Origin of the sequence: Arthrobacter pigmenti (assembly GCF_011927905.1) — a bacterium.
Taxonomy (GTDB): Bacteria; Actinomycetota; Actinomycetes; order Actinomycetales; family Micrococcaceae; genus Arthrobacter_D; species Arthrobacter_D pigmenti.
Genome location: NZ_JAATJL010000001.1, coordinates 573027 through 630697, shown reverse-complemented (window position 1 = coordinate 630697; position 57671 = coordinate 573027). Strand labels below are relative to the sequence as shown.

Annotated in this window: 51 protein-coding genes (2 of these 51 cut by a window edge); 29 read left to right on the top strand and 22 right to left on the bottom strand. The window is 62.1% G+C overall.

Annotation, left to right across the window (positions count from 1 at the left end; translation table 11 throughout):
- The 5 genes in view from BJ994_RS03030 to BJ994_RS03010 are tightly spaced (at most 6 nt apart) and all read right to left on the bottom strand, a layout consistent with a single transcriptional unit that may run on beyond the window.
- A protein-coding gene (locus tag BJ994_RS03030; protein WP_342450256.1) for a M24 family metallopeptidase crosses the window boundary here: on the bottom strand, positions 1–1075 show its 5' portion. The gene continues 101 nt to the left of window position 1, outside the view; the window shows 1075 of its 1176 coding nt (coding positions 1–1075); it begins with the start codon at positions 1073–1075; its stop codon lies off the left edge, out of view.
- A 6-nt stretch (positions 1076–1081) separates the two neighbouring features.
- Complete coding sequence (locus tag BJ994_RS03025; RefSeq protein WP_167991349.1) at positions 1082–1984, bottom strand: ABC transporter permease; 903 nt, start codon at positions 1982–1984, stop codon at positions 1082–1084.
- Positions 1981–2943, bottom strand: coding sequence for an ABC transporter permease (locus tag BJ994_RS03020; RefSeq protein ID WP_167991345.1), 963 nt, complete (start codon positions 2941–2943; stop codon positions 1981–1983). The genes BJ994_RS03025 and BJ994_RS03020 overlap by 4 nt, the downstream gene beginning before the upstream one ends.
- Before the next feature lie 3 nt (positions 2944–2946).
- The gene (locus tag BJ994_RS03015) at positions 2947–4572 is read right to left on the bottom strand and encodes an ABC transporter substrate-binding protein (RefSeq protein WP_167991340.1); all 1626 of its coding nucleotides are present in this window, start codon (positions 4570–4572) and stop codon (positions 2947–2949) included.
- Positions 4572–5780: a membrane dipeptidase gene (locus tag BJ994_RS03010; protein WP_167991338.1), complete on the bottom strand. Its 1209-nt coding sequence runs from the start codon at positions 5778–5780 to the stop codon at positions 4572–4574. The genes BJ994_RS03015 and BJ994_RS03010 overlap by 1 nt, the downstream gene beginning before the upstream one ends.
- Before the next feature lie 174 nt (positions 5781–5954).
- Between BJ994_RS03010 and BJ994_RS03005 the strand changes: the two genes are divergently transcribed.
- On the top strand, positions 5955–6986 hold the full coding sequence (locus tag BJ994_RS03005) for an Lrp/AsnC family transcriptional regulator (RefSeq protein WP_167991336.1): 1032 nt from the start codon (positions 5955–5957) through the stop codon (positions 6984–6986).
- The gene (locus tag BJ994_RS03000; protein WP_167991333.1) at positions 6983–8719 is read left to right on the top strand and encodes an ABC transporter ATP-binding protein; all 1737 of its coding nucleotides are present in this window, start codon (positions 6983–6985) and stop codon (positions 8717–8719) included. The genes BJ994_RS03005 and BJ994_RS03000 overlap by 4 nt, the downstream gene beginning before the upstream one ends.
- Here the strand turns inward: BJ994_RS03000 and BJ994_RS02995 are convergent.
- The 3 genes from BJ994_RS02995 to BJ994_RS02985 form a co-directional block, all read right to left on the bottom strand.
- On the bottom strand, positions 8716–9684 hold the full coding sequence (locus BJ994_RS02995; RefSeq protein ID WP_342450254.1) for a sugar kinase: 969 nt from the start codon (positions 9682–9684) through the stop codon (positions 8716–8718). The genes BJ994_RS03000 and BJ994_RS02995 overlap by 4 nt on opposite strands.
- Positions 9684–10358, bottom strand: a complete 675-nt coding sequence (locus BJ994_RS02990; RefSeq protein WP_209066556.1) for a bifunctional 4-hydroxy-2-oxoglutarate aldolase/2-dehydro-3-deoxy-phosphogluconate aldolase — start codon at positions 10356–10358, stop codon at positions 9684–9686. Before BJ994_RS02990 ends, BJ994_RS02995 begins: the two co-directional genes overlap by 1 nt.
- A gap of 102 nt (positions 10359–10460) precedes the next feature.
- Positions 10461–11339: an SMP-30/gluconolactonase/LRE family protein gene (locus BJ994_RS02985; RefSeq protein ID WP_167991331.1), complete on the bottom strand. Its 879-nt coding sequence runs from the start codon at positions 11337–11339 to the stop codon at positions 10461–10463.
- Between the two features lie 221 nt (positions 11340–11560).
- Here BJ994_RS02985 and BJ994_RS02980 point away from each other — a divergent pair, with 221 nt between their 5' ends.
- The 6 genes from BJ994_RS02980 (at position 11561) to BJ994_RS02955 (ending at position 18318) form a co-directional block, all read left to right on the top strand.
- Positions 11561–12277, top strand: coding sequence for a FadR/GntR family transcriptional regulator (locus BJ994_RS02980; RefSeq protein ID WP_167991329.1), 717 nt, complete (start codon positions 11561–11563; stop codon positions 12275–12277).
- 266 nt (positions 12278–12543) lie between these two features.
- Positions 12544–13245 (top strand): cysteine hydrolase family protein, encoded by a 702-nt coding sequence (locus tag BJ994_RS02975; protein WP_167991326.1) that lies wholly within the window; start codon positions 12544–12546, stop codon positions 13243–13245.
- A 193-nt stretch (positions 13246–13438) separates the two neighbouring features.
- Complete coding sequence (locus tag BJ994_RS02970; RefSeq protein ID WP_167991323.1) at positions 13439–15052, top strand: sugar ABC transporter ATP-binding protein; 1614 nt, start codon at positions 13439–13441, stop codon at positions 15050–15052.
- A complete protein-coding gene (locus BJ994_RS02965; RefSeq protein ID WP_167991320.1) occupies positions 15049–16068 on the top strand; it encodes an ABC transporter permease in 1020 nt (339 codons plus the stop codon). Before BJ994_RS02970 ends, BJ994_RS02965 begins: the two co-directional genes overlap by 4 nt.
- 1 nt (position 16069) lies before the next feature.
- On the top strand, positions 16070–17119 hold the full coding sequence (locus BJ994_RS02960) for an ABC transporter permease (protein WP_167991318.1): 1050 nt from the start codon (positions 16070–16072) through the stop codon (positions 17117–17119).
- 41 nt (positions 17120–17160) lie between these two features.
- Positions 17161–18318, top strand: coding sequence for a sugar ABC transporter substrate-binding protein (locus BJ994_RS02955; protein WP_167991316.1), 1158 nt, complete (start codon positions 17161–17163; stop codon positions 18316–18318).
- A gap of 208 nt (positions 18319–18526) precedes the next feature.
- Here the strand turns inward: BJ994_RS02955 and BJ994_RS02950 are convergent, their stop codons facing one another.
- The 10 genes from BJ994_RS02950 to BJ994_RS02905 form a co-directional block, all read right to left on the bottom strand.
- Positions 18527–19663 carry an enolase C-terminal domain-like protein gene (locus BJ994_RS02950; RefSeq protein WP_167991313.1) on the bottom strand — a complete coding sequence of 379 codons (1137 nt, stop codon included), beginning with the start codon at positions 19661–19663 and terminating at the stop codon, positions 18527–18529.
- Between the two features lie 86 nt (positions 19664–19749).
- Positions 19750–20463, bottom strand: coding sequence for a gluconate 2-dehydrogenase subunit 3 family protein (locus BJ994_RS02945; protein WP_167991311.1), 714 nt, complete (start codon positions 20461–20463; stop codon positions 19750–19752).
- A 16-nt stretch (positions 20464–20479) separates the two neighbouring features.
- On the bottom strand, positions 20480–22156 hold the full coding sequence (locus tag BJ994_RS18390; protein ID WP_167991309.1) for a GMC oxidoreductase: 1677 nt from the start codon (positions 22154–22156) through the stop codon (positions 20480–20482).
- A 162-nt stretch (positions 22157–22318) separates the two neighbouring features.
- The gene (locus tag BJ994_RS02935; RefSeq protein ID WP_167991307.1) at positions 22319–22942 is read right to left on the bottom strand and encodes a type 1 glutamine amidotransferase domain-containing protein; all 624 of its coding nucleotides are present in this window, start codon (positions 22940–22942) and stop codon (positions 22319–22321) included.
- A gap of 196 nt (positions 22943–23138) precedes the next feature.
- Positions 23139–23837, bottom strand: coding sequence for a dihydroxyacetone kinase subunit DhaL (gene dhaL / locus BJ994_RS02930; protein ID WP_167991304.1), 699 nt, complete (start codon positions 23835–23837; stop codon positions 23139–23141).
- Positions 23838–23842: 5 nt separating this feature from the next.
- A complete protein-coding gene (locus tag BJ994_RS02925) occupies positions 23843–24844 on the bottom strand; it encodes a dihydroxyacetone kinase subunit DhaK (RefSeq protein ID WP_167991301.1) in 1002 nt (333 codons plus the stop codon).
- A gap of 211 nt (positions 24845–25055) precedes the next feature.
- Positions 25056–25205 carry a PIN domain-containing protein gene (locus BJ994_RS17970; protein ID WP_209066554.1) on the bottom strand — a complete coding sequence of 50 codons (150 nt, stop codon included), beginning with the start codon at positions 25203–25205 and terminating at the stop codon, positions 25056–25058.
- Between the two features lie 225 nt (positions 25206–25430).
- Positions 25431–25706, bottom strand: coding sequence for an AbrB/MazE/SpoVT family DNA-binding domain-containing protein (locus BJ994_RS02915; RefSeq protein WP_167991299.1), 276 nt, complete (start codon positions 25704–25706; stop codon positions 25431–25433).
- Between the two features lie 56 nt (positions 25707–25762).
- Complete coding sequence (locus BJ994_RS02910) at positions 25763–27460, bottom strand: ribonuclease J (RefSeq protein WP_167991297.1); 1698 nt, start codon at positions 27458–27460, stop codon at positions 25763–25765.
- 227 nt (positions 27461–27687) lie between these two features.
- Positions 27688–29040 carry a family 43 glycosylhydrolase gene (locus BJ994_RS02905; RefSeq protein ID WP_167991294.1) on the bottom strand — a complete coding sequence of 451 codons (1353 nt, stop codon included), beginning with the start codon at positions 29038–29040 and terminating at the stop codon, positions 27688–27690.
- Between the two features lie 222 nt (positions 29041–29262).
- Here BJ994_RS02905 and BJ994_RS02900 point away from each other — a divergent pair, with 222 nt between their 5' ends.
- The 8 genes from BJ994_RS02900 to BJ994_RS02865 all read left to right on the top strand — a co-directional run bounded on the left by BJ994_RS02900 (position 29263) and on the right by BJ994_RS02865 (position 39648).
- Complete coding sequence (locus BJ994_RS02900) at positions 29263–30507, top strand: ROK family protein (protein WP_209066552.1); 1245 nt, start codon at positions 29263–29265, stop codon at positions 30505–30507.
- 34 nt (positions 30508–30541) lie between these two features.
- Positions 30542–31351: an ABC transporter permease gene (locus BJ994_RS02895; protein WP_167991291.1), complete on the top strand. Its 810-nt coding sequence runs from the start codon at positions 30542–30544 to the stop codon at positions 31349–31351.
- Positions 31352–31353: 2 nt separating this feature from the next.
- A complete protein-coding gene (locus BJ994_RS02890; RefSeq protein ID WP_167991289.1) occupies positions 31354–32187 on the top strand; it encodes an ABC transporter ATP-binding protein in 834 nt (277 codons plus the stop codon).
- 19 nt (positions 32188–32206) lie between these two features.
- Positions 32207–33214 (top strand): aliphatic sulfonate ABC transporter substrate-binding protein, encoded by a 1008-nt coding sequence (locus BJ994_RS02885; RefSeq protein WP_167991287.1) that lies wholly within the window; start codon positions 32207–32209, stop codon positions 33212–33214.
- Positions 33215–34801: a sulfatase family protein gene (locus BJ994_RS02880; protein ID WP_167991284.1), complete on the top strand. Its 1587-nt coding sequence runs from the start codon at positions 33215–33217 to the stop codon at positions 34799–34801. It abuts the gene before it with no gap.
- Between the two features lie 78 nt (positions 34802–34879).
- Entirely contained in the window at positions 34880–37240 is a 2361-nt protein-coding gene (locus BJ994_RS02875; RefSeq protein WP_209066550.1) for a glycoside hydrolase family 43 protein, read from the top strand.
- Positions 37241–37330: 90 nt separating this feature from the next.
- Positions 37331–38761, top strand: coding sequence for a sulfatase family protein (locus BJ994_RS02870; protein ID WP_167991282.1), 1431 nt, complete (start codon positions 37331–37333; stop codon positions 38759–38761).
- Positions 38758–39648 (top strand): formylglycine-generating enzyme family protein, encoded by an 891-nt coding sequence (locus tag BJ994_RS02865; protein WP_167991279.1) that lies wholly within the window; start codon positions 38758–38760, stop codon positions 39646–39648. The genes BJ994_RS02870 and BJ994_RS02865 overlap by 4 nt, the downstream gene beginning before the upstream one ends.
- A 136-nt stretch (positions 39649–39784) precedes the next feature.
- Here the strand turns inward: BJ994_RS02865 and BJ994_RS02860 are convergent, their stop codons facing one another.
- The 4 genes from BJ994_RS02860 to BJ994_RS02845 all read right to left on the bottom strand — a co-directional run bounded on the left by BJ994_RS02860 (position 39785) and on the right by BJ994_RS02845 (position 43419).
- Positions 39785–40564, bottom strand: coding sequence for a maleylpyruvate isomerase family mycothiol-dependent enzyme (locus tag BJ994_RS02860; RefSeq protein ID WP_209066538.1), 780 nt, complete (start codon positions 40562–40564; stop codon positions 39785–39787).
- A gap of 26 nt (positions 40565–40590) precedes the next feature.
- A complete protein-coding gene (locus tag BJ994_RS02855) occupies positions 40591–41160 on the bottom strand; it encodes a TetR/AcrR family transcriptional regulator (protein WP_167991276.1) in 570 nt (189 codons plus the stop codon).
- Position 41161: 1 nt separating this feature from the next.
- Positions 41162–42304 (bottom strand): tartrate dehydrogenase, encoded by a 1143-nt coding sequence (locus tag BJ994_RS02850; RefSeq protein ID WP_167991274.1) that lies wholly within the window; start codon positions 42302–42304, stop codon positions 41162–41164.
- 131 nt (positions 42305–42435) lie between these two features.
- Complete coding sequence (locus BJ994_RS02845) at positions 42436–43419, bottom strand: glycerate kinase family protein (protein ID WP_167991271.1); 984 nt, start codon at positions 43417–43419, stop codon at positions 42436–42438.
- Between the two features lie 138 nt (positions 43420–43557).
- Between BJ994_RS02845 and BJ994_RS02840 the strand changes: the two genes are divergently transcribed.
- The 13 genes from BJ994_RS02840 to BJ994_RS02780 form a co-directional block, all read left to right on the top strand.
- Positions 43558–44682: a zinc-binding dehydrogenase gene (locus BJ994_RS02840; protein ID WP_167991269.1), complete on the top strand. Its 1125-nt coding sequence runs from the start codon at positions 43558–43560 to the stop codon at positions 44680–44682.
- Between the two features lies 1 nt (position 44683).
- Complete coding sequence (locus BJ994_RS02835; protein ID WP_167991267.1) at positions 44684–45370, top strand: RraA family protein; 687 nt, start codon at positions 44684–44686, stop codon at positions 45368–45370.
- A 45-nt stretch (positions 45371–45415) separates the two neighbouring features.
- The gene (locus BJ994_RS02830; RefSeq protein WP_167991265.1) at positions 45416–46942 is read left to right on the top strand and encodes an aldehyde dehydrogenase family protein; all 1527 of its coding nucleotides are present in this window, start codon (positions 45416–45418) and stop codon (positions 46940–46942) included.
- A 41-nt stretch (positions 46943–46983) separates the two neighbouring features.
- A complete protein-coding gene (locus BJ994_RS02825) occupies positions 46984–48000 on the top strand; it encodes a 2-hydroxyacid dehydrogenase (RefSeq protein ID WP_167991263.1) in 1017 nt (338 codons plus the stop codon).
- Complete coding sequence (locus tag BJ994_RS02820) at positions 48001–48768, top strand: IclR family transcriptional regulator (RefSeq protein ID WP_167991261.1); 768 nt, start codon at positions 48001–48003, stop codon at positions 48766–48768. It abuts the gene before it with no gap.
- A 98-nt stretch (positions 48769–48866) separates the two neighbouring features.
- Positions 48867–50126: a CaiB/BaiF CoA transferase family protein gene (locus BJ994_RS02815; protein WP_167991259.1), complete on the top strand. Its 1260-nt coding sequence runs from the start codon at positions 48867–48869 to the stop codon at positions 50124–50126.
- Entirely contained in the window at positions 50123–51370 is a 1248-nt protein-coding gene (locus tag BJ994_RS02810) for a hypothetical protein (RefSeq protein WP_167991257.1), read from the top strand. Before BJ994_RS02815 ends, BJ994_RS02810 begins: the two co-directional genes overlap by 4 nt.
- A gap of 17 nt (positions 51371–51387) precedes the next feature.
- Positions 51388–52557, top strand: a complete 1170-nt coding sequence (locus BJ994_RS02805; protein ID WP_209066532.1) for a CaiB/BaiF CoA transferase family protein — start codon at positions 51388–51390, stop codon at positions 52555–52557.
- A gap of 2 nt (positions 52558–52559) precedes the next feature.
- The gene (locus BJ994_RS02800; RefSeq protein ID WP_209066530.1) at positions 52560–53732 is read left to right on the top strand and encodes an acyl-CoA dehydrogenase family protein; all 1173 of its coding nucleotides are present in this window, start codon (positions 52560–52562) and stop codon (positions 53730–53732) included.
- A gap of 276 nt (positions 53733–54008) precedes the next feature.
- The gene (locus tag BJ994_RS02795) at positions 54009–54827 is read left to right on the top strand and encodes an enoyl-CoA hydratase/isomerase family protein (protein WP_167991252.1); all 819 of its coding nucleotides are present in this window, start codon (positions 54009–54011) and stop codon (positions 54825–54827) included.
- Positions 54828–54877: 50 nt separating this feature from the next.
- Positions 54878–55882 carry a tripartite tricarboxylate transporter substrate binding protein gene (locus BJ994_RS02790; protein ID WP_167991250.1) on the top strand — a complete coding sequence of 335 codons (1005 nt, stop codon included), beginning with the start codon at positions 54878–54880 and terminating at the stop codon, positions 55880–55882.
- Between the two features lie 59 nt (positions 55883–55941).
- Positions 55942–56412, top strand: a complete 471-nt coding sequence (locus BJ994_RS02785; protein WP_167991244.1) for a tripartite tricarboxylate transporter TctB family protein — start codon at positions 55942–55944, stop codon at positions 56410–56412.
- Positions 56409–57671: the 5' portion of a tripartite tricarboxylate transporter permease gene (locus BJ994_RS02780; protein ID WP_167991242.1), read on the top strand. 261 nt of this gene lie beyond the right edge of the window; 1263 of the gene's 1524 nt are visible here — the first part of the coding sequence; the start codon lies at positions 56409–56411; its stop codon lies beyond the right edge, outside the window. Before BJ994_RS02785 ends, BJ994_RS02780 begins: the two co-directional genes overlap by 4 nt.

The window sequence follows — 57671 nt, the reverse complement described above, 5'->3', positions numbered from 1 at the left end:
CGTGCCCGGGAACGTAGATTCCCGGTTCGCTCGACACCACCATCCCGGCTTCAAGCGCCGATGCGTCACCGTCCTCAAGCCACGGTGGCTCATGGAAGTTCAGCCCGATTCCGTGGCCCTGCCGGTGCCGGATATACTCGCCGAGCCCGGCATCCCGAATGACGTCCAGGCAGGCCCGGTTGACGTCGCGGCAGACGGCGCCCGGCCGCAGTTCCTTGGTGCCGACCTCCTGTGCACGGTGGTCTGCCTCGAAGTAGCGCCGCTGCTCATCGGTGGGATCGCCAAGGAAGAAGGTCCGCTCACTTTCGGCGTAGCGTCCGCCCACCGCGCCGCCCAGGGACAGGATGACGGTATCGCCCGGTTGCAGCCTGTACGACGACGGCAGTCCGTGCGGAAACGCCGTGTTGGCACCGGCATAGACCAGGCCCGCCGCAAGCATCGGAACGACCACGACGTCGCCGTGCGTTGCGTACATCCAGTCGGTGCCGGAGCGGGTCACGTGGCCGGCCAGCTCGGCTTCGGTGGGCAACGCGCCGCCGTCGGCGATGGCCGCCTCGATCAGGTTCCGGCCGGCGTGCAACATGACGTCGCCCAGAGCCGCGGCCTGTCGGTGCAGGTCGATCTCCTCCGGACTTTTGATCAGCCGCAGCGCGTCAACGATGCCGCACATCCGCCAGGCGACGCCGTCGAACACAGACTGCAGCTCGTGCAGCCGGCCGGTGGCGAGCATGGGTGAATGGCCCCAGTTGCCCGATCGGCCGATCTCACGGGCAAGCGGCTCGAAGGGGCTGTGTACGCCGGGGTACTCGGCGAAGGCCACAATCTGGTCGACGGCGGCGTTTTGCGCGATCGCGTGCTCACGCTCCAGTTCGGGCAGGAGGAGCACGGAACGGTCCGCAGAAATCCATACCGCCGCCGGGCGTTCGTTGGGGTGGTGGAAGAAGCCGCTGAGGTAGGCGACCTCGTGCGGGTCATCGACAATCAGTGCGTCCAGCCCGTAACGTTCCAGTTCGGTCCGCACACGGCCGTGGACATCCTGATAAAACGTAGCGGGCAGTCTTTGCGAGAATTTCACGATGCGTCAGTCACCTCGGATTCGGGGGTTGCGGGCGTCGTTGTAGGCGAGCGAGCAGAGGGTCGCAGCGACAACAAAGAGCAGGATGGCCAGTGACGGGAACAATGCCGTCCACCACGCGGAGGCGAGTACGCCGCTGCGCTGTGCGTTGTAGAGGATGGTGCCCCAGGACCAGCTATTCGGATCGCCCAGACCCAGGAAGGAAAGTCCGGCCTCGCTGAGTACCGCCTTGGACGCGGTCAGAACCACCGAGACCACCACCACCGGTGTGACGGCAGGCAGGATATGCCGCGCGAGGACCCAGAGGTTGGAAGCGCCGATGACGTGCGCCGCATCGACGTAAGTCAGGGTCACCGCGGGAAGCGCCTGTGAGCGAACTACCCGCGCCACCTCCGGCCAGGAGAATACCGCGATGACAACAACCAGCGTGGAGATGCTGGGACCTACCAGCGCGGCGATGAGGATCATCAGCGGCAGGATCGGCAGGGAGAGCATCACATCGATCAACATGCCCAGCGGGGTGTTCAGCTTCGGGAAGTAGGCAGCCGCAACGCCCACCACCGTGCCCAGGACAATAGCGAGGACCGAAGCGCCGACGGCGACCGCCACGCTTGTTCGCGCGCCCCACACAACCTGCGCGAAGATGTCCTGACCTATATGGTCGGTACCGAACCAGTGTTCGGGCGAGGGTGGCTCCAGCACAGCGGGACTGAAGCCGCTCGGTTCCTCGGCGATCAGCGGCGCGGCGAGCGCAACCAGGACCATGAGGATCAGCACTATCAGCGAAATGAGGCCCAGTGGATTGCGGACAAACGCCCGCCAGGTTTTCCGCCGTGGGGAGACCTGCAACAGGTCGACGCCGGTGAGGTCACCGGTGGGTGTGGGTGTGGGTGTTGCGTTGTGGGTCATGCCTGCCTGACTCTCGGGTCGAGGACGCCATAGAGGAGATCGGTGAGCAGATTGGCAATAACGACGGTTGCCGCCAGCAGCACGAACGCGCCCTGCAGGACAGCGAAGTCCAGCTGACCAACTGCCTCATAGATCGCGCGCCCAATGCCGGGATAGGCGAAGATCGTCTCGGTGAGCACTGCACCGCCCACCAGGAATCCCAACTGCAGCCCGATCAACGTGACGGTGGGTAGCAGAGCGTTACGCAGCGCATGCTTCCATACCACCGTCCGTTCTGAGACTCCCTTGGAGCGGGCCACGGTTGTGTAGTCCTCTCCGAGGGCATCGATCAGGCTGGTGCGCAGGAACAAAACGTACGGCCCAAGCTGTAACAGCACCAGGCTGAGGCAGGGCAGGACCAGATGCCGCAGCATGCTGCCGTAGGCTTCGATCCCGAAGACGTCCCTGTCGATAGCGCCGCCGATGGGCAGCCAGCCGAGCCACAGCCCAAAGACGTACAGCAGGAAGATGCCGACGGTGGGCACAAAGAGTGACTGACCGATCACTCCGCCAACCTGCACAGCGCGGTCGATGTGGGAACCCCGCCGTCGTGCGGCTGCCACCGCCAGTGGAACTCCGACGATGAGCGTGACCACCAGCGAGCTTCCGGTCAGGATCAGGGTCCAGGGAAGGCGTTCCAGCAGCACGTCCAGCACCGGGATGCTCTGCCGGAAGGAGATGCCCAGGTTGCCCTGTACCAGCTGGCTGAGGTACGTGAAGTACTGAACGGGCAGTGGCTGGTCCAGCCCGAAATCGGCGAGCATCTCTTCCCGCTGCTCTGCGGTCATCGTCGGGCTGGCTACTGCCAGGGCGGGATCCCCTGGCAGTAGCCGGACCAGGAAGAAGGTCACGGTCACGGCGAACCACAGGGTCAGCACGGCCCTCAGCAACCGCAGGGACGCGAATCGAGCGAACGCCATGGGCTATTCCTGACTCACGCTTGCCAGGGACTCAGGGTTGACGATCGAGAGGAGGTCGCTGGGCTTGGGCACAAATCCACTCCACTCCGATGAGGCGGCGAAGTTGAACGTCTCCACATACATCACGTTGTCGTACACCTGATCGTGGACGATGCGGGCGATCTCCTGCAGGGGCTCCTGCGCTTCTTCGGGCGTGAGAGCGCTGGCAGCTTCCTCCATCAACCGGTTGATCTCGGGGTCGTCAACACCGGCGTAATTGATAAAGCCGTCCGGTGAGAACAGCAGCGCAAAGTTGGACTGCGGTTCGTCGATGATGGCCCAGGAACCAGCGTAGATGTCGAAATCCCTCTCGTTGGTGCGGGCGAGATAGGTGTTGCGGTCAAGGCCCGAGAGTTCAATGGTGATACCTGCCTCGAGGCTCTGATCGCGCACCAGTTCCGCCCAGGTGGAGATCATCGGATCGCCCTGGTCGTAGACCATTTCGAAGCTCAGACCGTCATAGGCGCCGTCTCCGTCCTCGTCGGTGAAGCCTGCATCCTCTAGCAGCTGGCGGGACATCTCCGGATCGTAGGCATACTCCTCCAGGTTCAGCCCGTCCTGCCACTGCTCGTACACCGGGGTCAGGACGCTCGAGTTGGCGGAGATGGCGTTGCCGCCGAGCACCACCTGGCGGATCGCCTCATAGTCGACCGCGTGGGCGAGCGCCCTCCGGACCTCCACCTGGTCAAGCGGGGGCCTACGCATGTTGTATTGCATGTGCGCCCAGCCGAGCGAGGGGACGGTGAACAGCTGCACTGATTCGTCGCCGGACAGATCCTCGGCAACCGCCGGTGGCAGTGCGTTGCCGATCATGTCCAGCTCACCGGCGCGGAGCGCGAGCACCTCGGTGTTCACATCGGGGAAGACCCTAAAGACCACTTCTTCCACCTGCGCGCTGCCGGATTCCACCAGCGGATAGTTCTCGGTTGCCTCCAGTACGTAGCGCTGTCCGTCCTCGACCTCCGTGAGCACAAAGGGACCGGCGGAAACCCAGTCCGAGTCATTGGCGAACTCGCCGACCGACTCTGCTTCGCCGAAGATGTGCTCTGGCACGATCGGCATCCAGAAGCCCACACTGTTCAGGAACGCGCCGTCCGGGCGGCTGAGGGAAAACTCGATCCGGGTGTCGGAGACGGCTTCGGCGCTTTCGTACGCTGCGATCATTCCCGCGACGGTCCCGAGCTGCTCCTCCTTGATCGCATTGATGGTGAAGATGACATCTTCGGCATTGAGTGGTTCCCCGTCGGTCCATTCCATGTCATCGCGCAACTCCACCCAGGCAGTCAATCCATCCTCGGAGTATCCCCACTCCGTTGCCACGGCGGGGACCTTCTCGGCGTTGTCGTTCAGCGTCATCATCGACGGATACATCAGGTTGGTAACCCAGGTATCGGTGCGGCTGTTACCGACCAGGGGGTTGAAGTTCACCACCCCGGCGGTGGTGCCGACCACCAGCTGGTTCGCGCCGTCGTCGCCGGCTCCCTCGGTGTCCTGCGCGTTGGGGTCGGACGGCACGCAGCCGGCCAAGCCCAGCATCAGGGCCAGCGGGAGAGCCAGCCGCGCCAGGTGTTTCCTCACTGTTGAATTCATTAGATCCAGACCTCCTCGATGACCCGCATGGCGTTGCCTCCGACGACGGCGCGGATTTCGTCGTCCGAGTAGTCGTGGGAGACCAGCCACGAGACGATGTTCCAGAAGCATTCGGCCGGGTTCTCCAGTCCGTCCACGTAGGGGACCCGTTCGTATTCCACCCCTGCGTGCGCCTCGCCCAGTGAGAGTGCGCTGGAGAAGAGGTCGTGCAGGCCAACATGGTCGCCGAACAGGGTGTCCGGTCCGAAGGCAACATGCTCGATCCCCACCAGATCGACGCAGTACACAAAGTGGTCCATGACCGACTCGATTGAATGCAGGGGGTGCGCCGCGGAGAGGGTGGTGTGGGGGGCCGCTTCGAGGCCGATCACTCCCCCGCGCTCCGCGCACGCCTTGATCACCGAGTCGGGTTTCATCCGGTTGGTATCCCACACCCCGCGCGCCCCGGCATGGGTGATCATGATCGGCTTGGTGGAGTGCTCAATGGTCTCCAGCGAGGTGACATCGCCCGAGTGTGAGACATCGACGACGATACCCAGCTTGTTCATCCGCTCCACTGCTCGCCGGCCAAACACCGTCAGGCCGCCGTCGGACTTTTCCTTCAGCCCGCTGCCAAGGGTGTTCGCCTCGCTATAGGCGATGCCGAGCTGGCGGACACCGAAACCGTAGAGAATGTCGATCCGGTCCAGCTCGTTCTCTATCGGAGTGGAAGCCTCCAACCCGGCGATCAGGGCGAGGCGGCCTGTGTCCTTCGCGTGGTGGATGTCTGCGACGGTTTCGGCCTTGATCACGTAGTCCTGGTGGGCGAGGTCGGAGAAGCGGAGCCCGAGGTCGGCAATGACGTCGGTCCACTTCCACCCGGCCTGGCTGGTGACACAGGCGGTACCGTCCATGAAATTGTCTATCACAACCGTCATTCCGGAGCGGGCCAAGCCCGCGTAACCGGTGCGGTGCCTGCCTGTCCGGTTGTAATCGATGGTCTCCCCGATCTCGTCCGGAAACCGGGTGGGATGGTCATGAGTGGAGAACACAATGCTCTCCGTGAGCAGGCGCTGGACCCGTTCCTGTTGATCCGTGGACAGGTTGGAACCTGCGTAGGCCGGAACGCGATCGAGTTCCGGTGCGAGGTTGAAGGGGCGATAATCGCGCCCCTCCTCGAGGTAGCTGTAGGAACGGTAACCGGTGTAACGCTTGGCGGGATGGAGCACGGCGTCGGCCTTCCTGATGGATAACTCCCGGGGTCTTGGCCTTCTCAAATCGGCTGCAAGACGCCGGTATGACTCATGTGGTTTTCTTAACTTGCCATATATCCCCATTTAGGACAATAGATTTGGCGGATATCTGCATAGACATAGTTTGAATCGAAAGCCATACTTGAAGCCATGACAACACCGAGTGCTCCGCGGCTGGACGAACTTGACCGATGCATCCTCTCCGCGCTGCAGATCCATGGCCGGGCCAGCTGGCAGCAGATCGCCCGTGCCGCCGGCACATCGGACTCCACGGTGTCCCGCAGGGTGAACCAGATGCTAGATGACGGGTTGGTGCAGGTCATCGCCGCAACCGATCCGCTGCTGTGCGACGAGGGTTATCCGGTACTTGTGCAGATCACCAGCAGGGCCGGAGCAACCGCCGAAGTGGCAAGAGAACTTGCCATCCGGCCGGACGTCCGCTTCGCAGCCCTCGTCACTGGCTCCTTCGACGTTGTGGTCGAGTTGATCGTGCGGTCCCAGACGGAACTCTGCTACGTGCTGTTCAATGAAATTGAACGCATCCCGGGTGTCTGGTCAACCACCACGGAAAGCGTCGTGGCGCACTACAAACTGGCCAATCTCTGGCTTCAGGGCACGCTACCGCGCGATGCGGTGGCACAGTTAGAGTCCGAGCGGGGAGCGGTGGAGCCCGGCTCCCCCCGCCCGCTGGACGAACGCGAGCGTGCGCTGGTGGACCTGCTGACCGAGGACGCCCGAGCCAGCTTCGCAGCGATGGCACAGCGTCTGGGAACCAGCGAATCAGGGGTACGACGGCGGCTGGATGCGTTGGTGCGCGAAGGCCGCGTCCATTTCTCCACGATTGTTGATCCGGAGCATTTCGGATACACGGCACCGACCATGTACTGGCTGCATATGGAACTCCGCCATGTGGAGGAAGCCGCGCGGATCCTGACGCAACAGCCGGATGTGCGCTACGTTGCCGCAACCGCCGGGTACAGCGACCTCGCGGTCGAGGTGGTGCTGCGCGACCAGCAGGATCTGCACCGGTTCAATATGCAGGTCCTCGGCGAGCTCCCCGGATTGCGCCGTGCCGAAGCGGGCCTCGAACTCGCAACGCTGAAGCGGGCCTTCGTACTCAACCCCAAAGCGCTGGACCTGCTCACCGAGCGGCCGGCTCTGCCGGAAGGAGCCCTCGCATGACCGAGACGTCTGCACCGGCAGCAAGTGTGCCCGAGGACCGGCCCGTGCTGGATGTCCGGGATGTGTCAGTCACCTTCACAGTTGGCGGACGGGACGTCGCCGCTACCCGGAACGTCAACTTCTCCGTCTACCCCGGAGAAATCCTGGCGATTGTGGGGGAATCTGGTTCGGGCAAAAGCGTCAGCGCGATGTCCGTGCTTGACCTTCTTCCCAGGACCGCGACCCGCCGTGGAACGATTGAGCTGAACGGCATGGACACCAGCGGTTTCAGCGAGAAGCAATTGCGGCAGATGCGCGGCGGCGATGTCGCGATGATCTTCCAGGAGCCCATGACCGCACTGAATCCAGTGTTCACCATCGGCTGGCAGATCAGTGAAATTCTCCGGCTGCACACTTCCCTGTCGCGCAAGGCAGCGAAGGCACGTGCAGTGGAACTGCTGGACATGGTAGGCATACCCGATCCGAAGACGCGGGTGAACTACTACCCGCACCAGCTCTCCGGAGGCCAGCGCCAGCGGACCATGATCGCGATGGCCATCTCCTGCGACCCGAAGGTGCTGATCGCTGACGAACCGACCACCGCCCTTGACGTCACGGTGCAGGCGGAGATCCTGGACCTGCTGCGCGATCTGCGCCACCGGGTGTCCTCGGTCATGGTCCTCATCACGCACGACATGGGCGTGGTGGCAGACATCGCCGACCGGGTAATCGTCATGAAAGACGGCGAAATTGTCGAAGAGGCGCCGGTTCACCAGTTGTTCGCTGCGCCCGCACACCCCTACACGCAGCAACTGCTCGCTGCGGTTCCTCACCTCGGTCACCGCCCTGCATCGGGCCGACTGTTGGAGAGCGTTGCCCAGGCGGAGCCCGAGAGCGGCGCGGCGCCGAAAGTCGGCGACGGCGGCCCGATCCTGCAACTGGAGGACGTTGTAGTCGACTACCCAGGGCGGATGGGACGGTCCGCGTTCCGTGCCGTGGATTCTGTCAGCCTGCAACTGGAACGCGGTGGCGTGCTGGGTCTGGTGGGCGAGTCCGGGTCGGGCAAGTCAACGCTTGGCCGCGTGGTGGTCGGCCTTCAACCGGTGACCTCGGGACGGGTTGTTGTCTCCGGCTTGGACATCACGAGTGCGTCGCGCAGTCGACTCCGCCCATTGCGCCGCCGGTTGGGAATGGTGTTTCAGGATCCGGCTTCGTCGCTGAACCCGCGGTATACGATTGGGGACTGCATCAGCGAACCGCTGCGGCTCCACCGGCTGGTGCGCAGCCGCAAAGCCCTGGATGAGCGGGTAATGGAGTTGCTGGAGAACGTAGAACTACCGCCCTCCTGGCGGCAACGGTTCCCGCATGAACTCTCCGGTGGACAGCGCCAACGCGTGGCAATCGCGAGGGCTTTGGCGGCTGAGCCTGAACTCCTTGTAGCGGACGAGCCGACGAGTGCCCTCGATGTGTCAGTGCAGGCGCGGCTGCTGGATCTGCTGATGGACCTTCAGGCAAGACTGCAGTTCTCCTGCCTGTTCATCAGCCATGACCTCGCAGTCGTTGAACTGCTGGCTGACCGCATTGCGGTGATGAACCGCGGAGTTGTTGTAGAGCAAGGCAGCCGCGATCAGGTGCTTCGTCACCCGGAACATCCCTATACGCGCCAACTTCTCGCGGCGGCGCCTGTACCGGACCCGGCTGAACAGCGACGCCGGCGCGCGCAACTGGCGTCCACATCACCGGAGATCAATTAGCGGGAGACGGGTTCGGCGGACTCAAGCAGGCCCAGTTCGGAGCGCCGCGGCATGCCCTCCCAGTCGCCTGGGACCAGGCAGGCGAAGGCTCCGGTTCGAACAGCGGTCAGCAGCCGCTGCGGCACGCTTTCTCCCGCGAGCACTTCCGCCAGGTATCCCGCAACGAAGGCGTCCCCCGCGCCGACCGTGTCCACGGCGTTTACCGGCACAGCTTCCTGCTGGTATTCGATGCCTTTTACAACCGCCGCGCAACCTGCAGCACCCAGCTTGATGACCGCCTGCGACGGTCCCAGTTCACACAGACCGTGTGCAAGTTCCACAGGCTTGTTGCCGCCTCCCAACACGAGCTCAGCTTCCGAGTCACCGGCAAACACGACGTCGGCCAGAGCGGCAAGGCGCCGAAACGCACTTCCCGCTTCTTCCGCACCCCAGAGGGCGGAGCGGTAATTGAAGTCAAAAGATACGATCGTCTCGGCGTCACGGGCGCATTCCATGGCATAGCGCACAGCGTCTCCCGCAGACTGCGAAAGCGCGGGAGTAATACCGGTGATGTGCAGCAGACGGGCCTGCTCGATCCGCGTCACTGGCACGTCGTCACGGCATAGGCGCGATCCTGCGCTACCTTTGCGGTAATACCAGACCTTGAGCGCATCCGGTGTCCGCCGCTCCTTGACCATGAGGCCAGTTGGCGCCTCACTATCGCGTACCGCAAGCGTCTGGACCCCCTCAGCGGCAAGCTCCCGCAGCACCAGATCCCCAAGGCTGTCCTTTCCCACGCGCCCAATCCAAGCAACAGACGAGCCAAGGCGGCTCAGGGCGATCGCCACGTTGCTTTCCGCGCCACCTATGCCGAGCGACATCGACGAGACATGCGCCAGCGGACCGGGCGTATCCGCCTTCATTAAGGCCATCGTTTCGCCCAGGGTGACGACGTCGGTGATGTCCTCCGCTCCCCGCGCCGCCACTAGACGCCCGCCTGTGCCCGTGCCTCGAAGGCCTCAGCTACCAGGGCGCAGACCCGGCGAGCCCGCGCCGCGAGGGCGGCAGGATCGCCGCCGTCGAACGCATCTTTCAACAGTGGTCCGCCCACGCTCACTGCGGGAGAGCCGGCAGCGATCCACTCTGGGGCCTGCTCAATTCCAACGCCGCCGCTGGGGATGATCTGCATGTCAGGGAACGGGCCGCGCAACTGCGCCAGGTATTCGGTCCCAACCGTCGATGCCGGAAAGAGCTTGACAGCAGAGGACCCCGCAGCCCAGCCTGCGTGAAGTTCGCTCGGGGTGAGGCCACCGGGCGCTATTGGTACACCACGCTGCACCGCAGCTTCCACGACTGCGAGGTTCATCGCAGGAGTGATGAGGAACTCCGCTCCAGCGTCGAGGGAGTTCATCGCGTCGTTGGTCGTCAAAACGGTGCCGACTCCGATGTGGGCGGCATCGCCAAAGCGTTCACGAATGAGCGGCAATTCTTCGAAGACTCCCCTAGTGCTCAGGGTCAACTCAATGACGTCCACTCCACCGGCCACCAGGCTGTCAATCACGGGGGCATACTCAGAGGCATGTGTGGCGCGCAGCACTGCAATGACCCCAGCGCCCACGGGGAGGGCGGGCGCGCACGTGGCCACGGCGTCGTCGTACATCTTCCGGACCTCCGGTGCGAGTTCGTTAATAGATCAGGTCATCTGGTGGTCTGAACACTAACGGGCAATCGCCTCAGTGTCAACCAAAGCGCTCCGCTTCGCCTATCCCCCGAACTCGTAAGGGGGGCGGCCGGGCACATCGCTCTCCAGAACGAATATAGCTCCCGCGTGCGGCTGCTCCGCCAGTTGTCCTCTCGATAACCCGTGCCGAGCGGATGTAATGAAGAGTTGATCGAAGTTTTTACCACCGAAGGCGACGCTGGTTGGCCGACTGACCGGGAGCCCGACGGTCTGCAGCAGAATACCGTCGGAGCCAAAGCGGTGCAGGCATCCCCCGTCCCACATGGCTACCCACAGGGCATCCTCCGCATCCACGGCCATACCATCCGGCGTAGCCGCCGACCCAGAGACATCTGCGAACATCCTGCGATTGCTGAGCGCACCGCTGGAGGGTTCAAAGTCGAACGCTTCGATCTGCCTGGTTGGTGAATCGGTGTAGTACATTGTGCGCCCGTCGAGGCTCCAGTCCAATCCGTTGGAAATAGAGATTTCGCTGAGCACCGCGGTGGCCTGAAGGTCCGAATCGATTCGATATAGCGCTCCGGCCTTGGGCGAGAGATCAGTTCCCATGGTGCCGGCCCACAACCTTCCGGCCGCATCACAGGCACCATCGTTCATGCGATTCTGCTGTCGGTCACCCTCCACAGGAGCGACGAGCGAAATTGTGGCTGCATCGAAGTCGACGAAACCGATTCCGTCGCGGACCGCGCACACGAGTCCGCCCTGGCTCCGACGCGCAACCATTCCGACAGGCTGGTCCACGATGATGAACCGATCCAAACCTGATAGCGGATCGAAACGATGAACCTCCCCAGCGAAAATATCTACCCATAGCAATTCACTGCTTGAAGTGTCCCACCACGGCCCCTCGGCCAAGTCGGCCTTGGCATCCAACGCGATTTCCACGGACGGATCTGTCATTGCCGAACCAAGTCCTTTCCCTTTATGAGTGTCATGCTCGACCCCGCAGGTTCGCTGAGGCCGGGAAGGCACACATGAACGCGTATCTTACGACTAGCCGCATCACGTGTCGAGGGTCCGACGATTGATCTGGTCTAATGAAGGTGAGTCGTTTAGAGTTCAGGCCAACAGACCAGCGGCCACGCAGAGCCGGACGCTAAGAGCGGGAAGCGGAAGAACTGATGACGGATACAGTGGGCAAGATCGAAAGAGTGGAGCGCTTAAGGGTCTCCGACTCGGTAGCAGCACAGCTGGTACAGCTGATAACCAAGAAATCCTACGCGGTCGGCGAGAAGCTTCCCTCGGAGCGTGTCCTCGCCGAACAATTCGGTGTGAGCCGTAGCTCGATGCGCGAAGCCATCCGCGGGGTCGAAGCAAGCGGACTGGTAAGCAGCAGCCACGGCGTGGGCGTTTTCGTGGTAAGCAATACAGTCCATTCACAGTCCCCTCCCGACCTGCTGGTATTCGAGGACTTCACCGTTCCCGAATTGTTCGAAGTCCGTCGTGTGCTTGAAGGCGAGGCCGCCGCTCTGGCCGCCCAGCGTCTGACTCCGACCACCGGGACGGAACTGAAAAGTATCATCGAGCAGTGTGCGGACCCGGACCTTACTGATGAGGAGTTTGTCACTCTGGACGTCGAGCTCCATCAAAAGATTGCCCAAGCCTCTGGGAACGGGCTGTTGTCTACGCTTTATGCAGGTCTGGAGCCACTCATGCAGGAGTACTCTCGCCGTGTGATCGCCCTTCCGGGCCGCCGGGAGCATGCCCACAAAGGCCACATTAAGATAGTCGACGCGATCGTGGCGCGTCAGATGAAGCAGGCCCGCGCGGCTGCACTGGCTCATATCCGCGACGTCGAACATGACATCGCTAAGCGCATGGCCAAGCCTTCGACCTGAGCCTCTCGCCAGACCGTGAGGCCCCGCCCTCCGGTCAGCGGTTTCACCGGTGCCCGCAGTCTTTGGCTTGGGTGATAAGCGCCGGCCGACCATCTCAAATCCATCGTTGACACATCTCACATCAAGTCGGTAGTGTTCAGACCACCAGATCACCTGATTATGAATCAGGAACCTGCACCTCCCCAAGGGATTCGCTTCCAGTTCGGACGGGGCTTGGACAGCAGGGTAAATGACCAGGTTGCCAGCACTTATATCAAGGAGGATAGATGTCTTCACTCGACTACACCTACGAGAACATCGATAAGGTCATTGACCGGTCACGGTTCGTGGCCCCAAAGATTGATCCAGACAAGACGATGTTGCTTGTTCTCGACATGCAAAAGGCTTGCGCGGAGCCAGGTGGAGCAATGTATATTCCCAGTGTGGGTGGAGCCCCAGAGGGTAAGGATGTTGTAGAACCCGTAAAGAATGTCCTGGAGGCCAGTCGTGCCAAGGGAATTCCCGTGGTGTGGTCCCTGTGGGGACTTCGAGGGGATGGAAAGGACGCTGGCTTCGCTGACACGAAGTGGGGTATCGAAGGCCAGCTCGCTGATTGGCCGGGAAGCTGGGGGAACGGCGGGGATGAGCTCGTTGATGATTTAGTGCCGGCAGAGGATGAAGTTGTATTCCGTAAGCATCGTTTTTCATCTTTCTACAACACCGCCCTCAATGAACTGATGCGCAGGGCAGGACGGGACACTCTTGTGGTTGCCGGGCTTTCGACAGGCAACTGCCAGCTCGCCACGGCTATAGACGGCGCCAACATGGATTACAAAATCATCGTGCTTGCCGACACTACGGCGGCAATTCCCTCCGGATTGGATGATCCTCCAGGCTACGGCCAGCACTGGGAGGCTCTTCGCCAGATACAGGCCAACCACGGCGATGTGCGGACCAGCCACGAGTACCTCGACCTGATCGGCGCATAACCCCCTCCCCCGGTTCCGGGAGAACCGGCCCCGCCTCGCCACGCGAGGCGGGGCACCTACCACGCAATGACGGCACGATTCCGGTGCCAGCTTGTCTTAGCAAAACAGGCAATTTGGGCTATAACTCATCAGACCACCTGCTTATCGGGTGAGATGCCAATGACCACGTGACGTACACAATGAGGTGGCGGTAATGCACAACGGATACGCGGAAACAACCGAACTATCGCAGGCGAAGGAGCCCGTAATTTCGGTGCGCGGCGTAACGAAGATTTATCCAGGGGTTGTCGCCCTTTCCGGCATCGACATAGACCTCCGGCCAGGTGAAATTCATGCCCTACTTGGCGAAAACGGTGCCGGAAAATCCACCCTGATCAACATCCTCTCCGGTACGGTCGCCCCCACCGAGGGCACCATCACGGTCGGGGGAACTGCCGCGAGGATCACCTCGCCGCGCAGGTCACAGGAGTTGGGGATTGCAACCGTCCACCAGGAACAGTCGCTGGCCCCCAATCTCAACGGCATCGAGAACATCTTCCTGGGTCGCGAAATGATCTCTGGAAAGAGCAGGTTCGCGGGCGTGCTGAACGAGAAGGGTATGCGTAAGCGGGTTCTGGACCTGGCTCACGAGTTCGGGTTGTCGGATCGGGATTTGGGCGTTCCCGTCGAGGCCTTGGGCGCGTTGAAGCAGCACGTGGTCCAGATCCTTAAGGCGCTCACCTTCAACACCCAGGTGCTGATTCTCGATGAGCCCACCTCCGGCTTAGCCGACCACGAGCGCGGCACACTGTTCTCCTATATGCGCCAACTCCGCCAGCGCGGCATCTCACTGCTGTGGGTCACGCATCGGCTGGACGAGCTGTTCGGTCTCGCGGACACTGTCACCGTGTTCCGCGACGGAAAGCTGGTCGCCAATGCGGATCCTGCAACGGAATCAGCGGATTCGTTGGTGCGCATGATGGTGGGCCGCAACGTTCTTTCAGCATCCAACGACGACGACGCCGGCAGATCCCAGCGTGGGCGCAGGTTCAGGGGCGCTGAGGAGGAGGTCATTCGACTCGTATCGGTCTCCCGCCAACCGTTGCTCCACGACATCAGCCTTCACGTCAACCGCGGTGAGATCCTGGGGCTGGCCGGCATTGCCGGAGCTGGCCGCACCGAAACCGCCCGGGTGATTCTTGGCGCAGATCGCCTCGACTCGGGAAAGATCCTCATCAAATCGAATGCGGTCTCCATCCGCTCACCCAAGGATGCGCGGGCACACGGGATCGCCTACGTGCCCGAAGAGCGCAAAACCCACGCCATCCTGGACGACTTCTCAATCAAGCGGAACATCACCATTTCCGACCTCCACCGGACAGCGTCCGCCGGGCTGCTCCTGAACGGACGCCGCGAAACGACCACAGCAAAGGAGTATGTCGCAGACCTGGGTATCAAGACCAGTTCCGTCCACGAGAAGATCCGCAATTTGAGCGGCGGCAACCAGCAGAAGGTGGTCATTGCCCGGTGTCTCTTCACCCAGCCGGACCTCATCATCTTCGATGAGCCCACTCAGGGGATTGATGTCGGCGCCAAAGCCGAGGTGTACCGGCTCATCTATGAGTTTGTAGATCAGGGCGGTGCGGCCATTGTCATCAGCTCCGACCTACCTGAATTGATCCGGGTCTCGGACCGCGTCGCAGTCATGCGAGAGGGGTCCATTGTGGGTCATTTGGAGGGAACGGGCCGCGACGAGGCGGCGTCTGAAACCAGTGAACTTGGAGAGCACATTATCTCACTCGCCACCCGAGGAGGAGCGGCAGCATGAACAATCTCAAGCGCCTAATCGCTGCGCTTTCAATCGACGGGGTGGCAGTGCTGATCGCCTTCCTGATCATGTGTGTCTACTTCACCGTGGTGTCACCGTTCTTTCTGACCCCCGACAACATTCACAACACGCTGGTGGAATCACTCTTCATTGTCATGCTGGCTGCGGGAATGACCTACGTGATCATCAGCGGAGGTTTTGACCTATCCGTGGGCTCGAACATCGGCCTCAGCGCCGCCGTTGCGCTCTTTACGTCCATGAACGGCGCGCCCGTAGTTATCGCCGCCCTGGCGGGCATAGGCACCGGACTGGCTTTCGGCGTCGTCAATGGGTATTTCATTGCCCGCGTGGGTCTAAGTGACTTCATTGTCACCCTCGCCACACTGAGTCTTGGCGCAGGGCTGCTGCAGGTGTTCACCGCGAGCACACAGTTAACCGGCACCAGCGACCCTGCGTTCCCGCTGCTGACGGATGCCTCGATTTTCGGCATACCCATGGGCGTGGTAATCACCGCCGCTGCGCTGCTCCTCTTGGAGCTTGTGCTCGTCAAGACTCCGTTTGGCCGATCCATCTACGCGGCGGGCGTGAACTCAAACGCCGCATACCTCGCCGGCGTGGGCGTTCGAAGCATCAAGTTCTATGTATTCGTCATCTCGGGAGTAGTTGGCGGACTCGCTGGAGTACTGCTGGCCTCGCACCTCAATTCCGTGCAGCCGGGGCTTGGATCGGGGTACGAACTACAGGCAATCGCCGCCTGCGTGGTTGGCGGAGTGGCGCTGAGCGGCGGTCGTGGCAGCATCTGGCGCGCCGCCGTCGGAGCCTTCTTCCTTTCCGTCCTCAGCAGGGGACTTCAGCTCATTGGCGTTGATCCGCTCTGGTTCTCCATTGTCACAGGAGCCGCGATTGTTGCGGCCGTAGCGTTCGACCGAGGCGCCCAACGGCTTCTGCAGTCGCGCTTCACTCGACCCGCGAGCACGCCGTCAGGCTCCCCCGTTCCCACCCGCAGCGAGGTATGACATGTCCACTTCAACAGTTTCGTCCATCCCCCGGCGCCTCGAGGGATTCTTTGTGAAGCCCGGATCCGGCGTGGCCGCTCTCCTGGTCATCTTTATTGTCGCGATGGCGGTGACTGCACCGTCGTTCATTAGCCCCGGAAACTTCGACAACATCGCCAACCAGATGGTGTTCGTGCTCCTGTTGACGCTCGGTATGACCATCGTGCTGATAGTCAGGGGTATCGACCTCTCCGTGGGATCGGTCATGGGCCTTTCTGCCGGCGTCTGCGCGTTCCTGATTACTCAGGGGCTGATCTTCCCACTGTCGCTGCTGGCCGGGATAGGCTGCGGAGTCTTCTGCGGGCTCCTGAACGCCCTCATGATCACCAAGCTGGGCCTGCCCGATTTCGTGGCCACCCTGGCCATGATGGGCGTAGCCCGCGGTGTCCTATTCCTCTGGACCGAAGGCACACCCTTCACCCGGTACATGACACCGGAGTACGCGTTGGTGGGCGGCCAGGAGAAACTGTGGGACTTTGTGGGAGTACCCATTGTGGTGGCTGCGGTGTTCTGCATTGTCATCTCCCTGGTGCTCCGCAAATCTGTGCTGGGACGCCACCTCTACGCCACGGGTGGAAGCCCCGAAGCCGCCCGCCTCTCCGGCATACCCGTCAACCGCGTCAAAACCTACGCCTATCTGGTCAGCGGCGGTTTCGCGGGCATTGCCGGCGTCATCCTTGCTGGGCGAGCCACCAACGTTGCACCCACAATGGGCAACGGTTACGAAATCCTCGCCATCACCGCCGCCATTATCGGCGGGGCCGCCCTCACCGGCGGACGAGGGCGCATGATCGGCGCCGTCCTAGGCGCGCTCACAATCACCCTTACCAGCAACGCCATGAACATCATCGGCGTCAGCTCTGTATGGCAGCAGTTTGTCACCGGAATCATCCTTTTGCTAGCTGTGCTGCTTGACCGCCTTACCAGCATCTTCAAACAAAGACAGAATAATGCGGCGCTCGAACGTGCGCCGCGCGAACAACCCGTTTCATCGGTTCAAAGCACCACCTAACACCGTCAATCCGCACCTCGAATTTCAAAGGAGAAAGTCACATGGGAAGCAACCCCCAGGAAGAGAACACCCAATCCGGCTCCACCCGCAGGCAGATGCTGGGCGCCGGCGCGCTGCTCGGTTCAATCGGCCTGCTCAGCGCGTGCACCACCCCTCCAGGTCAATCCGCGAATGGCGGAAACGGCGCGGTGTCCGGAGGTGGACAGGAGGGAACACCTGAATACACCGAAGCCATCCGCGCCCTTGTCAACGGGCGGGAGCTGCAGGTCGGCTTTACACCGCCGGTGCTGTCGGAGTACTACACGCAAATGGAAAACTCCGCCTTTATCCGCATGTCGGAGCTGGAGGACCTGTACGGCGTGAAGTGGAGGTGGGAAAAGTCCTCACCCACCGGCAACTTCAATGCAGTGGAGCAGCAGATCAGCACTGTCCAAAGTTGGGCCACCCGCGGCCTTGACGTTGTCTTCATTTGCACGGGCGCCAATTTTGCCACAATGCAAGGCGTGTATCAGGACGCGCAGGCGGCCGGCACCTCTATTTTCCAGTTCAATCAGCCCGTGGAGCTCTACCCCGAGGAGGAACTCCAAGCCGTTTCAAACATCGGGTACGACAACCGTTGGCAGTCGGGCTACCCTGCCTTCAAATTCATCGCCGACACACTCGGTGGAACCGGACGCGTTATCCAGATCCTCGGGCCGGCCGGCTCCGACTGGCGCCGCTCTCGGCTGATCGGCATTGACAAGGCACTTGCGGAAAACCCTGGCATTGAAGTGGTGGGAACCGCCGACGGCGGCTACTTGCGTGCCCAAGGCCTCTCGGCCGCGCAGGACCTGCTCACCCGCTTCCCCGACATCGACGCGATCTACGGGGAAAATGAGGACATGGCCCTTGGCGCCTCGCAGGCTGTTGACGCCGCAGGATTGAAGCAATGGGACGGCACCGAGGGCATCGTGATTGTAGGTGCCGACGGCCTGCTCTCCGGCATGGACTCAATCCGGAATGGGAAACTGACCGCATCGGTTGACGTCAATTCCGTAGATAACGGACGGCGTATGATCGACGTGGCCTTCCAGTCCATAGTGCTCGGCAACAACGTACCCAAGATTTCCAACATCACCACCCATCTGGTGACCAAGGACAACGTGGACGCGTATGAGGCGTACATCAACGGAGTTATGTCCCCACCCAGGACCTACTAAGAGCGGCATTCCTCTGAGGGAGGGATGGGAGCAATCCTGTCCCTCCCTCTTTCCGTGCCTCTCGCTCGCCACCGCTGAAGAAGTTGCGAGCACACCGGGCCGGCTGTACGTCGAAGTCGTTCTCCAAGCAAATGTCCTTGCTGGCCTACATAAGGAAAGTCCCCTGGCCGTCTGGCCAGAGGACTTCCTTTATGGGGTTGAGGCCAGCTTATTCGAACCGCGCTCCGGTCAACGTGTACTTGTCGAGGGCGCCGTCCTGGAACTCAATGCCCAGCCCCGGAACCTCGCGCGCTTCCACATAACCTCCGGTTGCGGTGAGCGGTTGGTTCAAAAGTCCGTCCCACCCGGGCCCGCCGTACGCATCGAACTCGATCATCGGGGCATTCTCACAACTGAGAATCATGTGCAGGCCAGCAGCGAGCGCTACGCCGGTGCCGGAACTGCAGGCGATATGGGGCACGCACCACAGATTCCAGGAGCTGGCCATGTCGGCAACCCGCTTGCACTCTGAGATTCCGCCTACGCTCGTGCAATCCGGCTGGAGCACATCGAAAACCCGCTTACTCAACAGGTCCAGATACTCAAAGCGCGTGAGCAGTGATTCACCGCCAGCGAGTTTGAGTGAAACGCGGTCCGCCAACCATGAATGGTCGTCCACATACTGGGTCAGGCTGCGCGCCAAGATGGGTTCCTCCAGCCAAAGCACGTCCAGTTGCTCGAGTTCCTTGGCAAGTGTGAGGGCCTCACGGCGGTCGAATGCCATGTTTGCATCCACCATTATGTCGATATCCGGACCAACCGCCTCTCGGACCCTGGCGACCATGTCGACACCGTTGCGGATGCTCGGACCGTTGCGCAGCTTCATGGCGCAGAATCCCAGTTCGACGGCGGCGATGGCCTCATCGACGATCTCATCAGTTGGCTTGAGAGACGGCGCGTAATATGCCTTTACCCTTGATTTGGAGGCACCAAGCAGGCGGTAGACGGGCTGGTTGCTCACCTTACCGAGGAGGTCCCAGAGGGCTATGTCGATACCACTCAGAGCATAGGTTTCGATTCCGCGACGGCCCCACATGTGTGTAGCCTCCAGCATGTCCTGCCAAATTGCGCCAATATCCATGGGATCGCGTCCCACCAGCATTGGCCCAAGCTGCTGATTTATGATGGGGCCCACCGTCGGGAAGTACTCCGCGGAAAATCCCGCCTCGCCGATTCCGTCGGTTCCTTCATCTGTCTTGACCTGTACGAGGATGCCGCCTTTGACTCCGACTTCCATGGCCCCCCAGCGGAGTGGCTCATCAAGCGGCACCCCCACCGGGAAAGCCTTCACCTCTGTGATTTTCACGCTCACTGTCCTTTCACGAAATAGTTGCTTTAGCGGGTTGGGCCGGTTCTTCAAGTGAAGAACCGGCCCAACCCTGGGTGTTTCAGTTACTCCGCACGGGGCATTGAGACCCTCAGATGCGGAATGAGGTCATACCAGTCGTAATCGTCCTGGTGAAAGTACTCTGTGGTGTCGTACGTGCCATCCATGGTGTCTTTGAGGGACTTCGGGCCAGGGAAGCCAATGACCTTCCATCCCATCTGGTCCTTGTTTCCCCCATAGACGGGATCGCTGTAGAAGCCCTGCCTGGTATGGAGGCAAAGCGTCTCAAAGAAGGGCAGGTCCTCGTCGAAGCTGCCCTGCAGGAAGGTGGTAACGGGTTCCTTGGTGCCGTGGGTGACCTTGGCGGGCTTCGGTGCCCCGGACATCCGGATAAACACCTCATCCTGCTGATCGTCAGTGAGATCCACGAAGGACTTCCCACCAACTTCCCGCGCGAGAGCGTCAAGCTCCGTGACTCCCCTGCGGTACAGTGCCTGCATCCTGAACTGCCGTCCACGCCACGCATCAGCCGCCCTGCCCGACATTTTGAGGAAGCCCGATCCGTCCGCCGCGGCAAACACGTAATCGATCCCTGACACGTAGCGGTCAATGAACACCACCACGCGAGCCTCCCTAGCGCCCGGATCGTGATCGGTGGGCATTATCCTTGCGGTGGCCGCTTCAACCGTGTCCCACTCGTGTTGAGTGAAGAACAATCGTTCGGTCGAGTCTGGATCCACCGGTTCGCCAGCAATCTCCCAATCTGATTTAAGAGTCATGTCCCTTTCCCTTTCCTTAGGATGCGACCAGCGGTTTGAGGCGCTCAACGCGGCCCTTGGAGTACGTATTCGCAATGTAATCCGAGCAGCGCCACGCGTTGGCCATCATCGTCAGCGTCGGGTTTACACCGGTTGAGGTCGGGAAGCCGGAGCCGTCCACCACGAAGAGGTTTTCGACGTCGTGCGCCTGTCCCCACTCATTCAGCACACTCTTGGCAGCATCGAAGCCCATACGGGCGGTTCCGTGTTGGTGGCAGGTGTTGCCGGTCATTTTGTCCAGGTAAACCGGGACGGTCTTGCGTGCCCCGGCGGCCTCGAGGATCTCCGCGTTTTTGTCCACCTGCCACTTGCCCATCGCAATGTCGTTGGCATGCGGCTTGTGGGTGATCCGGGCAACGGGCAGTCCCCACGCGTCCTTGACGGTTGGGTCAAGGTCCACGCGGTTGGATTCAACCGGCATATCATGCAGAATCAAGCCGATTTTCATCGCGTAGTTGTAGTAGTTCCGGTCCGCATCCTTCAGGGCTTCGCCCCAAGTTGGCCTTCCCGGGAACACCCAGTTGATCGGATGACATGTCTGGGATGCCGAGATAATGCACCCTCCGAGGTGGCCGCGATTCTCGTCCGTTTCGTAGAACTCGAGGGAGCCGCCGGAGATGTAGTTTCCGGCGAAGCCGTTGAGTGGCTCGTCGATCTCATTATCGAAAAGTCCCACCGCGAACAAGTACTCATGGAAGGTGGCGTTCTTGCCCACCAGGCCTGATGAGTTGGCAAGGCCGTCCGGGTGGTCCGGAGTGCGCGAGAGCAATAGCAACCGTGCCGATTCGATGGCGCCGAGAGCGAGAATGACAACCTTGGCGTCCTGTTCCACCTCATTGCCTTCGGGATCGGTGTACACCACACCGGAAGCCTTCCCGTTTTTGCCCATCTTGACCCGGCTGACGAAGCTCTCGGCGCGGACTTCAAAGTTGCCGGTTGCGACAGCTTCCGGGATGAACGTGGTCAGGATGTTGGAACGGGCCCCAGAGGGATCGCCATACTGGTTCCAGAAACTGGTCTTGTTGAATGGATCACGGCCGTTGTGGTTGTTGGTGACCATGGCGTGCGGGATCGGGAACGCATTGATGCCCATCTTGTTGCAGGCGTCGTAAAACCGCTTGCCATAGCGGGTTGGCCGCAGCGGCGGACTTGGGTATCCTTTGGAACGGTACGGTTCATACTTGTCGGCGCCCGCGATGCCCGAAACTCCGAAGGCCCACTCCACCTTGGTTAGGTACGGCTCGAGGTGCTCGTAGCGGAACGGCCAGTCGGCAAGGGACATGCCATCGACGTCGCCATGGAGGGAACGCAGCATGAAGTCCGACTCGCGAGGCCTGGGTACCCAGCCTGCCCAGTGGTTGGTTCCTCCACCTACCATTTGGGGGAGGGGAGAAAAGGCAAAGCGCTGGGCTTCCTCATCCTCCGAATATCGGAGGGTACGGGGAAACAGGGCCGGATCCGGCCACATGTAATTGCGGTTGACGAACTTCAGCTCGTCACCCGAAAAGTGCTCATGAGCGCGGAGCCATGGTCCCCGGTCGAATCCCACGACCTTCAGGCCGGCCTCGCTCAAGACCTTCGCCGCCGTGCCTCCATTAGCACCCAGTCCCACGATCACCGCGTCGACTGCATCAGGCTTCTTCTTTGTAGCCACTGAATTCTCCTTTTTGGAATGCGACGCCGGCGTGCCGATAACGCCGACGCTGTGGTTTTGATAGATTCCGTCATCATTCGATGGGATTGCCTATCTTGGACCAGTGCCGGACCGCTCTCCGTCCGATCCGGCACTGGTCAAAGGTTCAACCGCTATGGGCGGTTAGGAAGATACCTTGGCGCCAACCTCGTACTCCGCACCAGCCGGATCCCCGCTGAGATCCGTTGCGTTGCTGCGGGTCTGGCCGCCGGAGGATTCTGCGTTGCTCTTGGAGAGGTACGCGATGATGGCCCGGGTGAAGTTGGGAAGATCCACCGGAGTTCGAGAAGTGATTACGTTGCCGTCCTCGACCACTGATTCATCAACCCAGGTGCCGCCGGCATTCTGGACGTCATCCTTAATGGGCAGGTAACCGGTGGCCCTCTTGCCGTTCAGAACTCCGGCGGAGACGAGTACCCATCCACCGTGGCAGATAGCGCTGACCAGCTTGCCGGACTGGTTGATATCGCGAACCAGGCTGATCATCTCCGGGTGGAGACGCATGTTGTCCGGCGCAAACCCTCCGGGAACCACCACTGCGTCAAAGTCGCTGGCGCTGACATCGGCTGCTGCCGCATCAACCTCCATGGGGTAGCCCTCTTTGCTGGTGTAACTATTCTTTGTCCCACTGCCAATTACTTTGACCTCCGCGCCGGCCTCCTGGAGGCGGAGCAACGGATACCACCCTTCAAGGATTTGGTATTCATCTTCAATCAACAGTGCAATGCGTGATCCGTTCAAGCTCATTGGTCCGTACCTTTCTCTAGCTTTTGTTGTGTCAAGAATGTGCTGAGTGCGTCCGGCCTCTGCGTCCGCACGTCGTGGGACAATCACCGGGTTATCAGGTGGTCTGAACTCTTCCGCATTTTCAGTGTGCTGTCAAGGCATCCACAGGGCATCCTCACGGCCGAACCCACTCCTACGCACCCATGTCGGAGCTCACCTAAGACATCCTCAGGACTTGCTCACTCCGCGAGGATCGGTCGCGGTCAGCACCCAGGGTGGCCGCAGCAGCACATACCAGCATCGCGGCGGACGCCGCACCAGGATCAATCACGCCTCGTGACTTCAGGCGGGCATAGCTGGATTTTCCGCGACGTGCCACCATATCCGCAGTCGCATCGCGGCCCCCCTCAGCTGCAGTCGCTGCCGCACGGAATGCCGCATTCCACGACTGACGATCTCCAGTCAGCTCACTACGCAATGCTTCAACTGCAGGCGACAGGGCATCGAACATGGTCTTGTCCCCCCGTTTGACCTTCCCCCTATCCACAATGCCTTGGGCAGCAGCCTCGAAGGCTTCGACCATTAGACGCTGATTAACCGCGGGCGCATCCCCTACAACGCGCGCGAGCCGAAGGAAGATTGTTCCATAGAGTGCACCACTGGAACCGCCCACCGATTCGACAACATGCAGACCCACTTCTTTGAGGAAGGTTCCAGGCAACTGGCCGGGGTCCCAGTTGCCCAGCGCTTCCAGGAGCGAGGTCATGCCACGCTCCATGTTGGACCCGTGGTCGGCATCGCCGCTTGCCGCGTCGAGGTCGCTCAGGGACTCGTGCTCGCTGATGATTCGACGGGCGAATTCCCGAATCCAGCGGTCGAGGTCTGCCCGCGTGATTTCTCCGTATTCCACAGTCATGTCCATCATCTCCCCCATCGCAGCGCAACAGTTTCTACAGGTGCATCCCAAAGACGCTTCAGTTCGTCATCAAGCTGAAGGAAGGTCACCGCTGCCCCAGCCTGGTCAAGAGAAGTGACAAAGCTGCCCACCAATTGGCGCTCAACGGAGAAACCGCGGGAAATCGCGGCCTCCGCGAGCTCCCCGGCAAGCAGATACAGCTCCTGGTGTGGCGTTCCACCCATGCCATTCACCAACATGAGCAGCTCCGCACCCTGCGGCGGTGCGAGATCCGAAAGGACCTCGTTGGCCATGATGTCGGCTGTCTCTTGGGCCGTCCCGAGAGGTACCCGCTCGCGTCCGGGTTCGCCGCTGATTCCAATCCCGAGGTCCATCTCAGCATCCCCCAGTTCGTAGACCGGCTTCCCCCTTGCCGGAGAGGTGCAGGACGACAACCCAACACTGAACGTTCCGGATCGGGCGATAACGCGCTCCGCCAGCGCCTTAACGGAAGCCAGGTCGTACCCCTGTTCGGCGGCTGCACCGGCGATCTTCTCGACGAATACGGTGGCGCCGAGCCCTCTCCTACCGGCGGTTTCGCCATCGTCAGGAATGGAGACGTCATCATTGACGATCACCTGCGCCACATCAATGTCTTCGAAGTAAAGGATCTCTTCGGCCATTCCGAAGTTCATCACCTCACCCGTGAAGTTCTTGATGACGTGCAGCACCCCTTTGCCCTGATTTGCCCTTCGCGTCGCGGCGACAATCTGGTTTGGACCGGGTGAGGTGAATATTTGACCGGGGGCAGCGGCGTCGAGCATTCCGTAGCCTACAAAACCGGTATGGGTTGGTTCACAGCCCGACCCTCCGCCTCCCACGAGGCCCACCTTCGCTTTTGAGGGGCCGTCCCGACGCTGAAGCACCCGGTTTTCGGAATCCCACTCAACGATGGAACGGTGCGCTCCAGCAAGTCCGCGCAAATAGTCGTCCACCACTGTGGCGGGCTGGTTCATAAACTTCTTCATGCATCCTCCAGACATCGTCGTCAGAATCTCCGAAGGTCGATACACTGACATCACATACTGAGGTAGGCTTATCAGGTGGTCTGACCTGTATGGATGACCACTCTACATGTTTTACGAAGAGGATGACACCGCCATTGGTGCCTGTCCGAGGACGCGGGCTCCATCGACGCGGACGCACCGGATGGCGGCGGAGGCGAGTAGGTTCAGCTGATCAGCCTCTTCCCTGCACGGCGCGGGCGTCGAAGGTGGCGGTGTACTCGCAACCCCGCTCTTTCGCACCGAGGGATATCAGCGCGTCGGCGAAATCGTAGCCCTCGGCAGCTTGGCGGGCCGCCTGTCGGACGAGATCGGACTGTTCCACCACGATTTCTTCGGACGACGCAAGGGCTACCGGGGGCACTCGCAATTTCGGAATGGCCGACTTTGTACGCACGTCGGAGTACCCAGAAAGTTTCCACGAGAACAATCAGGCTGAGGTATCCGGGAATCTCCGCCGAGAACGTCTCGAACAATTCAGCTGCCGCAGTGGACTGCGGGGGATCATCCTCAACGAGATAGCGAACCAATACGTTGGTATCGACACCGATCATGTGGAGGCGTCGGATAACGGCTTCTCCGGCATGCCACTTCCAGCCTCCGCCGCTATCGCTTCCTCCAGCTCTTTTAGGGAAATCGGCTTCCGCCGAGATTCGCGGAAGACGCCTTGACGAGACTTCAACGACGAACGAACTGGCTTCATCACGGCAGCGCCTGTACCTGCCAGCTCGAACTCGACCTTTGACCCGGTCTCGAGCGCGAGCTGCTGCCGAATTTCCAGAGGAATGGTGACTCTTCCCTGACTCGTGACCTTAGCGATTGCCATGCCCCATACTACTTCTTGCGGCCAGCCTCACTGAGGGATCAAATCCCTCAGAATCCTTACGCGTCCACGATAATGACGGTGACAACGGGCTTGCGCCGCAGTGACCTGTCCGACCAACGGATCAGGTCATCAGCGATAGCCTTCTCCGCGTCCGGCCCGGTCTTTTCACGCTTGAGTCCGGCGAGTGTCTTCTCCACGATGCCGGTGGCCTTCTCAAGTTCGGCGGTCGTCGGAGCAAAGCCCACGGGGAAGAACTCGGGATTCTCCTCGAGTTTGCCGGTGTCCGGGTCCACGATGGCGAGAACGGTCATGGCGCCGTCTTCGGCGAGGCGGATGCGGTCCTGCAGCGACTCCTCGGTCGCAGCGCCGGCCACCATGTTCTCGACGTACACGTAATCCGCGGTGACCTTTCCCGAGACGCGGGCAACGCCGTCCTTCAGATCGATCGTGGTGCCGTCCTCGACCACGAGGGCCCTCTTCGGGTCCACGCCGGTCCTGACCGCGAGTTCGGCGTTCGCCTTGAGGTGGCGGTGTTCGCCGTGAACGGGCATGACGTTGCGGGGGCGGACGAGGTTGTAGCAGTAGACCAGTTCGCCGGCGCTGGCGTGGCCGGAGACGTGGACCTTCGCGTTGCCCTTGTGCACCACGTTTGCGCCGAGCTTGGTGAGGTCGTTAATGAGCCGGTAGATGGAGGTCTCATTGCCGGGAATGAGGGAGCTGGCCAGCAGCACGGTGTCGCCCTGGGTGAGGTCAATCATGTGATCCTGGCTGGCCATGCGCGCCAGCGCTGCCATCGGCTCGCCCTGTGAGCCGGTGCAGATGATGACGGCCTTCTTCGGATCCATCTTGTCGAGTTCCTTGAAGTCCACCAGCAGTCCGCGGGGCACCTTCAGGTAGCCGAGTTCGCGGGCGGTCTTCATGTTCCGCACCATGGAGCGGCCCACGAAGGCCACCTTCCGGTGGTACAGGTGGGCGGCGTCGATGACCTGCTGGATGCGGTGGATGTGGCTGGCGAAGCTCGAGACGATGATGCGGCGCGGGGCGGTGCGGAACACCTCGTCGATGGCCGGCGCGAGGTCCTGCTCGGAGATCTGGAAGCCGGGGACGTCGGCGTTGGTGGAGTCGGGCAGGAACAGGTCCACGCCTTCCTCGCCGAGCCGGGCGAATCCGGCAAGGTCCGTGATGCGGCCGTCGAGGGGGAACTGGTCCATCTTGAAGTCACCGGTGGCAAGGACAAGCCCGGCCGGAGTGCGGATGGCGACGGCGAGCCCGTCGGGGATGGAGTGGTTGACGGCGAGGAACTCGAGGTCGAACGGCCCGAACTTCTTCCGGTCGCCTTCCTTGACCTGTACGGTCTTGGCGGTGATGCGGTGTTCCTGCAGTTTGGTCTTGATGAAGGCGAGGGTGAGCTTCGCGGAGATCACGGGGATGTCAGCGCGTTCGCGGAGTAGGTATGGAACGGCGCCGATGTGGTCTTCGTGGCCGTGGGTCAATACCAGCCCGACGACGTCGTCCAGCCTGTCCCGTAGGTAGGAGAAGTCGGGGAGGATGAGGTCCACGCCCGGGTGGTGCTCTTCGGGGAAGAGAACGCCGCAGTCGACGATGAGTAGCTTGCCCGCGTACTCGAACACGGTCATGTTGCGGCCGATTTCCTCGAGCCCGCCAAGCGCAACAATGCGCATGGCACCTTTGTCCAGCCGCGGAGGGGTGTGCCCTGCTCGTGCTGAGGAGTGGTGACGTGTTGTCCTGGTCATGGGATCCGATCTCTATCTCGGGCGGCAAGCCCGGAGCCCAAATACCGGCGGTAGGGTGCTTCGAAGCGGGGACGCCCTGCTGGGCCGCTAACCCGCGCTACATACAGCAATGGCGGGACGGCATACTTGCCATTGACTTTATCAGCAGGACGTCGAAGCCGACGATGTACAGCCAGGACGGAAGGACTCCATCACCTTCCGCCCTGGCGACACCGACGTTACCGGTGTTACCCGGTGATCGAACGCCCCTTATTGCGCCGTTCGACGTAGAGGCGGTTACCTTCAGGACCGGTCCATTCAAGGCGCACCACGCCCGCTACAGCGGCGTCGCCTATACGGGATGGGTCCGACCAGTATCCGGCATTCGGATTGCGGAAGAACGTCGCATAGGCCTTGCCACTGCGATCCACGAAGAAGTTATTGTGGCCTGCTCCCACACCGGCCGTCCACCGCTCCGAATAGGGTCCCTCGAAGTGATCTGAAACGGCGACGATGGCATCATACTGGTACTGAACGCGGCCGGTGCCCGGTGGGTCGTACGCATGGCGCGTACCGCCGTCGGAAGTGGTCGAGGCCCTGTCCCATACCGCATGGATGAGGTAGTACTTCTCCTCGAATTTGAAGATGTACGCGCCCTCCAGATATGGCTCTGGAGAATAGGGCACCTGCTCGAACCTGGCCAGGTTCGTCGCTGGCACGATGTCTTCCATGTCATCGCGGAACTTCGCGTAGAGGTCGTTGTGCAGCACCAGCCAAGCGTCGTCACCTTCCGTGTACAAGCTTCCATCAATATGGTGGTATGCACCGCGCTCGATAAATGCAGGACCACCGATGAACGGATCGCCAAACGGCTTCTCGATGTTGCCCTCGATCAGGCGGTATGGTCCCTCAAGACCTCCCTCGCTGACTAGCATGAAGGAGCCGACCTTGCGCGAGTGGTCACCCATGCATGAAAGGATGTACCACTTGCCGCCGAAGTAATGAACCTCCGGCGCCCAAGCCTGGCCCCGCTTGCCGAACCGTGAATCGGTCCAGTACTCCTGCCACTGTGCCACCACCGTTCTGCCAGGCCGGTTCTCGTCCACGAACTCGGGCGACCACACTTTGCCCTTCTCAGCGTCGGGTCGGATGCCTGTGGTGTCGACCAGTCTCCACGGACCGTGGAGCGACGGAGCCAGCCACACGAAGATCCCATCATTCCAGGGCCCTGCCGCGTTCAGCCCCGGTACGCGGGTAGTACCGGTAGCCACGTAGATGGGACGCCCGTTTACGACGAACATATTTACGTAGGTATCCCGCATCCACACGCGCCCCAGTTCCTCATCACGGGGACGAAGCTCCAGCGGAAGGATGAACGAATTATCCTCTCGGGGCCAGAGGTCCGGTCGGATATCCGCCGTGCCGTATGGTTCCGGGTCGGGCCAGTTCGAAGGGTACCGCCGGGACGTCTTTGTTCCCGACTTCAGTTCGGCTGCAGAAGCGGGTTGCCCCCATGCCACTATGCCCGCACCCGCGACACCCGCCGCACCCATCAGAAGCGAACGTCGGTCTACCTGAAATCTCTCACTACCGGTTGCCATCGGTCTATCCTCCCTTGTCCACGAGACTCCTTCGCCTCGCACGGAAACAGAACGCTAGCCGCGTCTTTTTTGACACTCAATGACCGACTAAAAGGTTCTCAAACTGGGACCGGAAATACTGCTCCACATCGAGCGAGGCCATTCTGAACCGACCTGAACAATATTGAAATTAATTCTGTCGGAACATTGACGGAAAAATTCGGGGCTACTTATGGTTGCGGAGTGTCAAAGCCCACTGGAGTGCAAACACTCATCCGACCGGCCCATGAAGACCGTCTCCTCGCCGTCCTTCGGGAACGCGGGGCCATGAGCAGGGCCGACCTTGCCCAGGCCCTTGGCCTGTCAAGGACCACCCTTTCTGAGATCACATCGAGTCTCCTCGCCCGTGGCGCCCTGAGCATCGTCGATACTGATGCCTCGGTTCGTGCAGGCAGCGGACGGCCGGCCGAGCGATTGGCACTGGACCCAGCGTCGAGCCAGTACCTCGGCGTGGACTTCGGACACCGCAGAGTGCAGATCGTGATCGCCGACGCCGCCCACGAGATCATCGCCTCGGGCTCGCACCATTATTCCGACATCGATGGCTGGGACACCCGGCTGGCCTGCGCATTCGAACTGATTGAACGCGAAGCCGCCGGCTCGGGGATTCACTTCGGGGCGCTGCAGGGAATTGCGATCGGCGTCCCTGGCCCTTACACAACTGTTCCGCTGGTCAGCCTCCGGGAAGGCTGGGGTAACCACGAACCCTCCCGCGGCATCGACAAGGCCTTCAAAGAACGTTTCGGTGCACCTGCGATCGTGGACAACAACACACGATTTGCGGCGCTCGCCGAAGCCCTCGGCACCGCTTCGGAAGCTGTACAGGACCTCATCTACGTTCGTCTTTCCGACGGTGTCGGCGGTGGGCTGGTCATTGGGGGCCGACTCATCGGTGGGTCCGCCGGCCTGGCGGGCGAGCTTGGCCATGTCACCGCGGTGCCAGAGGGTGACCGTTGCCGGTGCGGCAAACTCGGCTGCCTCGAAACGGTGGCATCAGTGACCGCGATCCTCGCCATCTGCCGAGCGCGCGGCGCAAGGCTGGACAGCCTCGAAGACCTCCGGGCCGCTGTTGACCGTGGCCATCCAACGGTGGATGCCGTCCTGCATGAGGCGGGGGCCGCCGTCGGGCGCGTGCTCGGCTCAGCCGCAATGACGCTCAACCCCTCAATTGTGGTGATAGGAGGAGAAATCACGCAGGCCGCGCCAGTGCTGGTGGAATACGCCCGCCGCTCACTCAGATATGAGCTTTCATCGGTTGCCGAAGCCATGCCTGTGCTGCGCGCGGCCGAGCTCACGGACATGGCAGGAGCCCTCGGCGGAGTCGCCACCCTACTCAACCGTTCCTCGCTGCTCGCTGACTACGGCACGGCGGTACACGCCAAGGCATCCATCCGCACAACAATCCAAACAATTAGGAGCATTTCGTGATCCTCATTCCATCAAGCGTGACGGGGTGTGCCACATGACTGTAGTCAATGACGTGACTACCCCGTCCTCGCAACGAGCCGGTACCCGGCCGGCCAGGCGCCGCCGTCTCAACCCGCTGATCCTCAACGCCGTTTCCATCGTGGCGGGAATCGGAATCTGGTGGATCCTTGCGCTGAATGGGTTCCAGTTCCCCACTCCTCCGGAAGTTGTTGCGAAAGCGGTTCAGCTCACCCAACAGGGCGTACTCCAGGAGGACATCCTCGCAAGTCTCGGTCGAGTGCTGGCGGGCTTCCTGATTGGATCCGCTGCAGCAGTTCCAGTGGGGTTCCTGATGGGTTGGTACTCGGTTGCCCGGGGACTGTTTGAACCGTGGATCCAGTTCTTCCGCACCATCCCTCCGCTTGCGCTGCTCCCGCTGGTATTGGTGCTCATGGGAATCGGTGAACTGCCCAAGGTCTTCGTGATCTTCCTGGCAGCGTTTCTGGCTTGCGTCATCTCCACCTATCAGGGCGTGGTCAGCGTTGACCGCACCCTGATCAACGCGGCAAGAGTACTGGGTGCGAAGGACGGTGCGATCTTCGTGCGGGTGGTTGTACCGGCGTCGACCCCGTTCATCCTCGTGGGCATGCGGGTGGGGCTGGGTTCGGCCTGGGCGACCCTGGTGGCAGCAGAGCTCCTCGCAGCACAGCAGGGACTGGGATACCGGATGCAAAACGCACAGCTTTTCTACGATCTAGCGACCATCTTCGTCGGGATCGTGACCATCGGCGTGCTCGGTCTGATTATGGACCGGCTGCTACTGCTCGCCGAATCCAAACTCACCGGATGGCAGGAACGACGATGACGATGACAATTCCCCAGAACGGCGATTCCGGCATCGTCGACGCCAAGATCTCTGTACGGAGCGTCACGAAGACGTTCTCGCTCAAGTCCGAGGAATTTGTAGCGTTGGACAGGGTTTCCCTCGACATCGCGGACAACGAGTTCATCACCGTGGTGGGGCCGTCGGGTTGCGGCAAAAGCACCCTGATGAACATTCTTGCCGGCCTTGAGACCTGTACGTCAGGAGAAGCGATCGTCGACGGGCGGGCGGTTTCGGGTCCAGGACCGGATCGCGGGGTGATCTTCCAGCAGTACGCGTTGTTTCCGTGGCTGACGGTCCGGCAGAACGTTGAGTTTGGCCTAAAAACTGCCCGTGTTCCGGCGGCGGAGCGGCGCAAGCGTGCACAGCACTTCATCCAGATGGTGGGCCTGGAACAATTCGCCGATGCCCTCCCGAAGATGCTCTCCGGAGGCATGAAGCAGCGCTGCGCGATTGCGCGTGCCTACGCCGTCGATCCCTCGATCCTTCTGATGGATGAGCCCTTCGGCGCCCTTGACGCACTGACCCGGGTGAAGCTGCAGGAGCAACTCCTGGACACCTGGAGCCAGGAGAAGCGCACCGTCATGTTCATCACTCACGACGTCGATGAGGCAGTCTTCCTGGCCAACCGCGTGATTGTGATGGCCGCCCGGCCAGGGCGGATCTTCGACATCATCGACGTCGATCTGCCTTACCCCCGCACTGAGGATGTGCGGCTCAGCCCCAAGTTCGGCGAGCTTCGCAACCGGGTTTGGCATTCCGTTTACCACCAAAACTCCGGCACCGCCGCCGGCACCCAGTCGTCGACGACGGCCTAACCAGAAGGAAGCGCAACACATGAAACTCGCACGCAAACTGATTGGGGCCGTAGCCATCGGCGTCACCGCCACACTTGCTCTTGCCGGCTGCGGAGGTAGCACACCTGAAAGTGCTTCGAATGGGGAGGAAACCATCGATGTCACTTTCGGTTACATCGGGGACTTCAACGGCACAAGCCTTCTGGCCGTTGCTGAGCAGGAAGGCATCTGGGAGAAGCACGGCCTGAATGTCACCGAGAGCGTCTTCACTAATGGTCCATTGCAGATCCAGGCACTCGGGACGGGTGATCTGGACTTCGGCTACATCGGTCCGGGAGCCATGTGGCTTCCCGCGTCAGGGCAAGCCAAAGTGGTCGCGATCAACACTCTGGGGCAGGCTGACCGAGTCGTTGCCCAGCCCGGAATCGAATCGATCGAGGAACTGCGCGGCAAGACCGTGGCGGTGCCGGAAGGAACTTCCGGCGACATGATTCTTACCCTCGCTCTGGAGAGTGCCGGAATGACCAAGGAAGATGTCGAGCTGGTACCGATGGAACCGGCCACGATCGTCTCCGCACTTGCCTCCGGGCAGGTTGACGGTGCCGGTTTCTGGTACCCGGCCCTCGCAACCGTGAAGGAGCAGGTCCCCGGCCTGGTCGAGCTTGCCCAGAATACCGACTTCGAGGATCAGGTCTCCTTCCCCACGGCTTTCGTAGCAGGCAATGACGTTGTGGCGAATGAACCCGAGAAGGTGGACCGCGTACTTGCAGCTCTGCGTGAAGCGATGCAGTACCGCTCAGACAATATGGAGGACACCATCGCAGCAACAGCGGCGATGTTGGGCCTCGAACCCGCACAGGTTGAAGCCGACGCCAATAACGTCCAGGTCCTTTCGGTCGAAGAGCTCGACTCACTTACTGAAGATGGAACGATCAACACCTGGCTGTCGGGAATGAATGACTATTTCATCAGTGCTGAGAAGCTCCCAGAACCGGTTGACCCCTCCGAGTACTACACGGGCGACCTCTTCACAGGGGCGGGACAGTAAATGACGAACCCGAGAAACATCCTGTTCCTCATGACCGACCAGCACCGTGTGGACACGCTTGGTGCCTACGGCAACCCCGCCGGAACCACGCCGGTCCTGGATGAGCTGGCGCGCACGGGAACGCGGTTCGACCGATGGTATACGCCCACCGCCATCTGCACGCCGGCCCGTGCCAGCCTCCTTACCGGCCAGGCTCCCTTCCGCCACAAGCTGCTCGCCAACCATGAGCGCAATGTCGGCTATATCGAGGATCTGGCGGACGATCAGTTCACCTTTGTCGATGCCCTGCGGGACAAGGGGTACAACACCGGGTTGATCGGCAAGTGGCATGTGGGAACGGAGAAGAAGGCGGCCGACTTTGGCTTCGATGGACCTGACCTGCCCGGATGGCATAATCCGGTCGAGAACGAGGACTACTTGAAGTACCTGGCGGAAAATGACCTGCCGCCGTACTTCATCGACGACAGGATCCGCGGGTCCCTGCCGAACGGGGGTCCCGGCAACCTGCTCGCCGCACGGCTCCACCAACCGCTGGAAGCAACGTTCGAGTACTACCTCGCCACCCGCACCATCGAGATGCTGGAGCGATACGCGGACGATCTCCGGACGGGTGAGAAACCGTTCTTCCTCGCACTCCACTTCTTCGGCCCGCACCTGCCCTACATTGTTCCGGATGAGTACTTCGACATGTTCGATCCCGCAGACATCGAACTGCCCAAGTCCATCTCGGAAACCTTCCAGGGCAAACCGCCGGTGCAGAAGAACTACAGCGCCCACTGGACGTTTGACACCATGTCGCTGGAAACCACGCGAAAGTTGATCGCCGTCTACTGGGGCTACGTTGCGCTCATCGACGGCCAAATCGGACGGGTCATGGACGCGCTCAAGCGGCTCGACCTGGTTGATGAGACGTCCGTCTTCTTCAGCTGTGACCACGGCGAATTCACCGGGTCACACCGCCTGCATGACAAGGGCCCCGCGATGTATGAGGACATCTACCGGACTCCGGGCCTGCTGCGGGTACCCGGCGCACCGGAAGGTGTGGTCCGCACCGAGTTTGTCAGCCTACTGGACTGCACGGCGACCTTCCTGGACCTTGCGGGCATTGACCGCAACCAGGCGGTTGACTCGCGCAGCCTGCTGCCGCTGGTGCACGGGGAGTCTCCTGATTGGGCGGAGGACATTGTGTGCGAGTTCCACGGGCACCACTTCCCCTACCCGCAGCGGATGCTCCGTACTGACAGGTACAAGCTGGTGGTCAACCCGGACTCCGTCAACGAGCTCTACGACCTGCAGGTGGACCCGGATGAGTTGCTCAACATCTACGAGCACCCGGAGATGCGAGAGCTTCGGACCCGGATGATGACGCGGCTCTACCGGTTGCTCCGCGAGCGCGGCGACAAGTTCTACCACTGGATGACGTCGATGTATGACGTCGGCGAGGTGGGCTATGACCCGACTCTCAGTGGCCTCGACGAGGCTTCGTACCAGAACGGAAGCGAGGAACCGGTTACGGATCCCGTGCCTTCTTCCGTTGGCGGGATGCAGAAGGGGTTCTCCACCCCCGGAATGAGGCATTCAGCCTAGGCTCCAGCGCGGCGGGACCACCGTTCCGCCGCGCCCGGCAGCACCTTAAGTCACTTCGATCAATGAGGAAAGAAGAAGATGAACGGTCAACGTAAGGCTGCCGGTTTGGCAGCAGCAGCACTCAGTACCGCACTGGTTGCGGGCGGTTTATGGATGAGCCCGGTGGCAGGTGCGCCGGCTAAGGAACCTCTGGCCCCTGCGAGCGCTTCCACCTATACGAACCCGGTGACGGAGGGCACGGTGGACACGTTCCCCGATCCCGCCATGATCCGCGGTAAGGACGGGTACTGGTACGCCTATGGCACCACCAATCCCATTTTCAACAGCCAGGGTGCGCCCGGGGAGAATGTGCTGCCGATCCTTCGCTCGGCGGACATGACCCAGTGGGAGTATGTGGGCGATGTGTATACGCGGGAGAACCAGCCCGACTGGTGGCCCCGCAACGTTCGCCCCTGGGCCCCTGACGTTAGGTACCTGGACGGCCAGTACTACTTCACCTACAGCTTATCCTCCGGCGGCGTGGGGCTTGCGACGTCGGACACCCCGGTGGGCCCGTGGACGGACCGCAACTTCATTGTTCCGCCCAATAACAACGGCTGCCAGAGCTTCGCCATTGACCAGGCGGTGTTCACGGATTCCGACGGAACGCACTACATGGTGTGGGGAAGCTATGACCGCATCTGTATCTCAGCGATGAACGACGACGCCAGCGAGCTGGTGGGCGAGGTCACCACGATTGGCCAGGGCCGGCGCATGGAGGGCGGCTTCATGGTCCAGCGGGACGGGTACTACTACCTGTTCTACTCGGATGCCGGTTGTTGTGACGGTGCGTTCAGTGGCTACACGGTGAAGGTTGGCCGCAGCGAGAGTCCCACGGGACCGTTCGTGGACGACCGCGGGGTGGATCTGATGGAGCTTGGGAGCAAGGCCGGTTTTGTTCTCGGCGCCAACGGGAACCGGTGGGTGGGCCCCGGCCACAACGCCATCCAGACGGATGTGAGCGGCCAGGACTGGATGGTCTACCACGGCATTCCCACCGAGGATCCTGAGTTCGGTGTGGTGCAGAATGCACCGACCAACCTTTCGAAGCGTCCCATGATGATCGACCGGTTGGACTGGATTGATGGCTGGCCGGTGGTCCGTGCGGGCGCCGGCCCATCGGAGGGTCCCGAGACCGCCCCGGTGACCGAGTGGCAGGTGGGGTCCGACTTCAACGATGGTTCCCTGGCCGGTTGGAAGAAGCCGGGTAGCAACTGGTCCGTTGAGCAGGTGCCGGACGCACTCGGCGTCCTCACCAATGGCTCCACCGCCCCTTCCGTGCTGGAGAGCAGTGAACGCCTCCGAGGCGACCTTCGGGTGGAAGCGGATGTGCGGTTGACCGGCGGGGACGACGACGGCGGCACCAGTGGAAGCGCGGGCGTCGCCCTCCGCTCGCCCGGCGCCAACACTGACATCGAAGCGGTAATCGACCGCGCGGCGTCGGAACTGGTGTTGACCAGCTCCGGGCACGGCGGCGACCGGGTTGCCTCAGCTCCGCTTCCGGAGAACTTTGACTACACCCAGTGGCACCTTCTTGCCCTCGAAGTACGGGGTGACCAGGCAACGGTCGAGGTCTCGGCGGACGGCCTCGGCGATCCACTGGGTGTTGTGGAACTGGACTTGCCGAAGCGTTCGCAGGCACCGGCGTCGGTTGCTGCGATTTCCTCCGGTACTGCTGCTCAGTGGAACCATCTGGGGGCGGCAGCCCTGTATGAACCGGTCACCGAGCGGGTCCCGGACCCGGAGGTGGGCAGCCTGCTGTCGGAGTTCTCCGATGAGTTCAGCGGAGAAGGCCGACCGGAAGCGGCTGACCCGGCCTGGTCATGGGTGCGCGGCGGTGCTTCGCAGGCAACACTCGCGGAAGGGCAGTTGAGCTGGCCGTCGCAGAACGCGGACCTGTTTGGGGGCACAAACTCGGCGTCTGTCCTGCTGCGGGATGCACCGGAAGGTGACTTCATCGTGGAGACGAAGGTCGATTTCCGTCCGACGACCGGCAACCAGCAGGCCGGCATTGTCCTGTATGAGAACGACAACAGTTACCTGAAGCTGATGCACACTAAACTGCCGCTGGCCCGGGTACCGAACACGTTCCTCGATGTCACCGAGTTCGGCAAGGAGGCAGCGCGTCCGGGCACTACACCACCCACGGCAGTTGCCAACGGGCCGATGTTCGGTGCCATGCCGGCTGACATCACCTGGCTGCGGCTGGCGTACCACTTCGATGAGGAGAACCAGGAGCACGATGTGCGAATGGCATCGAGCACCGACGGTGAAACCTGGTCCTGGGGTTCAAGCTGGTCCCTCCCGGCGACCGGCGAGATCCGCATTGGACTCTTGTCGATGAACCGGTCCGGAGCAACTGCGGAGTTCGACTACGTTCGTACCTACGGCGCCGAATGACCGCCTCTTTGATCACCTGAAAGCTGTGGAGGGCGGGAGCACTGTGCTCCCGCTCTTCACGGCTTTCCCGCCACTTCACAAGGAGATGCCATGAGTTCCGAGCGCCGGCCGAACATTGTCATGATCCTCACCGATGATCATGCCGCCCACGCCATCAGCTCCTACGGTTCGCTGGTCAACACCACCCCGCGCATCGACGAGATCGGCGAGCACGGGTGGCGCTTTGAGAACTGCTTCGCCACGAACTCGCTGTGTTCCCCGAGCCGGGCGAGCATCCTGACGGGCACCTACAGCCACGTGAACGGTGTGACCACTCTGGTGACTCCGATTGACGCGAGCCAGCCGACCTTCGTCTCCCAGCTCAGGGAGGCCGGGTACCGGACGGCGATGATCGGCAAGTGGCATATGGGCGAAGGTCCTGGCCATGATCCGGAGAACTTTGACTACTGGGACGTGGTGATTGATCAGGGGGAGTACTGGAACCCCCGGTTCCTGTCCGCTGACGGGCTGCGGACGGTGGAGGGCTACGCTACCGACATCATCACCGACCTTGCCACGAGATGGGTGGAAGGACTCGATGATGACGGGCCCTGGTGCGTGCTGATCTACCACAAGGCACCGCACCGCCCGTGGGAGCCCCATCCCAGGCACGCCGGCCTGTACTCGGATCCGCTTCCCGTTCCCGCAACCTGGGACGACGACTATTCCACCCGCACCTCCTCAGCCCGGCGCGCCCTGATGCGCCTGGCCGAGAACCTCAACCTGGACGACCTCAAGGAGCCGCCGCCATCCGGACTCGACTATGAGGCGGAGGCCCTCTGGAAGTACCAGCGCTTCATGGAGGACTACCTGCGGTGCGTGGCCGCCGTGGACGAGAACGTGGGCCGGTTGATCGACTGGCTCCGAGCCAGAGGCGACTTCGATGACACTCTGCTGATGTACGCGTCGGACCAGGGATTCTTCCTCGGCGACCACGGATGGTTCGACAAACGGTTCATGTATGAGGAATCGCTTCGGATGCCATTCCTGCTCAGCTATCCGCGCCGCCTTCCGGGCGGCCAGGTGCACAGCGGAATCGTGACGAACGTCGATATGGCGCAGGCTATTCTCGATGCTGCCGGGGTCAGGCACCATCCGCGGATGCAGGGCCGGAGTTTTTGGGGAGATCTTACTGGTGAGCCGGACGCGCCTCCGGCGGAGGGCATGTACTACCGCTATTGGGAGCACGACGACGTTTTCCACCACGCGCCGGCGCACTACGGCTACCGGACGGACCGCTACAAGCTCATCTTTTTCTATAACGACGGCCTTGGGCAGCCTGGAACCGGTGCGTTCACCTATCCGGGCGAGTGGGAGCTCTATGATCTTGCAACGGACCCTGAAGAACTTCGAAACGTCTATCACGAAGCGGCATATGCGGACATCCGCGAGGAACTCAAGCAACGTTTGCGCGCACAGCAGGAGAGCTTGGGCGATCAACCGCATCCCTCGGAGGCTGTATTGGAAGGACTCACCAGATGAGTGAAGCGCCAGTGGTGGAACTGGATGCCGGATCCTTTCTCATGGGATCCGACGACTTCTATCCGGAGGAGGGCCCTATGCACGAGGTCGAGGTTGCCCCCTTCGCCATCGATCGCTACGCGGTGACCAACCGGGAATTCGCGCAGTTTGTTGAGGAGACCTGTTATGTGACCGTGGCGGAGCGTGCGCCCGACCCAGAACAGTTCCCTGGCGCTGATCCTGCCGTGCTGGTTCCGGGGTCGCTGGTCTTCACCCCGACGGCGGGCCCTGTCGATCTGCGGGATTGGCGTCAGTGGTGGTCGTGGCGGCCGGGCGCGAGTTGGCGGCACCCGTTCGGTCCCGGGTCAAACATCGAGGGCAAGATGGAACACCCGGTTGTGCAGGTGTCCTTCGAAGACGCGACCACCTATGCCGGATGGGCGGGCAAGCGGTTACCGACTGAGAAGGAGTGGGAGTATGCAGCCCGTGGCGGAATACGCAGCGCCGTCTACGCCTGGGGAGATGAGCCGAACGAGCCACCAGGGCTAAAAGCGAATACGTGGCAGGGGCACTTCCCGTACCGCAATCATGGAGCTAATGGATGGGTAGGTACTGCGCCGGTTGGCAGCTTCGCACCGAACGGCTACGGCTTGTTTGATATGACCGGCAATACCTGGGAATGGACCGTGGACGGGTGGTCCGACCGACACCCGGCTGCCCCTGTGTCGAGTTGCGGTTGCGGACCCGGCGGTGACACGGGGCCCGCTATAGCGCCGGGTACCCGGGTGCTGAAGGGCGGCTCCCACTTATGTGCTCCTGAATACTGTCTGCGCTATAGGCCTGCCGCGCGATCACCCCAGACTGAGGACTCGGCAACCACGCACATCGGATTCCGTTGCGTGTTGTAAGCCAGCACGCATACGGTGCAGACTCGCTCCTCCGGGCGAGCGTGTCTGGTTACCTCAACCTCGTGAGCACTTCGGCCGCAAACTCCGCGGTGGTCGCCGAACCCTTCAGGCGCCGAGGTTCTTTTTGAGTTGGTCTCTAGAACGGAACCTTCGTCTTAAGTAGCCCCTCCCCGGGCGCCCGACCGGAGAGAATCCGGCAGAATTCGATCGCGTCGAGCTCGAGGTGCTCGCCGTCGTCGTCCGTGCTCCAGGTGCCGCCGGCCGGGCCGGTGAGCGTCAGCCGGTAGGGCTTTCCGTGCCGGCTCGCCCACTCGCGGACCACGTCGTCGACAATCACGCCATCGTGATCTGCAGTGAGAACCAACTCGTTGCCGGTGGCGCGGCTCAGATCGATTCGGTGCATCCACGGGTCGCGGGTGAGGACAACGTCCAGCAGGTAGCCGATCGTCCACCATTCGCTCACCCCGTCCATGGACTGCTCTTCCGGCAGGCGCCGGTTTCGGATGAAGAACGGCGTAAGGCGTCGGCCGCGGGCAGCTTTCGGTCCGACCGAGCGCATTTCGGCGGTGAGCTCCTCCGGCGTCTTGCTGGCGCGCTCGGATACCTGCAGTCCGGTCAGCGCATCGATCTGCGCGACCCCGGTGCGCGCCACTTCCTTGTCTGCCGCCTTGAGCTGCCGGTTGGTCTCCCAGGGCGTTGCGGCCATCGCGGCCATGCCGCAGATGTGGGCGACCAGCTCGCGGACATCCCACTTGGGACAGTCCGTGGGCAGGCTCCACTGTTCTGGTGCGAGTCCGACGACGGCGTCGGCCACCCGGGCGTATTCGTCGCGTGCCAGCCGCATGGCGGTGACTCGTTCCAGGACGATGCGGCGCGGGTTTTCACGGGTGCCAACCGTGGCGGTTTGGGTAGTCATGGCGGTGTCCTTGCGTGCAGTGGAGATCAGGGTAGGTCCAGGCCGTCGACGTACATATCGACGGCGCGGTCCAGCAGTTTTCCCCAGCGGTTGCCGCCGGGATCGTTGGCGAGTTGGGCGTCGATGAGCCCGCCAAGCAGCGCGGTGTAGAGGTCGATGTCCTCGGTGCGGGTCACGCCGTACGGCGCCAGCTCCTCGCGGAACCGTTCCCAGGCGGTGACGGACGGCGCGTAGGACTCCGGTGTTGGTTCGAACCCGGGAATGGTCCGCTGGTTCATCAGCTGGTAGCGCGCCGGGTCGCTCACGCAGAACTCGAAGAAGGTGCGTGAGTTCCATTTGAGGAAGTCGCGGAGGCCGTTTCGCGGTGCGTTGACGACGCCGGCTTCCATCTGTTCAAGGCTGTCACGCCAGGCTTGGGCGAACATAGCGTCGAAGATGGCGTTCCGGGATTCGAAGTGGGTATATAACGACGGCGCCCGCATGCCCACGCGCGCCGCGACCTCCCGCAGGGTCACGGCCGCCAGTCCGTCCTCGCGTGCGATTGACCAGGCGGCGTCGACGATTTCCCGGCGGGAAGTCTCCCGTCTTTCGGCCAACCTATCGCGAGTAGGATTTCCTAACACGGTTAGGATTATGCGCTCGGTTGGGTGCGGCGTCAATAGCTTCCGGCACTTGCGGACCAGCAGGTTCCTTCAGCCGGGACAACACCTCTGCCGCGTACTCAGCGGTGGTGGCCGAGCCCTTCAGATCCGACGTGGCAATACCGTCCGCGAGCGCGGCTTCGAAGGCGCTTGTCAGGGACTTCGATGCATCCTTCTCGCCGAGGTGGTCGAGCATCATCGCCGCCGCCCACAGCGCACCAACCGGGTTGGCGATGCCCTTTCCGGCGATGTCCGGCGCCGAGCCGTGCACCGGCTCAAACATGGACGGATACCTGCGTTCCGGGTTCAGGTTGGCGCTCGGGGCAATACCGATGGATCCAGCGACACCCGCCACCAGGTCCGAGAGGATGTCCCCGAAGAGGTTCGACGCAACGATGGTCCGCACGCTGGTCGGTTTCATGACCAGCCGCGCCGCCAGTGCGTCGATGAGTACCTTGTCGACGACGACGCCGGGAACTTCCTTCACGGTCTCCGCCACCACCTCGTCCCAGAACGGCATGGTGTGGATGATGCCGTTGGATTTGGTCGCCGAGACGAGCCGCCCGTCGCGTTCTGCCGCCAGGTCAGCGGCGTAGCGGGCGGCCCGGGCGACGCCCTTCCGGGTGAAGACGCTCTCCTGGACGGCAAACTCGCCGTCTGTTCCGGACCCAAACCTGCCGCCGATTTGCGAGTACTCCCCCTCGACGTTCTCCCGCACCACCACGATGTCCAGCTCTTCGATGCCCGGCATGGCGCCGACCACGCCGGACAGCAGCCGCATGGGTCGGAGGTTGATGTACTGGTCGAACTCGCGGCGGATGGGGATGAGCAGACCCCAGAGAGTGACGTCGTCCGGCACGTCCGGCGTTCCGACCGCACCGAGGTAGATCCCGTCACCGTCACTGAGCTGTTCGATCCCGTCCACCGGCATCATGCGGCCGGTCTTCCGGTACAGGTCGCTGTTCCAGTCGCGGATGCGCCACTGCACCGTGAAGCCGTGACGTTCGGCGAGGGCGTCGACGCACTGCATCGCCACGTCGGTGACATCGACGCCGATGCCGTCGCCGGGAATTGAGTCGATGACATACGTGCGGGTCATGGGGGTCCTATCGCTCGAGAGTCCTTGAACGAGCATATGTGAACGCCACCAGTACGCCGAGCGTGGCAATCGAGAAGATAGGCCCCGCTCTCCACGCCGAACTGTGTGTGGTCTCGGAACGTTTTGTCGGATTACGCAGGGTGAGCATTGAACGTGACCGCGGCAGCTTTCCGAACCGCTGCCAGCGTGTCCGTGAGCGCCACCTCGAGACCAACGGCTTCCACCAGACTGCAGGTTGGAATCGGTGCGGCGAACCCAGGAGCGATGCTACCGACGACGGCGGCTACCGGCACACCACGAATCCGGGCGCGGGCGGCAACGCCTCCCACCACCTTGCCCGAGAAGGATTGCGCGTCCATGAGCCCCTCCCCCGTTACAACAAGATCCGCCCTGTCAATTGCGGCATTCAGTTCCAAAGCATCTGCGACATAGTCAAAACCGCGAACCAGGCGGCCTCCCAGAGCAACAAGGCCGCCGGCAAGGCCTCCTGCTGCACCGGCGCCGGGTAAGTCTGCCACGTCCACGCCAAACTTCTCCAGATAGTGGGCCGCAAGGAGTTCCAGCCGGACGGTCAGTTCGAGAACTTGGGCCGGTGATGCCCCTTTCTGCGGGCCAAAGTCGCGTGCGGCATCGGTGAACCGGGTCTCAACGTCGCACACGACGAGAAGCTCGGCGTCCCGGGGGACGCGCCCAATCGCCTCGATCGCACCGAGGCCACCATCTGTTGTGGCAGAGCCGCCAAGGGTAACGACCACGGTCCGGGCACCCCTGCCAAACGCTTCTGCAACGAGTTGCCCAGTGCCGGAGGAGGTGGCCGTCATCGGATTATTGGTTCCCTCGGGTAACAGCGCAAGCCCGGACGCCCGCGCCATCTCAATGACGGCCGTGCCCTCCGAGAACCGCCAGCACACTTCCCTCGTCTGACCGTCGGGACCCGTCACCAGCGAGGTTTCCGTTGGCCCACCTAAAGCCTCAAGCGTGCCTTCGCCCCCGTCCGCCATCGGCAGTGTTTCGGCCACATAACCCAGATCCCGGGCCGTCATGGCTATCGCTTCTGCCACTTCCGCCGCAGTTGCAGTTCCTCGAAATTTGTCCGGCGCAGCCAGGATCCGCATGGGGAACCTCCTCGTCAATGATGTGCAGATGATTCGAAGGGGTTGTGATCCCTTCGACGAAAAGGTACCTTATGAGGAACCCGGTCCGTAAATACGAACTCGACGAGACCGTGAAGAGATCCAACCAAGGAGAGTCAGATGACCGCTCAGAGTCGAGCAATAGTGCTTTCAGCTTTCGAAACCCCTTTCGAAATGAAGAGTTTCGACATCCCGGAACCAGGCAAGAACGCCGCCATAGTCGATGTCGAGTACGCAGGAATCTGCGGCACGGACGTTCACCTTCAGGCGGGCAGGCTACCCATTCCCACGCCGGTGGTTTTGGGCCACGAGGCCGTGGGACGCATTGCAGCCCTGGGCGAGGGTCTCACCCACGACGTACTCGGCGCCCCGCTCGCAGTGGGCGACGCCGTTGCGTGGCAGAACAGTGTGGCTTGCGGCCGCTGCAGGTACTGCCTCGTAGAACAGCAACCAACTCTGTGCACCGGCTCACGGCGCATCTACGGCATCAACCAGTCCGCCGACGCTTTCCCACACCTTTCCGGCGGCTGGGCGGACAGTATGTACCTGCAACCGGGAACCACGCTGGTGAAGCTTCCTGAGGGAATCACACCGCGTGACGTCATACCCCTCGGCTGCGCAGGGCCTACGGCCGTACACGGTGTCCTGTACGAAACGAAGATCAGCTTCGGTGACATTGTCGTGATTCAGGGCAGTGGGCCGGTGGGCGTAGCCGCCGCCATTTACGCCCAGTTGTCCGGCGCAGGGAAGGTCATCATCGTCGGTGGCCCTGCCTCACGCCTGCAAACCACCGCAAACCTTGGTGTTGGCCACGAGCACTTCGACGTCATGGACGGCACCAGCACTGAAGACCGCATCGCCGCGGTCAAGGCCATGACACCCCACAGTCAGGGTGCGGACGTCGTCATCGAGTGCGCAGGCATCCCTTCTGCGGTAGCGGAAGGGATCGAAATGGTGCGTCCGGGCGGACAGTACTGCGTGGTCGGCCAATACACCGACCACGGCACCACTCCGATCAACCCCCACTACATCACCCGCAAACAGCTGACGGTTCAGGGTTCCTGGGGCTTCTCCCCGCAGCACTACATCCGATACATCCAGACCCTTCCCCGGCTGCTCGCCGAATTCGACCTTTCCAGCATCCTGACGGAGTACCCACTGGACCAGGCAAATCAGGCGGTTGCGGATGTGAAGGCCGGGTCGGTCATGAAGGCCGTCCTGCGTCCGACAACGGCTGGTGTATGAGATGACGTCCGATTGCCTTATCTACGACGACGTTCCCGGCATCGACGACGCCCTACTTGCTCGTTGCGCTGACCTGCCGACGGCGGCTTTTTCGGATGCCATGCAGCGGTTTGGCGGTGCCGTCGGCCTGTCCCCTGTCATCTCTGGGGCATCAGACCGCAAAGCCGTTCACCTGGTGGGTCGCGCGCTGACCGTGCAGACCCGTCCGGGCGACAACCTGGTGGTGCACAAAGCAGCTGATCTGGCGGCTCCCGGGGAGGTACTCGTGATCGATGCCGGCTCACAGACCGACCGCGCGATCGTCGGTGGACTCCTCGGCAGTTATACACAGAACCGCGGAATTGCAGGAATAGTGCTCGACGGCGCGGTCCGCGACCTCTCCGAGCTCGCCGAACTCGACATCCCTGTTTTCGCCCGCGGCGTCTCCCATCTGGGCCCGTATAAAGACGGACCCGGGGTGATCCGGGGAAACGTCGCCATCGGCGGCACCGCCGTGTGCCAGGGAGATCTTGTGGTCGGTGACGAGGACGGCATCGTCTTTGTACCCCGCCACCGCGCCGCCGAAGTGATCACGGCGGCGGAAGCCGTCGTCGAACGCGAACGAATCACCACCCTGGCCATCAACGACGACAGCTGGGACCGCAGCTGGGTCGACGCCGGCCTAACCGTGCAGCGCGTGTCCAGATGACCGCGAAGCACCAGAATACAAAAGCATGCAAAGGAGCAGAACCCCGTGATTGATCAGCAGACTCTTGAGTACCCGCATCAGGTCAACTTCATCGACAACGCCTGGGCTCCCAGTTCCGGGCAGGGTGTGGAAACCCTGAACCCGGCGGACAAGGACGACGTCGTCGGTATTGTCCCGGACTCGACACCCGAAGATGTCGAAGCCGCCATCAGCGCTGCCGAGCGCGCCCTCCGAGGCTGGGCCGCCACCCCCGCACCGGTGCGGGGAGACGTCCTTCGCCGCTGGAGCGAACTCATCGGGGAGAACGCCGAAGACCTCGCCCGGCTGATGACCCGAGAAATGGGAAAGCCGCTCGCGGAATCCCGCGGCGAGGTGGGCCGGGCACGGATGGAAATTGACTATGCCGCCGGGGAAGGTGCCCGAATCCACGGCACCACGATTCCGAGCCGGGCACCGGGACAGCTCGTTTACACCGAACGCGAGCCGATCGGCGTCGTCGCGGCCATCACCCCGTGGAACTTCCCGGCGGTTGCGCCGGTGCGTAAGATTGCCCCCGCACTGATATTCGGCAACACCGTAGTGCTGAAACCGGCTCTCGAAACGCCGCTCACCGCGCTGGCACTCGCTGCCCTGCTTCGCGACGCCGGACTGCCCGAGGGCGTACTGAATGTGGTCACCGGCCGCGGATCGAGGGTCGGCAACCAACTCACCGAGGACCGTCGTATTGCCGGAGTGTCCTTCACCGGGTCCACTGACGTCGGGCGCACAGTGAACGAGGCCGTGGCCCGACGCATGGGCGCGGTGCAGCTTGAACTCGGAGGCAAGAACGCAGCCTACGTACACAGCGCCGAGGACCTGCGCAGCGTCGCCGCAGAGGTCACCAGCGCAGCGATCCAGGCCACCGGGCAGCGCTGCACCTCCATCAGCAGGGTGATAGTGCGCGAAGAAATCGCCGACGACCTCGTGGCACTCCTCACCGAAACCTGGTCCGGCCTGAAGGTCGGCCCGGGCAACGCCGAGGGCACCGTCGTCGGACCGCTGGTCAATGACTCCCAGCTCAGGAAAGTCTCTGCTTATGTTCGCCAGGGAATCGAGGAAGGCGCCGTCCGTACGACGCCGGACCGCCAGGTTCCAGACGGCCTGTACTTCGCGCCGACCGTTCTGGACCACGTAACGCGGACCATGGTCGTGGCACGTGAGGAGATTTTCGGTCCGGTTCTGACCATCACCAGGGTCAAGGACGTGGACGAGGCTATCGACATCGTGAACGACACGGAGTACGGACTGGCAGCGGCTGTCTTCACAGAAGACCTTGAAGTAGCAATGCGGTTCGGCCGGGAGGTCCGCGCCGGCATGATCCACGTCAACCACGGGACCGTCAGCCAGCCGCACGTACCTTTCGGCGGTGTGAAGGAATCCGGCCTTGGAGCGTTCTCCATCGGCCTCACCAACGCTGAATTCTTTACCCAGTCGAAGGTCGTCTACCTCAAGCCGAGCAGCGGATCGCAGCCTGGTCAGCCGGTGCCGGGGCGCCGCGGCCTCGCCGCGGACCGTGGCGTCGACCCGGCCTGATCCTTCTGCACTGAATCCGAAGCAGCCACAAGGAGGTGGTCATGGCTACAGGGCACCTGTACGTCACCCGGGATCTGGGCCCGGAACCAATGGAATTATTGCGGAACTCCGGGCACGAGCTCGTGGTCCATCCCGACCGTGACCTGCCACCCACCCGGGAGGCACTGCTGGACGGCGTCAGCGGCGCTGCGGGCATCATCACACTCCTTACCGAGAAAATGGATGCCGCATTGTTCGACCACGCGGGGCCGCAATTGCAGGTGGTTTCGGCCGTATCTGTGGGCACCGACAATATCGACGTCGGGGCCGCCTCCAGCCGTGGAATAACGGTGACCAACACACCGGATGTACTGACGGATGCGACGGCGGATCTCGCCATGGGCCTGCTGCTGGCACTCAACCGCAGGATTGTCCAGGCGGATGCCTTCCTCAGACGTGGTGAAGCCTGGTCGTGGGGTCCGCGGCTGTTCCTCGGCCGCGACCTTGCCGGGGAAGTGCTCGGGATCGTCGGCTATGGCCGCATCGGCGAGGCGCTGGCCAGGCGGGCGCGGGCTTTCGGAATGCGGGTGATCGCGGCCGGTTCGGATCAGGCGCACAATAGCGGCGTGGAACGGATGCCGCTTCCCCAGCTCCTGAGGACCGCCGATGTAGTGAGCCTTCATGCCCCGCTTACGGAGCGGACACGGCACCTGCTCGGAACTGAGGAGCTGGCGGCGATGAAGCAGGGGGCCATCATCATCAATACGGCCCGCGGGCCACTGATTGACGAGGACGCGCTAGTGGAAGCACTAAGAAGGGGAAAGATCCGTGGCGCCGGTCTCGACGTCTTTGAGTACGAGCCAAAAATTCATCCCGGCCTGTTGGAACTGGACAGTGTGGTACTTACCCCGCACATCGGGAGCGCGGGCGAGCAAACCCGCACACGGATGGCGATGCTCGCACTGGAAAACGCCCTCGCAGTACTTGACGGCCAGTCTCCGCCAACCCCGGTCAATGAAAAAAGCAGGCCTGCTGTTACTGTTCCACCTGTCGGTGTAGGCGAAAAAGGAGATGTGTAAATGGTCAGCGACAACGGATTCGTCCGCTCGGTCGAGCGCGTTGCCGCACTGCTGGAGTTGTTGTCGGAGCGAAAGTCACCCATGCGCATGATCGAGGTTGCCCAGGCCCTTGATCTGCCGAAAAGCACCACTCACGGTCTCCTGCAGACACTGCAGGCAAAGGAGCTCGTGGTTCGGGATGACAATCAGCGGTACCGCCTCAGTCTGCGTCTGTTCTCCCTTGCCGCCACTGCCCTGGAGCTGGTTGACCTGCCCGAGCTTGCCAGACCTGCAATGGAGGAGTTGTCCGGCAGTACCGGCGGAACCTGCAATCTCGCCGTGCTCGATGGTCATTACGTGCTGTACATAGAGAAGGTTGAGCACCGGGACAGTCTGGTGCGGCTGGTGACCCACGTTGGGACGCGCATTCCGGCGCACGTCACCGCCTTGGGTAAAGTCCTGGTGGCCGCACTGCCGGAAGCGGATCAGAAGCAGTGGCTTACTGATCACGTGTTCGAACGGATGACTGACCACACCATCACTGATGCCGATGACTTCCGTAAGGACCTGCTCGGCCAGGCCAAGCGCGGTTATGCCCTCGACAATCAGGAATTGCATTCGGCGATCACGGGATTCGCTGCGCCGGTCCGGGACCATACGGGAACTGTTGTTGCCGCCCTGAGCCTCACATATCTGGGTTCGAGCATGAACGCCGGTGAAAAGCGGGGGTTGGGCGCGCAGGTGGTTCAGGCTGCAGACACCGTTTCCACCGCGCTCTCCAACCGCTGACAACACTTCCAGACAAAAGCTGACACAAAATTCGCCTGGAGACATCCTCCAGTACTTACTCGAACCGATTTCCTGTATAAGAACTAAGGAGAAAAAGCATGACCGCACGATTGCCGCTTGAAGGAATCACGGTCCTGGATCTCAGCCACCTCGCGGCCGGCCCCTGGTGCACGATGGTCCTGGCGGACCTCGGCGCTGACGTCATCAAGATCGAACGCCCGGAGACGGGCGATATGTCCCGTCAGGCTGGAAACATCTACGCCGGTGACCAGAGCGCGGTTTTCCTGTCTCTGAACCGGAACAAGCGGAGTATCGCGCTTGACCTTAAGCATCCTGAGGGTCGGCAGGTCTTCTTCCGCCTTGCCGAAAAGGCCGACGTTGTAGTAGAGAACCTCCGTCCGGGCAAGGCCGCCCAGCTCGGAGTGGACCGTGCCAGCCTCGCCGAACGCAACCCCGGCCTGGTTTACGCGTCCATCTCGGCTTTCGGCACCTCAGGCCCCTACGTAGACCTCGCCGGAAACGACCCGATTGTCCAGGCACTTTCGGGCGCCATGTCCATCACTGGCGAAGAAGACGGCCCGCCATCCCGGCAGGGAGTAAGCGTCCCCGATTTCGGTGCGGGGATGATGGCAGGTTACGCCATCCTCGCCGCACTCGTCGGCCGGCAGCGCGACGGACAGGGAAGCGAGGTCAACCTGAACCTGCTCGACGTCTCGGTGTTCGCCTTGGGCCCGCGCGCACAGGAGTACCTCATCAACGGCGAGGAACAGCCGCGGCTGGGCAGCGCGCATCCTCAGTTCTCTCCCTACCAGGCGTTCCCCTGCAGCGACGGCCGCTACGTGTACATCGCGGTCATCAATGATAAGTTCTGGCGCCTGCTGTGCTCGGCCCTGGGACAGCCCGGAATTGCCGACGACCCACGGTATACAACGAATGTTGGAAGGGTGCAGCACCGCGCGGAGCTCGCAGGGCAGATCAGCGCGCTCATGGCACAACATCCCAGCGGACAGTGGCTGGAAGTGCTCCAGAACGCCGGGGTTCCCTGCGCGCCGGTCAACAATCTTTCCGAGGCGATGTCCGACCCACAGGTTCTCCACAACGGGCTGCTGGCAACCATGGAGCATCCCACCCTGGGAGACCTGCCCACCGTGGGCCTCCCAATGACATTCGACGGCGAGCGCCCGCCCATCAGGAAAGCGCCGCCCCTGTTGGGCGAGCACACTCTCGAAATCCTCACAGCGGCCGGTGTCTCGGAGGAGGACAGCAGGAAACTTCTCGACAGCGGCGCCGCAGCGCTGGGCCTTGAGCCAGTCCCCTCGCACCCGCAGTCAATCCACAGCCACAAAGGAATCTCATGAGCATCATCCAGACGTCAGCTACCCGGCGCCCCTTACTGCAGGAACAGGCACAGCAGGCACTCGAAGACGTACGCCGCGGTCTCGAGCCGGTATTGCAGATCATCGAGAACTCGCCCGCGGGCAGCGTGCCCGGGTTCAAATACACCACTGGCGGCTACCGTTCCTGTGAGGCTTACCTGCCGCACAGCTGGTCCACCTTCCAATGGGTTGGATTCCTCACCGGGCGCCTCTGGCTGGTCGCCGACCATTTCGATGACCAGCGGGTCCGCGCCGCCGCACAAAAACTTGCCGACGTCGTCGCCGGTAGTTTGTCGCAGGAGCCTCCCCGGTTCTCTGCGTCCGGCAGTGACCTGTTCTACGCCTCATGCCTGGGTGCCCGCATCACGGGCGACGCCGGCCTCACCGATGCCGCTCTTGTAGCGACCCGGCAATACAGCAGGAACTTCGACGAGCGCCTTGGAGTCTTCTTCCAGGTGGTGGGTGTGAACCGGGCGGTCATCGACACGGGCCTGAACCTGCTGCCGTTCTACTGGTCCGCAGCTGCGGATCCGGAGCTCGCAGCCATTGCGAGGACGCACAACACCAATCTGCTGGACTACGGCATTGTGCGGGAGGACGGCTCGGCCTACCAGGCCATCGAGTTTGATCTCGAGGCGGGTCAGCCCGCCCGGCGGTACTCGATGCAGGGCTACAGCGACACCACCACGTGGTCGCGGGGGCAGTCCTGGGCAATGCACAACTACGTCAACGTCTACGAGGCGACCGGGGATGCACGGTTCCTCGATGTCGCACGGAGGGTCTGCCACTGGTACGTCGACCACCTGCCCGAGGACCATGTGCCGTTCTATGACTTCGCCGACCCGGCGGCACCGGCCGTCCCGCGGGACTCCTGCAGCGCAACCATCGCGGCTAATGCGCTACTGCGTCTGGCACGGCTCGACGGCGAATCGACCGGGTGGGCCGCAGCCGCAGCAGACTCGATCACCGGGGAGCTGTTCACCAACTACCTCACCCCTGGGGGCGTGCTCCTGCACAGCAGCTGGGGCCGCCTCCCACCGGAGAAGGCCGGTGCGGGATTCTCCCGATTCCCACTGGAGGACGTCATGCCCTACGGCAACTACTGGATTGTCGAAGCCGCCTATCGCTACCTCCACACTGACTGGTCGGCTCTGGCGCTTGGACCGTCCACCCCGCTCACTGTGAACGACGCCGTCCAGCGTCCCGGCCAACCCGCGCTCTCGTGAACAGGCCGCTGGCAGGAGTGCGCGTACTGGACCTGACACATTTTGTCGCAGGGCCATGGTGCACCATGCTGCTGGCGGATCTCGGCGCCGAGGTCATCAAGCTCGAACCACCCGGCGGCGAGATCGGCCGGAGCATGGGCAGCGTCTACGCTGCGGGGGAATCGGCCATCTTCCTCGGATTCAACCGTGGCAAGCGCAGCATCTCCCTGGACCTGAAGCAGCCGGAAGGGCTGGCGGCCGCGCTGAAGCTTGCCGGTCAGGCTGACGTCGTCGTGCAGAATTTTCGGCCCGGAACGGCAGAACGCCTCGGAATCGGCGCGGAGGATTTGCGTGCCAGGCATCCGCAGCTCATCTACTGCACGGTGTCGGCCTTCGGCCCGGACGGCCCGTATGCCTCCCGTCCGGCGAATGACCCGGTCATCCAGGCGCTGAGCGGTTCGATGTCCGCCACCGGACAAGCCGGGGGCAAGCCAGTACGGATGGGCGTAAGCCTCCCGGACGTTGCGGCCGGAGTCCTGGCGGCCACCGGGATTCTTGCGGCCATTCTCCGCCGCACGGACAGCGGAAAAGGTTCCACCATAGAACTCAACCTGCTGGACACACAGCTTTACGCCCAAACGGATCTGATTACTGCAGCTGCTTCAGCGGGAGCTTCGGGTGCAGCAGCTGCGGAACCGGAGCAGGCCCCGGAGGGCGTATCTGCATCAATCCGCGGGGCGTACGTCTGCGGCGACGGACTGTCGCTGTGGCTGGACACCGATGATGCTCACTGGGCCACGCAGGCTCCATCCGCCGGCGCCGGAATGTCCGGTGAGTCAAGGGTGAACCGTAAACAGGTCGCCGCGCTGCTCCGCACACAGCCGCGCGAACACTGGCTGGACCTATCCGGATCGGTAGGGGGCGGCGTCGTACCCGTCCTTGCACTTTCCGATGTTCTGACGGATGGATCGGACAGGACCTTGGAGGTGCAACACCCCACGATCGGACGCCTGCGGCAGGTCCGCACCCCCGTGGCAGCTGATCCGCCCTGGCTGCCTGTGGATATTCCCCCGCCACGCATAGGCGAACACACCCGCGACGTTTTTCACGAACTGGGCTTCCCGGACACCGAAGTCGACCGGATGGAAGCCCTCGGAATAGTCCGCACAGACAGCACAACAAACAACGAAATTCGCTTCAAGGAGTAACCATGAGCACCATGACCGAGACCATTCAGAAAGAGCAGTACGCACTCACCGACGAGCAGCTGACGCTCCAGGAAGAGATCCGCGAGTTGGCTGACGGTCCGGTGGCCGCCGGGGCGGCCAGGCGGGATAGGACCGGCGAATACCCGCAGGACATGTTTGACTTGCTGGTGGAGAGGAACCTTCTGGCGTTGCCGTTCAGCCCGGAGTACGGAGGGAAGGATTCCGGCATCCTGTCCTGTGCGCTGGCCATTGAGGGCCTCACACGTGCTTGCTACAACACGTCCTATCTGCTGATGATGACCTGGCAGCCGTTCTTTGCGATCAGCGCGGCAGGCAACGAGGAACAACGTCAGCGGTTTCTCCCCGGACTGGCCAACGGCACCTTGCGGTTCTCCACGGCCAACACCGAGCCGGACGTCGGCTCGGATATGGCCAACCTTCAGACCCGGGCCGAGCCCGTGGAGGGTGGCTACCGGCTGACCGGCAAGAAAGTGTGGGCCGGGAACGCTCCGGTCTCGGACTACTTCGTCACTTTCGCGCGCACCGGCGGTCCCGGCCACAAGGGGCTTAGCGCGTTCGTAGTACCCACCGATGCCGAGGGAGTGCACCGGGGCGCGAAGATGAACAAGATCGGCGGGCGGGCCATACCGTCCTGCGAGGTCGAGTTCAACAATGTGTTCGTGCCTACCGGGGACCGCCTCGGCGAGGAAGGTGCAGGATTCAAGACGGCGGCCAGCACCTTCACCAAGCTGCGTCCCCTTGTCGGTGCGCGGGCCCTGGGTCTCGCGCAGGGGTCTCTCGACCACGCCGTGGCATACGCCAAGGAGCGCCGGGCGTTTGGGCAACCAATCGCGGAGTTCCAGGGTCTGCAGTGGATGCTGGCGGACATGAAGATCGGGCTGGAGGCGTCGAGGCACCTGGTCTACAAGTCCGCAGCCGTGCTCGACGGCGGCATGTCGGCTCGTGACGCCGCGCCACTGATCGGGATGGCCAAGACCTTCGCAACGGATACCGCCATGCAAATCACCCTGGACGGCATTCAGATCTTCGGCGCCAAGGGGTACAGCACCGACTACCCGATGGAACGCTTTATGCGGGAGGCGAAGGGCCTCCAGATCATCGAAGGCACCAACCAGATTCAGCGCAACATCATCGCCAAGGATCTTCTCGCCTAAGACCCGAAAAAAGTCGTCGCTGCTGCCGTGCCGGACGCGGAAATTTGGCATTCCGCATCCGGCAGGGTAGCCCCTGCCTGTCGCGATTCAGGGCGCAGATCGCCCTCTGCCTGAGACAGAAAAGCATCTTGTTATTCACCGTTCCTCGGTCTAGCATTCTGAATACGGTCCCTAGATATGAACTGGATCACCCAAGAACGAGGAACCTGCACACGGACCGAACGGGACAGTACCCCCAAATTCACTGCATCCACTTCAAAGACGAAGGAGGAACCCATGGCAAGCACCACCACCCAGGCACCACCGTTGGCGAGCCTGCAACTCGATCAGGACATAGCAGTTGTGACCATCGAGAACCCGCCACTGAACCTGCTGTCAAGAACTGCGAAGAACGAGCTTCTCGAGATTTTTCTCTCGCTCCGGTTCCGCGACGACGTTCGCGCTGTAGTGCTGCGGGGGTCAGGCACTAAAGCGTTCTCAGCCGGCGCCGACATCAGGGAGTTCCCCCAGCGCATAGCCGATGGGAATGCCAGGCAGATCAGCCGCGAAGGGCATCGGCTGATCCTCGCGGTCCAGAGCTGCGGCAAACCAAGCGTCGCAGTCGTGGACGGCGTCGCTTTCGGCGCAGGCCTCGAGCTGATCCTCGCAGCCGATTTCCGGATGGCAACCCACAGGGCTTCATTTGCACTGCCAGAGGCAAGCAGGGGCGTTTTCCCCGGGAACGGCGGCACCCAGCTGCTTCCGCGCATCGTCGGCCCGGCACGCGCCCTGGAACTGATGCTCTCTACGACACCGATCGATGCCGCCGAAGCACACCGTATTGGTTTGGTCAATCGTCTCGTTTCAAGCGAAGACCCGATGTCCGAGGCGCTCCACTTCGCCCGGCATCTTGCTTCACTTCCCACAACAGCAGTGGAAAGCATCCGCCAACTGGTCCGCACAGCATCAGAAACGACACTCACCCAGGGACTCGAACTTGAGGCGCAACTGTTTGCGGAAGTATTCCGCACGGATGCTGTTCGGGAAGGGATCGAAGCCTTCAGGGAGAAGCGCCTCCCGGATTTCCGGGGTGCTGAAGAAAAGAACCCACGTTAGTAAGAGCCAAGCAGCACAATCGTCCGCACTACCGAAAAGGAAGCATCACCATGGCAACACAATCCACGCACCGTTCAGATCGGTCATCCCGTCTCCGCATAGCCGCTTTCGGAGGGATCATTGCGCTCTCTGGGAGCCTGACCGCCTGCGGCGGAAACGGCAGTGCGGGTGCGGATGAGGATTTTCCCTCATCACAAATCGAAATGATTGTTCCCTGGGCAGCTGGAGGCGGCACCGATCTCACCACCCGGCAGCTCGCCGCACAGGCGGAGGAGACCTGCGGTACCCGCATCATTATCTCCAATCAGACGGGCGCTGCCGGAGCCACCGGGCACCAGGCAATAGCCGACGCCGATCCCGACGGTTACACCATCGGCACGGCAACAGTTGAAGTTTCCATCCTGAACCATCTTGGAAACGCCGATGTCACCCCTGAAGACCTGCAGGGCATCGTGAAGTTTCAGTCCACTCCATCAGTGCTAGCAGTATCATCCGATTCTCCCTACGAAACATTCGAGGATCTCGTTAACGGCATTGAGGACGGTGACCAGGTTCACGTGGCTACGAACGGTCGCGGTGGAATCTGGGACCTCGCAGCGCGGGGGCTTGGCGAGGAAGCAGGAGTCGGCTTCACCGAGTACGTTCCCTTTGACGGCGCGGCTGGAATGATTCCCGCGGTACTGGGTGGCCAGGTAGAGGCGCTTACCCCCTCCGGGGCGGAGATGCGCTCGCAAATTGAGGCCGGCGAGCTTCGGGGTCTGGTCACCATGTCTGAGGAGCGCTTCGAGGTTCTTCCCGACATCCCAACCACCGAAGAGGAGGGCATCGAGTGGAAGGCTGCGAACTGGTTCGGTGTCGTAGCACCTGCTGGAACACCCGAAGACCGCGTGGAGAAGCTCACCGAGTGCTTCACTGAGGCCGCCAATACTGAAGAATTCCAGAACTTCATGGCAGAGCAGGGTTACGGCTCCGAAGTTGTCGAGGGCGAGGAATTCGAACAGTTCATGGACGACGAGTTCGCAAAGTATGAGGACCTGGTCGCAACTCTCTACTAGCAGGGTTCCCGGCCTGCGCATTCTGCGCAGGCCGGGGCATCCATCAAGTGAAAGTAATCATGACAAAAACGCATGACCTCCACCGCAAGGGCAACGTTGTTGCCGCTGGGCTGCTATTGATTATCGGCGTGCTGGTTTTCACGCAAACAACTGCCCTGGGCGAATCAGGTGCCTCCAGCGACCCCGGCGCTGCGGGCTACCCCCGCCTGATCGCGGGAGTGTTAATCGTCCTCGCAGTGCTTCTCACCCTGCAACGCGGAACAGGTGACGCGCTGCCGTCTCGCGCTGATGGCCTGCGGGTGGTCAGCGTCGTCGTACTACTGGTGACTTATGCCCTCGCGCTTGAAGCTATCGGTTACATCGCTGCGACAGCAGTATTCCTGGCGGCGGCACTGCTTCTCATGGGCATCCGAAGTTGGCTCCCGCTGATCCTGCTTCCAGTGGGCTTCAGCGTGGCGCTGTTCCTGTTCTTCTACAACGTCTTTGGAGTGTCGCTCCCCCGTGAGTTCCTGGAAAGGCTGATCTCATGAACGATCTGATGACCGGACTCGAACAAGTCCTGACCTGGCAGCCGCTGCTGTTCATGTTGATCGGAATCATTGGCGGAATTGTAGTTGGCGCAATTCCGGGCCTCACCGCCACCATGACAATTGCGATCCTGCTGCCCTTCACCTTTGCCACCGATCCGCTTCCCGGCGTCGCGCTCCTGCTGGGAATCTATTCCGGCGCAGTTTACGCAGGCTCGATTCCAGCGATCCTGCTGCGCATTCCCGGAACCCCATCCTCCGCGGCCACGCTGCTGGACGGGCACCCAATGACGCTCCAGGGGAAGGCCGGCCAGGCGCTGACAATCTCTCTTGTGGCTTCGGCCATCGGCGGGTTGATCGGCGGGGTGTTGTTGCTCGCCTTCGCGCCCACGCTAGCCGGATATGCATTGAAGTTCGGCCCTGCCGAGTTCTTCATGCTCGCGATATTTGCACTCGCCCTCATCGCATCGATGTCCGAGGGCGCGATGGTCAAGGGGATGATCAGCGGCCTGGTAGGTCTGCTCATTGCCACCGTGGGTACTGATCCAATCAACGGCATCACCCGGCTGACCTTCGGGCTCAGCGAACTGCAGAGCGGGCTCGGCTTCATTCCCGTGCTGATCGGGCTTTTCGGCGTGGCTGAGGCCCTGGTACGGTTCGAGCACCACATTCGCCTCCGTAATGCCGGCAGCATCTCTCCTGGGTCCTTCCGACTTAAGTGGTCTGGGCTGCGGAAGCTGCTTCCCGGTGTTTCCTACAGCTCACTGATCGGCTTTGGCGTGGGCGTCCTCCCCGGTACCGGAGGGGACATCGGGTCCTTCATCGGCCACAATGAAGTGAAGCGCATCTCCAGGAACAAGGAGAACTTCGGCAAAGGTGACCCACGCGGTCTGGCGGCAGCCGAATCGGCGAACAACGCCTCCGTACCCGGCACGCTGGCACCAACCCTGATTCTGGGAATTCCTGGCAACTCCGCCGCCGCCGTCCTTATCGGCGCGCTGACCGTTCACGGGCTGCAGCCCGGGCCCGGCCTGTTTACCGGCTCACCCGACCTGGTCTACGGAATTTTCTTCGCGTTGCTGATAATTCCCATCATGATGCTGATTGTAGGTCTTGCAGGAATTCGTTCCTGGGGACAGATCACACGTATTCCCACCCAGTATCTGTGGCCCTGCATTTTGGCCCTGAGCGTCGTGGGAAGTTACGCGCTGCAGTCGAGTCCGGTGGACGTGATGATCACGATTGCAGCCGGTGTTCTGGGC

What these genes read in the sequence shown, in the direction of transcription:
- BJ994_RS03005 (WP_167991336.1), top strand. Translation starts at nt 5,955, where the DNA reads ATGACAACACCGAGTGCTCCGCGGCTGGACGAACTTGACCGATGCATC.
- BJ994_RS02860 (WP_209066538.1), bottom strand. Translation starts at nt 40,564, where the DNA reads ATGACTACCCAAACCGCCACGGTTGGCACCCGTGAAAACCCGCGCCGC.
- BJ994_RS03000 (WP_167991333.1), top strand. Translation starts at nt 6,983, where the DNA reads ATGACCGAGACGTCTGCACCGGCAGCAAGTGTGCCCGAGGACCGGCCC.
- BJ994_RS03020 (WP_167991345.1), bottom strand. Translation starts at nt 2,943, where the DNA reads ATGGCGTTCGCTCGATTCGCGTCCCTGCGGTTGCTGAGGGCCGTGCTG.
- BJ994_RS02820 (WP_167991261.1), top strand. Translation starts at nt 48,001, where the DNA reads ATGGTCAGCGACAACGGATTCGTCCGCTCGGTCGAGCGCGTTGCCGCA.
- BJ994_RS02870 (WP_167991282.1), top strand. Translation starts at nt 37,331, where the DNA reads ATGAGTTCCGAGCGCCGGCCGAACATTGTCATGATCCTCACCGATGAT.
- dhaL (WP_167991304.1), bottom strand. Translation starts at nt 23,837, where the DNA reads ATGACTGTGGAATACGGAGAAATCACGCGGGCAGACCTCGACCGCTGG.
- BJ994_RS02985 (WP_167991331.1), bottom strand. Translation starts at nt 11,339, where the DNA reads ATGACAGATCCGTCCGTGGAAATCGCGTTGGATGCCAAGGCCGACTTG.
- BJ994_RS02835 (WP_167991267.1), top strand. Translation starts at nt 44,684, where the DNA reads ATGACGTCCGATTGCCTTATCTACGACGACGTTCCCGGCATCGACGAC.
- BJ994_RS02975 (WP_167991326.1), top strand. Translation starts at nt 12,544, where the DNA reads ATGTCTTCACTCGACTACACCTACGAGAACATCGATAAGGTCATTGAC.
- BJ994_RS02970 (WP_167991323.1), top strand. Translation starts at nt 13,439, where the DNA reads ATGCACAACGGATACGCGGAAACAACCGAACTATCGCAGGCGAAGGAG.
- BJ994_RS03015 (WP_167991340.1), bottom strand. Translation starts at nt 4,572, where the DNA reads ATGAATTCAACAGTGAGGAAACACCTGGCGCGGCTGGCTCTCCCGCTG.
- BJ994_RS02810 (WP_167991257.1), top strand. Translation starts at nt 50,123, where the DNA reads ATGAGCATCATCCAGACGTCAGCTACCCGGCGCCCCTTACTGCAGGAA.
- BJ994_RS02925 (WP_167991301.1), bottom strand. Translation starts at nt 24,844, where the DNA reads ATGAAGAAGTTTATGAACCAGCCCGCCACAGTGGTGGACGACTATTTG.
- BJ994_RS02960 (WP_167991318.1), top strand. Translation starts at nt 16,070, where the DNA reads ATGTCCACTTCAACAGTTTCGTCCATCCCCCGGCGCCTCGAGGGATTC.
- BJ994_RS02800 (WP_209066530.1), top strand. Translation starts at nt 52,560, where the DNA reads ATGAGCACCATGACCGAGACCATTCAGAAAGAGCAGTACGCACTCACC.
- BJ994_RS02895 (WP_167991291.1), top strand. Translation starts at nt 30,542, where the DNA reads ATGACTGTAGTCAATGACGTGACTACCCCGTCCTCGCAACGAGCCGGT.
- BJ994_RS02990 (WP_209066556.1), bottom strand. Translation starts at nt 10,358, where the DNA reads ATGTACGACGACGCCGTGGCCACGTGCGCGCCCGCCCTCCCCGTGGGC.
- BJ994_RS02885 (WP_167991287.1), top strand. Translation starts at nt 32,207, where the DNA reads ATGAAACTCGCACGCAAACTGATTGGGGCCGTAGCCATCGGCGTCACC.
- BJ994_RS02875 (WP_209066550.1), top strand. Translation starts at nt 34,880, where the DNA reads ATGAACGGTCAACGTAAGGCTGCCGGTTTGGCAGCAGCAGCACTCAGT.
- BJ994_RS02880 (WP_167991284.1), top strand. Translation starts at nt 33,215, where the DNA reads ATGACGAACCCGAGAAACATCCTGTTCCTCATGACCGACCAGCACCGT.
- BJ994_RS02980 (WP_167991329.1), top strand. Translation starts at nt 11,561, where the DNA reads ATGACGGATACAGTGGGCAAGATCGAAAGAGTGGAGCGCTTAAGGGTC.
- BJ994_RS02795 (WP_167991252.1), top strand. Translation starts at nt 54,009, where the DNA reads ATGGCAAGCACCACCACCCAGGCACCACCGTTGGCGAGCCTGCAACTC.
- BJ994_RS02945 (WP_167991311.1), bottom strand. Translation starts at nt 20,463, where the DNA reads ATGACTCTTAAATCAGATTGGGAGATTGCTGGCGAACCGGTGGATCCA.
- BJ994_RS02905 (WP_167991294.1), bottom strand. Translation starts at nt 29,040, where the DNA reads ATGGCAACCGGTAGTGAGAGATTTCAGGTAGACCGACGTTCGCTTCTG.
- BJ994_RS02850 (WP_167991274.1), bottom strand. Translation starts at nt 42,304, where the DNA reads ATGACCCGCACGTATGTCATCGACTCAATTCCCGGCGACGGCATCGGC.
- BJ994_RS03025 (WP_167991349.1), bottom strand. Translation starts at nt 1,984, where the DNA reads ATGACCCACAACGCAACACCCACACCCACACCCACCGGTGACCTCACC.
- BJ994_RS02815 (WP_167991259.1), top strand. Translation starts at nt 48,867, where the DNA reads ATGACCGCACGATTGCCGCTTGAAGGAATCACGGTCCTGGATCTCAGC.
- BJ994_RS02915 (WP_167991299.1), bottom strand. Translation starts at nt 25,706, where the DNA reads ATGGCAATCGCTAAGGTCACGAGTCAGGGAAGAGTCACCATTCCTCTG.
- BJ994_RS02910 (WP_167991297.1), bottom strand. Translation starts at nt 27,460, where the DNA reads ATGACCAGGACAACACGTCACCACTCCTCAGCACGAGCAGGGCACACC.
- BJ994_RS02935 (WP_167991307.1), bottom strand. Translation starts at nt 22,942, where the DNA reads ATGAGCTTGAACGGATCACGCATTGCACTGTTGATTGAAGATGAATAC.
- BJ994_RS02825 (WP_167991263.1), top strand. Translation starts at nt 46,984, where the DNA reads ATGGCTACAGGGCACCTGTACGTCACCCGGGATCTGGGCCCGGAACCA.
- BJ994_RS02890 (WP_167991289.1), top strand. Translation starts at nt 31,354, where the DNA reads ATGACAATTCCCCAGAACGGCGATTCCGGCATCGTCGACGCCAAGATC.
- BJ994_RS02965 (WP_167991320.1), top strand. Translation starts at nt 15,049, where the DNA reads ATGAACAATCTCAAGCGCCTAATCGCTGCGCTTTCAATCGACGGGGTG.
- BJ994_RS02840 (WP_167991269.1), top strand. Translation starts at nt 43,558, where the DNA reads ATGACCGCTCAGAGTCGAGCAATAGTGCTTTCAGCTTTCGAAACCCCT.
- BJ994_RS02845 (WP_167991271.1), bottom strand. Translation starts at nt 43,419, where the DNA reads ATGCGGATCCTGGCTGCGCCGGACAAATTTCGAGGAACTGCAACTGCG.
- BJ994_RS02785 (WP_167991244.1), top strand. Translation starts at nt 55,942, where the DNA reads ATGACAAAAACGCATGACCTCCACCGCAAGGGCAACGTTGTTGCCGCT.
- BJ994_RS02790 (WP_167991250.1), top strand. Translation starts at nt 54,878, where the DNA reads ATGGCAACACAATCCACGCACCGTTCAGATCGGTCATCCCGTCTCCGC.
- BJ994_RS02865 (WP_167991279.1), top strand. Translation starts at nt 38,758, where the DNA reads ATGAGTGAAGCGCCAGTGGTGGAACTGGATGCCGGATCCTTTCTCATG.
- BJ994_RS02955 (WP_167991316.1), top strand. Translation starts at nt 17,161, where the DNA reads ATGGGAAGCAACCCCCAGGAAGAGAACACCCAATCCGGCTCCACCCGC.